This window comes from Bradyrhizobium sp. dw_411, from assembly GCF_018449695.1.
In the GTDB taxonomy this organism is placed as follows: domain Bacteria; phylum Pseudomonadota; class Alphaproteobacteria; order Rhizobiales; family Xanthobacteraceae; genus Bradyrhizobium.
This window is the reverse complement of record NZ_JAAVUY010000024.1, coordinates 1-57395: the sequence shown is the minus strand read 5'-3', so window position 1 is coordinate 57395 and position 57395 is coordinate 1. Positions and strand designations below refer to the sequence as shown.

The 57395-nt window shown below is 60.9% G+C and carries 54 protein-coding genes (1 of these 54 running past the window's edge); 24 read left to right on the top strand and 30 right to left on the bottom strand.

Annotated elements, in window-relative coordinates; all coding sequences use genetic code 11:
- From galE to HB676_RS30400, 3 genes are all read left to right on the top strand, one after another.
- On the top strand, positions 1-850 hold the 3' portion of the coding sequence (gene galE / locus HB676_RS30410) for a UDP-glucose 4-epimerase GalE (protein ID WP_213742188.1). It extends 164 nt beyond the left edge of the window; the window shows 850 of its 1014 coding nt (coding positions 165-1014); its start codon lies beyond the left edge, outside the window; it ends in the stop codon at positions 848-850.
- A 152-nt stretch (positions 851-1002) separates the two neighbouring features.
- Positions 1003-2811, top strand: coding sequence for an ABC transporter ATP-binding protein (locus tag HB676_RS30405; protein WP_213742187.1), 1809 nt, complete (start codon positions 1003-1005; stop codon positions 2809-2811).
- Between the two features lie 46 nt (positions 2812-2857).
- Positions 2858-3559 carry a fumarylacetoacetate hydrolase family protein gene (locus HB676_RS30400; protein WP_213742186.1) on the top strand — a complete coding sequence of 234 codons (702 nt, stop codon included), beginning with the start codon at positions 2858-2860 and terminating at the stop codon, positions 3557-3559.
- Positions 3560-3697: 138 nt separating this feature from the next.
- On the opposite strand, the gene HB676_RS30395 is transcribed toward HB676_RS30400, so the two are convergent.
- The 6 genes from HB676_RS30395 to HB676_RS30370 form a co-directional block, all read right to left on the bottom strand.
- Positions 3698-3853 carry a hypothetical protein gene (locus HB676_RS30395; RefSeq protein ID WP_213742185.1) on the bottom strand — a complete coding sequence of 52 codons (156 nt, stop codon included), beginning with the start codon at positions 3851-3853 and terminating at the stop codon, positions 3698-3700.
- Between the two features lie 233 nt (positions 3854-4086).
- Positions 4087-4410: a hypothetical protein gene (locus tag HB676_RS30390; protein WP_213742184.1), complete on the bottom strand. Its 324-nt coding sequence runs from the start codon at positions 4408-4410 to the stop codon at positions 4087-4089.
- A gap of 168 nt (positions 4411-4578) precedes the next feature.
- Positions 4579-6051 carry an NAD(P)/FAD-dependent oxidoreductase gene (locus tag HB676_RS30385; protein WP_213742183.1) on the bottom strand — a complete coding sequence of 491 codons (1473 nt, stop codon included), beginning with the start codon at positions 6049-6051 and terminating at the stop codon, positions 4579-4581.
- A gap of 111 nt (positions 6052-6162) precedes the next feature.
- Positions 6163-7602 carry an adenosylhomocysteinase gene (gene ahcY, locus HB676_RS30380; protein WP_213742182.1) on the bottom strand — a complete coding sequence of 480 codons (1440 nt, stop codon included), beginning with the start codon at positions 7600-7602 and terminating at the stop codon, positions 6163-6165.
- A 115-nt stretch (positions 7603-7717) separates the two neighbouring features.
- Positions 7718-8914, bottom strand: a complete 1197-nt coding sequence (gene metK / locus HB676_RS30375) for a methionine adenosyltransferase (RefSeq protein WP_213742181.1) — start codon at positions 8912-8914, stop codon at positions 7718-7720.
- Positions 8915-8974: 60 nt separating this feature from the next.
- Positions 8975-10330 (bottom strand): hypothetical protein, encoded by a 1356-nt coding sequence (locus HB676_RS30370; RefSeq protein ID WP_213742180.1) that lies wholly within the window; start codon positions 10328-10330, stop codon positions 8975-8977.
- A 318-nt stretch (positions 10331-10648) separates the two neighbouring features.
- Here HB676_RS30370 and HB676_RS30365 point away from each other — a divergent pair, with 318 nt between their 5' ends.
- From HB676_RS30365 to HB676_RS30355, 3 genes are all read left to right on the top strand, one after another.
- Positions 10649-11086, top strand: a complete 438-nt coding sequence (locus tag HB676_RS30365) for a VOC family protein (RefSeq protein ID WP_213742179.1) — start codon at positions 10649-10651, stop codon at positions 11084-11086.
- A 192-nt stretch (positions 11087-11278) separates the two neighbouring features.
- Positions 11279-11530: a hypothetical protein gene (locus HB676_RS30360; protein ID WP_213742178.1), complete on the top strand. Its 252-nt coding sequence runs from the start codon at positions 11279-11281 to the stop codon at positions 11528-11530.
- 131 nt (positions 11531-11661) lie between these two features.
- Entirely contained in the window at positions 11662-12747 is a 1086-nt protein-coding gene (locus tag HB676_RS30355) for a retropepsin-like aspartic protease (protein WP_213742177.1), read from the top strand.
- 35 nt (positions 12748-12782) lie between these two features.
- Here the strand turns inward: HB676_RS30355 and HB676_RS30350 are convergent, their stop codons facing one another.
- The 4 genes from HB676_RS30350 to HB676_RS30335 form a co-directional block, all read right to left on the bottom strand.
- Positions 12783-14399, bottom strand: a complete 1617-nt coding sequence (locus tag HB676_RS30350; RefSeq protein ID WP_213742176.1) for a porin — start codon at positions 14397-14399, stop codon at positions 12783-12785.
- A gap of 238 nt (positions 14400-14637) precedes the next feature.
- Positions 14638-14895 carry a hypothetical protein gene (locus HB676_RS30345; RefSeq protein ID WP_213742216.1) on the bottom strand — a complete coding sequence of 86 codons (258 nt, stop codon included), beginning with the start codon at positions 14893-14895 and terminating at the stop codon, positions 14638-14640.
- Positions 14896-15155: 260 nt separating this feature from the next.
- Positions 15156-15332 carry a hypothetical protein gene (locus HB676_RS30340; protein ID WP_213742175.1) on the bottom strand — a complete coding sequence of 59 codons (177 nt, stop codon included), beginning with the start codon at positions 15330-15332 and terminating at the stop codon, positions 15156-15158.
- Between the two features lie 319 nt (positions 15333-15651).
- On the bottom strand, positions 15652-15963 hold the full coding sequence (locus tag HB676_RS30335; protein WP_213742174.1) for a hypothetical protein: 312 nt from the start codon (positions 15961-15963) through the stop codon (positions 15652-15654).
- A gap of 216 nt (positions 15964-16179) precedes the next feature.
- Here HB676_RS30335 and HB676_RS30330 point away from each other — a divergent pair, with 216 nt between their 5' ends.
- The gene (locus HB676_RS30330) at positions 16180-18018 is read left to right on the top strand and encodes a caspase family protein (RefSeq protein WP_213742173.1); all 1839 of its coding nucleotides are present in this window, start codon (positions 16180-16182) and stop codon (positions 18016-18018) included.
- Between the two features lie 61 nt (positions 18019-18079).
- On the top strand, positions 18080-18874 hold the full coding sequence (locus tag HB676_RS30325; protein WP_213742172.1) for a transporter substrate-binding domain-containing protein: 795 nt from the start codon (positions 18080-18082) through the stop codon (positions 18872-18874).
- 190 nt (positions 18875-19064) lie between these two features.
- Here the strand turns inward: HB676_RS30325 and HB676_RS30320 are convergent, their stop codons facing one another.
- Together HB676_RS30320 and HB676_RS30315 are read right to left on the bottom strand one after the other, a co-directional pair.
- On the bottom strand, positions 19065-21245 hold the full coding sequence (locus HB676_RS30320) for a PQQ-dependent dehydrogenase, methanol/ethanol family (RefSeq protein ID WP_213742171.1): 2181 nt from the start codon (positions 21243-21245) through the stop codon (positions 19065-19067).
- Between the two features lie 639 nt (positions 21246-21884).
- Positions 21885-22814, bottom strand: coding sequence for a hypothetical protein (locus HB676_RS30315; RefSeq protein WP_213742170.1), 930 nt, complete (start codon positions 22812-22814; stop codon positions 21885-21887).
- A gap of 214 nt (positions 22815-23028) precedes the next feature.
- Between HB676_RS30315 and HB676_RS30310 the strand changes: the two genes are divergently transcribed.
- The 5 genes from HB676_RS30310 (at position 23029) to HB676_RS30290 (ending at position 26336) form a co-directional block, all read left to right on the top strand.
- Entirely contained in the window at positions 23029-23712 is a 684-nt protein-coding gene (locus HB676_RS30310; RefSeq protein ID WP_213742169.1) for a DUF2848 domain-containing protein, read from the top strand.
- Entirely contained in the window at positions 23709-24398 is a 690-nt protein-coding gene (locus HB676_RS30305) for a GntR family transcriptional regulator (RefSeq protein ID WP_213742168.1), read from the top strand. The genes HB676_RS30310 and HB676_RS30305 overlap by 4 nt, the downstream gene beginning before the upstream one ends.
- 16 nt (positions 24399-24414) lie before the next feature.
- The gene (locus HB676_RS30300; protein ID WP_213742167.1) at positions 24415-25338 is read left to right on the top strand and encodes an ABC transporter substrate-binding protein; all 924 of its coding nucleotides are present in this window, start codon (positions 24415-24417) and stop codon (positions 25336-25338) included.
- Positions 25339-25400: 62 nt separating this feature from the next.
- Positions 25401-25781 (top strand): cupin, encoded by a 381-nt coding sequence (locus tag HB676_RS30295; RefSeq protein WP_213742166.1) that lies wholly within the window; start codon positions 25401-25403, stop codon positions 25779-25781.
- A 30-nt stretch (positions 25782-25811) separates the two neighbouring features.
- Positions 25812-26336 carry a flavin reductase family protein gene (locus HB676_RS30290; RefSeq protein ID WP_213742165.1) on the top strand — a complete coding sequence of 175 codons (525 nt, stop codon included), beginning with the start codon at positions 25812-25814 and terminating at the stop codon, positions 26334-26336.
- Here HB676_RS30290 and HB676_RS30285 read toward each other — a convergent pair.
- Entirely contained in the window at positions 26221-26925 is a 705-nt protein-coding gene (locus HB676_RS30285; RefSeq protein WP_213742164.1) for a MarR family winged helix-turn-helix transcriptional regulator, read from the bottom strand. The genes HB676_RS30290 and HB676_RS30285 overlap by 116 nt on opposite strands.
- A gap of 284 nt (positions 26926-27209) precedes the next feature.
- Between HB676_RS30285 and HB676_RS30280 the strand changes: the two genes are divergently transcribed.
- Entirely contained in the window at positions 27210-28715 is a 1506-nt protein-coding gene (locus tag HB676_RS30280; protein WP_213742163.1) for a 4-hydroxyphenylacetate 3-hydroxylase N-terminal domain-containing protein, read from the top strand.
- 105 nt (positions 28716-28820) lie between these two features.
- Positions 28821-30101: an MFS transporter gene (locus tag HB676_RS30275; RefSeq protein WP_213742162.1), complete on the top strand. Its 1281-nt coding sequence runs from the start codon at positions 28821-28823 to the stop codon at positions 30099-30101.
- 143 nt (positions 30102-30244) lie between these two features.
- On the opposite strand, the gene HB676_RS30270 is transcribed toward HB676_RS30275, so the two are convergent.
- A complete protein-coding gene (locus HB676_RS30270) occupies positions 30245-31675 on the bottom strand; it encodes a UbiD family decarboxylase (protein ID WP_213742161.1) in 1431 nt (476 codons plus the stop codon).
- A gap of 123 nt (positions 31676-31798) precedes the next feature.
- Here HB676_RS30270 and HB676_RS30265 point away from each other — a divergent pair, with 123 nt between their 5' ends.
- A complete protein-coding gene (locus HB676_RS30265) occupies positions 31799-33130 on the top strand; it encodes an MFS transporter (RefSeq protein ID WP_346347457.1) in 1332 nt (443 codons plus the stop codon).
- Between the two features lie 207 nt (positions 33131-33337).
- On the opposite strand, the gene HB676_RS30260 is transcribed toward HB676_RS30265, so the two are convergent.
- From HB676_RS30260 to HB676_RS30235, 6 genes are all read right to left on the bottom strand, one after another.
- A complete protein-coding gene (locus HB676_RS30260) occupies positions 33338-34456 on the bottom strand; it encodes a cobalamin-independent methionine synthase II family protein (RefSeq protein WP_213742159.1) in 1119 nt (372 codons plus the stop codon).
- A 112-nt stretch (positions 34457-34568) separates the two neighbouring features.
- A complete protein-coding gene (locus HB676_RS30255; protein WP_213742158.1) occupies positions 34569-35282 on the bottom strand; it encodes an ABC transporter ATP-binding protein in 714 nt (237 codons plus the stop codon).
- On the bottom strand, positions 35275-36027 hold the full coding sequence (locus HB676_RS30250; RefSeq protein WP_213742157.1) for an ABC transporter ATP-binding protein: 753 nt from the start codon (positions 36025-36027) through the stop codon (positions 35275-35277). The genes HB676_RS30255 and HB676_RS30250 overlap by 8 nt, the downstream gene beginning before the upstream one ends.
- Positions 36024-37055 carry a branched-chain amino acid ABC transporter permease gene (locus HB676_RS30245; protein WP_213742156.1) on the bottom strand — a complete coding sequence of 344 codons (1032 nt, stop codon included), beginning with the start codon at positions 37053-37055 and terminating at the stop codon, positions 36024-36026. Before HB676_RS30245 ends, HB676_RS30250 begins: the two co-directional genes overlap by 4 nt.
- Positions 37056-37063: 8 nt before the next feature.
- On the bottom strand, positions 37064-37933 hold the full coding sequence (locus HB676_RS30240; RefSeq protein WP_213742155.1) for a branched-chain amino acid ABC transporter permease: 870 nt from the start codon (positions 37931-37933) through the stop codon (positions 37064-37066).
- A gap of 136 nt (positions 37934-38069) precedes the next feature.
- Positions 38070-39263, bottom strand: a complete 1194-nt coding sequence (locus HB676_RS30235; RefSeq protein ID WP_213742154.1) for an ABC transporter substrate-binding protein — start codon at positions 39261-39263, stop codon at positions 38070-38072.
- Between the two features lie 561 nt (positions 39264-39824).
- Here HB676_RS30235 and HB676_RS30230 point away from each other — a divergent pair.
- Complete coding sequence (locus HB676_RS30230) at positions 39825-40130, top strand: hypothetical protein (RefSeq protein ID WP_213742153.1); 306 nt, start codon at positions 39825-39827, stop codon at positions 40128-40130.
- 172 nt (positions 40131-40302) lie between these two features.
- Here the strand turns inward: HB676_RS30230 and purU are convergent, their stop codons facing one another.
- Complete coding sequence (gene purU, locus HB676_RS30225; protein WP_213742152.1) at positions 40303-41166, bottom strand: formyltetrahydrofolate deformylase; 864 nt, start codon at positions 41164-41166, stop codon at positions 40303-40305.
- A gap of 155 nt (positions 41167-41321) precedes the next feature.
- On the opposite strand from purU, the gene HB676_RS30220 reads away from it, so the two are divergent.
- Positions 41322-42149, top strand: coding sequence for a uroporphyrinogen-III synthase (locus HB676_RS30220; RefSeq protein WP_213742151.1), 828 nt, complete (start codon positions 41322-41324; stop codon positions 42147-42149).
- Between the two features lie 306 nt (positions 42150-42455).
- Positions 42456-42662 (top strand): hypothetical protein, encoded by a 207-nt coding sequence (locus HB676_RS30215; protein WP_213742150.1) that lies wholly within the window; start codon positions 42456-42458, stop codon positions 42660-42662.
- Positions 42663-42694: 32 nt separating this feature from the next.
- On the opposite strand, the gene HB676_RS30210 is transcribed toward HB676_RS30215, so the two are convergent.
- Positions 42695-42889 carry a hypothetical protein gene (locus HB676_RS30210; protein ID WP_213742149.1) on the bottom strand — a complete coding sequence of 65 codons (195 nt, stop codon included), beginning with the start codon at positions 42887-42889 and terminating at the stop codon, positions 42695-42697.
- A 191-nt stretch (positions 42890-43080) separates the two neighbouring features.
- On the opposite strand from HB676_RS30210, the gene HB676_RS30205 reads away from it, so the two are divergent.
- From HB676_RS30205 to HB676_RS30195, 3 genes are all read left to right on the top strand, one after another.
- Positions 43081-43332 (top strand): hypothetical protein, encoded by a 252-nt coding sequence (locus HB676_RS30205; RefSeq protein ID WP_213742148.1) that lies wholly within the window; start codon positions 43081-43083, stop codon positions 43330-43332.
- Between the two features lie 8 nt (positions 43333-43340).
- A complete protein-coding gene (locus HB676_RS30200) occupies positions 43341-43580 on the top strand; it encodes a hypothetical protein (protein ID WP_249780535.1) in 240 nt (79 codons plus the stop codon).
- Positions 43581-43652: 72 nt separating this feature from the next.
- Positions 43653-43796, top strand: coding sequence for a hypothetical protein (locus tag HB676_RS30195; protein ID WP_213742146.1), 144 nt, complete (start codon positions 43653-43655; stop codon positions 43794-43796).
- A gap of 136 nt (positions 43797-43932) precedes the next feature.
- Here the strand turns inward: HB676_RS30195 and HB676_RS30190 are convergent, their stop codons facing one another.
- The 8 genes from HB676_RS30190 to HB676_RS30155 form a co-directional block, all read right to left on the bottom strand.
- Positions 43933-45231, bottom strand: coding sequence for a glycoside hydrolase family 130 protein (locus HB676_RS30190; RefSeq protein ID WP_213742145.1), 1299 nt, complete (start codon positions 45229-45231; stop codon positions 43933-43935).
- Between the two features lie 34 nt (positions 45232-45265).
- Positions 45266-47551 (bottom strand): glycosyltransferase, encoded by a 2286-nt coding sequence (locus HB676_RS30185; RefSeq protein ID WP_213742144.1) that lies wholly within the window; start codon positions 47549-47551, stop codon positions 45266-45268.
- Positions 47548-48465, bottom strand: a complete 918-nt coding sequence (locus tag HB676_RS30180; RefSeq protein WP_213742143.1) for a class I mannose-6-phosphate isomerase — start codon at positions 48463-48465, stop codon at positions 47548-47550. Before HB676_RS30180 ends, HB676_RS30185 begins: the two co-directional genes overlap by 4 nt.
- Before the next feature lie 243 nt (positions 48466-48708).
- Positions 48709-49659 (bottom strand): TAXI family TRAP transporter solute-binding subunit, encoded by a 951-nt coding sequence (locus HB676_RS30175; protein ID WP_213742142.1) that lies wholly within the window; start codon positions 49657-49659, stop codon positions 48709-48711.
- A gap of 26 nt (positions 49660-49685) precedes the next feature.
- Positions 49686-50885 carry a BBP7 family outer membrane beta-barrel protein gene (locus tag HB676_RS30170; protein ID WP_213742141.1) on the bottom strand — a complete coding sequence of 400 codons (1200 nt, stop codon included), beginning with the start codon at positions 50883-50885 and terminating at the stop codon, positions 49686-49688.
- 167 nt (positions 50886-51052) lie between these two features.
- Entirely contained in the window at positions 51053-52000 is a 948-nt protein-coding gene (locus tag HB676_RS30165) for a GDP-L-fucose synthase (protein ID WP_213742140.1), read from the bottom strand.
- Positions 51981-53066 (bottom strand): GDP-mannose 4,6-dehydratase, encoded by a 1086-nt coding sequence (gmd, locus tag HB676_RS30160; protein ID WP_213742139.1) that lies wholly within the window; start codon positions 53064-53066, stop codon positions 51981-51983. Before gmd ends, HB676_RS30165 begins: the two co-directional genes overlap by 20 nt.
- A 185-nt stretch (positions 53067-53251) precedes the next feature.
- Positions 53252-53926, bottom strand: a complete 675-nt coding sequence (locus HB676_RS30155; protein ID WP_213742215.1) for a Crp/Fnr family transcriptional regulator — start codon at positions 53924-53926, stop codon at positions 53252-53254.
- 330 nt (positions 53927-54256) lie between these two features.
- On the opposite strand from HB676_RS30155, the gene HB676_RS30150 reads away from it, so the two are divergent.
- Together HB676_RS30150 and HB676_RS30145 are read left to right on the top strand one after the other, a co-directional pair.
- Entirely contained in the window at positions 54257-55090 is an 834-nt protein-coding gene (locus tag HB676_RS30150; RefSeq protein ID WP_213742138.1) for an ATP-binding cassette domain-containing protein, read from the top strand.
- On the top strand, positions 55087-57021 hold the full coding sequence (locus HB676_RS30145; protein ID WP_213742137.1) for a long-chain fatty acid--CoA ligase: 1935 nt from the start codon (positions 55087-55089) through the stop codon (positions 57019-57021). Before HB676_RS30150 ends, HB676_RS30145 begins: the two co-directional genes overlap by 4 nt.
- The last annotated feature ends 374 nt before the right edge of the window (positions 57022-57395 follow it).

Sequence of the window (57395 nt, the reverse complement as noted above, 5' to 3'; positions counted from 1 at the left end):
GAATCTCGTCGAGGGCGTGATCGCCCAGCACAAGGTCGAAAGCATCATCCACTTCGCGGGCTCTATCGTCGTGCCGGACTCGATGCGCGATCCGCTCGGCTATTATCGCAACAACACCATGACCACGCGCAATCTCCTGAACGCCGCGGTCAAATGCGGCGTCGAGCGCTTCATCTTTTCATCGACCGCGGCGGTCTATGGCAATCCGGATCAGGTGCCGGTGCCCGAGCACGCGCCGACCCGGCCGCTGTCGCCCTACGGCTCCTCGAAGCTGATGACCGAGATCATGCTCCATGATGTCGCTTCGGCCCACAACATGAACTACGTCGTGCTGCGCTACTTCAACGTGGCCGGCGCCGACCCGCAGGCGCGGATCGGTCTCGCCACCGTGGGCGCAACGCACCTGCTCAAGATCGCGGTCGAAGCCGCGACCGGCCAGCGCGCCAAGATCGATGTGTTCGGCACTGATTATCCGACGCCGGACGGAAGCTGCATCCGGGATTTCATCCATGTCAGCGATCTCGCGCAAGCGCATCGCGCGGCGCTCGACTATCTGCGCAGCGGCGGCAGTTCGGCGACGCTCAATTGCGGCTATGGCCGCGGCTACTCGGTGCTGGAAACCATCGAAGCGGTGCGGCGCGTCTGCGGGCGCAATTTCGCGGTTCAACATGCCGCGCGCCGGCCCGGCGACATCATGACCATGGTCGCCGATACCAGCCGTATCCGCAGCGTGCTGGACTGGACCCCGCAATATGAGGATCTCGACACCATCGCCCGGCACGCGCTGGCGTGGGAAGAGAAACTGTTCCGGGAACGCCATGGCGAGCTCGAACAAGCGGTATCGGCCTAAAATCGCCTCTTAAATCCATCTGGGCGCAAGGCCTGATTTGGCTTGAAAAACCCCTCTATTGCGGGCAAGGAGACGGACGTTTCGGAGCAACCCTGACACATATGGCAAACGCTTGGGGCAAACGCTTGCCTAACGATGTCAATGGAACGCGGATGACCGAACTTCCGAAGAAAATCACCGACGATCCCTACGGCGCCGCGATCCTGATTCGCCGCCTGGTCATGGAACAGGGCGCGCTTTACTGGCGGCGCTATCTGATGGCGTTCGCGCTGATGGCGGTGTCGGCCGCGACCACGGCCGGATCGGCCTATCTGCTGGGACAGGTGATCAACCAGGCCTATGTCGACAAGAACGTCCGTGGCATCGCGATACTCTCGGGCATTACGGTGGTGATCTTCATCATCAAGGGCGCGGCCACCTATGGCCATCAGGTGATCCTGTCGAAGATCTCCAACGCCATTCTGGCCAACAACCAGCGCCAGTTGTTCTCCAAGCTGATGAGCGAGAGCATCGCCTTTTTCTCGGAACGGCACTCCTCCGAATTCCTGGCGCGGCTGACCGCGGGCGCCAATTCCGTCACCCAGGTGCTCAGCCTCCTGATCAACGCCGTCGGACGCGACGTGCTGTCGCTGGTTGGGCTGGTCGCCGTGATGCTGATGCAGGATCCCTATATGGCGCTGCTTGGGTTCGCGGTGGCGCCGCCGGCGATGCTGGTGCTGCGCAAACTCGTCAAGCGCATCAAGGGCCTCGCGCATACGCAATTCTCAGGCACCGCCGACATTCTCGAGACCATGCAGGAATCGCTGCAGGGCATCCGCACCGTCAAGGCGTTCACGCTGGAACAGACGATGCGCGAGCGTATCGACGCCAGCATCACCGCCGTCGAAGAGAACGCCAACAAGATGGCGCGGGTCTCGAACCGATCGAGCCCGCTGATGGAGACGCTGGGCGGTTTGGCCGTCGCGGGCGGATTGATGTATGGCGGCTACAGCGTGGTCGCGCTCGGCGCCACGCCGGGGCAATTCTTCTCGTTCCTGACCGCGTTCCTGTTGGCCTACGAGCCGGCCAAGCGGCTGGCGCGGCTGAACATCGAATTGAACTCCAGCCTGATCGGCGCCCGTAAATTGCTGGAGATCGTCGACAGTCCGGCCAGCGAGCCTGACGATGACGACAAGCCCGCACTGAAGCTGGTCGATGCGCGGGTCGAATTGCGCGACGTGTCGTTTGCCTATCGCGCGAACGAGCCGGTGCTGAGTCGCATGAGCTTTGTCGCCGAGCCCGGCAAGGTCACCGCGCTGGTCGGCCCCTCCGGCGGCGGCAAGTCGACGGTGCTGGCGTTGCTGCTGCGATTTTACGAAGTCACCGGCGGCGATATCCTGATCGACGGCCAGAACATTTCGGCGGTGTCGCGCAAATCGCTGCGCCAGCAGACCGCCTATGTCGGACAGGACGTCTATCTGTTCCGCGACACCATCGGGGCCAACATCGCCTTCGGCAAGGTCGGCGCGACCCAGGCCGAGATTGTCGCGGCGGCACAGGCCGCCTGCGCGCACGACTTCATCATGGGCTTTCCGCTTGGGTATGACACGCCGGTCGGCGAGCACGGCACACAACTCTCTGGCGGCCAGCGCCAGCGCATCGCGGTGGCGCGCGCGCTGGTGAAAAATGCCCCGATCATCCTGCTCGATGAAGCCACCGCGGCGCTGGATTCGGAATCCGAAAAGCAGGTCCAGGAAGCGATCGAGCATCTCTGCCAGAACCGCACCACCATCGTGATTGCCCACCGCCTCCACACCATCATGCACGCCGACGCCATCCTGGTAGTCGAGGGCGGCGAGATCGTCGAGCGCGGGCCGCATGACGATCTGCTGCGCCGTGGCGGGCGCTATGCGTCGTTCTTCCGGCTGCAACACCGCGATGCCGGTCCCCCAACGCTGGCGCCGATCAGCGCAACCGCGTAAAGCTTAAGCCTTCAAGTTTCCATCCCCAACCCACCGAGATCCCCTCATGAGCGCAACCTCCTTTGTCATTCCCCCGCCGCCGCAAGCTTCGATCCCCGTTGCCGGCGAAGGCAAATCCTTTCCGGTCCGCCGTATCTGGTGCGTCGGGCGTAATTATCTTGAGCACATCCGCGAGATGGGAAATGACGAACGGGCGCTGCCGTTCTTCTTCGCCAAGCATGCCGACATGATCGTTCAGGACGGCGGCACGGTGCCCTACCCGCCGCTGACCAAGGATTTCCATCACGAGGTCGAACTCATCGTTGCCATGAAGAGCGGCGGCCTCAACATCCCAGCGGCCAAGGCCAACGAACACATCTACGGCTACGGCGTCGGCATCGACCTGACCCGGCGCGACCTGCAGATCGCTTCGCGCAAGAAAGAGCGGCCCTGGGAAGTCGGCAAGTCGTTCGACTATTCGGCGCCCTGCGGCGCGCTGCAGCCGGCCTCGAAGATCGGCCATCCCAGCAAGGGCAAAATCTGGCTCACGGTCAACGGCACCGAACAGCAGAAGGGCGACCTCACGGAATTGATCTGGAGCGTGCCTGAAATTATCGAGAAACTGTCGGAGCAGGTGGCGCTCGCCGCCGGCGATATCATCATGACGGGCACCCCGGCCGGCGTCTCGGCGCTGAAGCCCGGCGACCAGATCGAATGCGGCGTCGATGGCGTCGGCACGTTGAAGGTATCGATCGGCCAGCCGGAATAATCTGAGTTTTTTGTTTGACGCGTTTTCTTCACGCGAATCGGTATCCACTTCGCTCGAAAACGCTATGACCACCAAACAAACAAGGCCCCGGATTTATTCGGGGCCTTTTTTATTCGGGATATTTGGCGCTCGGAGCGGTTAGCCCCGCGCCATCGCCTGCAGGCCCTTGAAGGTCAGGCGCTTGGGATCTCTTACGCCGGCCAGATACATCCGGCGGATAAAGGCGGTCACCGCGTCGCGGTCACAGTCGGTCAGCGCGACCACGGCATCGACGGCAATTCTCTGGGCGTCCATGGACTTCCTCATGCTGTCAGCAGCTTCGATCCGCTGAAGCCTAGGGTCTGCCGATTAATACGACGTTAACCGTTGGACACGATGGCCGATTCGAAGGTGACCGCGTATACGCGAAACAACGCATACGCGGCCTCGAACTTGCCTTCGGGTCGTCAGATTTGTGTCATGGAGCGTGCACCCCGCGCGCGGCGAGCCATAGATGACGTAGACGGCAAGCGGTCGCGTCGCGCCGGTCAGACCGAAATATCGGTTATCAACCCCGTCCGCTTGTCGTTACTTTGTTCGACCTGCTTTTTGATCATCTCCCGGATCTTGTCTTCAACCTTCTGCTGCTCGGCGGGCGTCATCGCCTTGAACTGATCCTCGGTGAGGCCGAGTTGCGAGAGCATGTCGGCCTGCATACGCTCGGCCGGCGTCATGCTGGCGTATTCGAGAAATTGCTGCACCACCGATGGCGGCTTGAGGTTCAGGCCTGATGACTTTGACGCGCTGGCGGAAACCGTTGGCGTTGACGACAGGCCCGGAGACGAAAACGCACCTGAAAGCGAAACCGACATAGCAAACTCCGGACACACATTTTCGGAGCCAGCAAAGGGCATGCCACGCGACAAAGCCAAAAAGACGCGGCTTTTCAACGATTGAGATCACATCGAACGCGGCAACATTTGCCCGATGGTGGGAGCCTGAGAAAAAATTGCCGGGAATAGTAATGCGTCAGCGATCGCTTACGAATACTGCATCACCCCGTCATCGACCTTGCCGAAGCGCAGCGTGACGATATCGAGCGCGTAATTCTGATAGAGCCGCCACGGCCGCTTCGAGCCTTGCTTTGGCATTTGCGCGACCGCGCGCTGCACATAGCCGGACGAAAAATCCAGCGACGGCAATTCGGTGATCGTGGAATCGACATTGTGCGGCATGCATTGCCGGTAGCCGTGCCGGTCCATGTAATTGATCAGGCGGCAGACATATTCGCAGGTCAGGTCGCATTTCAGCGTCCAGGACGCGTTGGTGTAGCCGAACGACGAAGCCAGGTTCGGCACATCCGAATACATCATGCCTTTGTAGTTGAGGGTTCTGGCGAAATCGACCACGCGGCCGTCGACGCTGACCTCCATGCCGCCGAGCACCTGCAGATTGAGGCCGGTCGCGGTCACGATGATGTCGGCTTCGAGTTCGCTGCCGTCTTTCAGCTTGATGCCGCTTTTGGTGAAGCTGTCGATCTCCTTGGTCACGACCGAGGCGCGGTTTTGTTTAATCGCTTTGAACAGGTCGCCGTCGGGCACCAAGCACAGCCGCTGGTCCCAGGGATTGTAGCGCGGCGTGAAATGCGTCGCGACGTCGTAGTCCGGCCCGAGCGCGATGCGCACGCCGCCGAGGATCAACTGCTTGACCCGATCCGGTTTGCGCCGCGAGAGCTGGAAGAAATACATGCCGAACAGCACGTTGCGCCAGCGAATCAGATGATAAGCGATTTTGGCTGGCAGCCGCGCACGCAATTTATTCGCAAACGGATCCTGCGCCGGCCGCGCCACCACATAGGTTGGCGAGCGCTGCAGCATGGTGACGTGCGCCGCGGTCTTGGCCATCTCCGGCACCAGCGTAACTGCAGTGGCGCCCGAGCCGATCACCACCACGCGCTTGCCGGCGTAGTCGATGTCGTCGGTCCATTTCTGCGGATGCACGATGCGGCCGGCGAAATCGACCGAGCCCGCGAATGAGGGCGTGTAGCCCTCCTCGTATTTGTAATAGCCCGAACACATGAACAGGAAATTGCAGGTGAAGCGCACCAATTCAGGAGCGCCCTCGCCTGTGCCGCGCTCGGCTTCCACCGTCCAGCGCGCATCCGGTGTCGACCATGAGGCGCGCTTCACGCGATGATGGAAGCGGATGTTCTTGTCGATGCCGTTCTCGGCGGCGGTCTCGCGCACATAATTGAGAATCCGCGGTCCGTCCGCGATTGCCTTCGGCTCGGTCCATGGCTTGAAGGAATAGCCAAGCGTGAACATGTCGCTGTCGGAGCGAATGCCGGGATAGCGAAACAGATCCCAGGTGCCGCCGATGCAATCGCGGCCTTCGAGAATGACATAGCTCTTGCCGGGGCATTTCTGCTGCAGGTGAAAACCCGCGCCGATGCCGGAGAGCCCGGCGCCGACGATCAGGACATCGACATGTTCGCTTTGTGGGGTCGTTGCCATGGGCCGATTAGCGCGCAAGACGCACTGGAAATCAACGACAAACGAAAGGCCCCGGATCGCTCCGGGGCCTGAACATGCTCATTCCGCGGTACGGAATGACGATCCCAAATCTCAATACCGGTAATGATCCGACTTGAACGGGCCTTCCTGCTTCACGCCGATATAGTCGGCCTGGTCCTTGCGCAGCTTGCTCAGGTTCACGCCGATCTTGGCGAGATGCAGCATCGCCACCTTCTCGTCCAGCGTCTTCGGCAGCACGTAGACTTCCTTCTTGTACTTGCCGTCCTTGTTGTTGGCATAAAGCTCGATCTGCGCCAGCGTCTGGTTGGTGAAGGAGGCCGACATCACGAAGGACGGATGGCCCATGGCGTTGCCGAGATTCACCAGCCGGCCTTCCGACAGCAGGATCATGCGCTTGCCGTCGGCGAAGGTGATCTCGTCGACCTGCGGCTTGATGTTGTCCCACTTCAGGTTCTTCAGCGAAGCGACCTGGATCTCGTTGTCGAAGTGGCCGATGTTGCAGACGATGGCGCGATCCTTCATCGCGCGCATGTGCTCGATCGTGATGATGTCCTTGTTGCCGGTCGCGGTGACGAAGATGTCGGCGCGGGGTGCGGCGTCTTCCATGGTGACGACTTCATAGCCTTCCATCGCCGCCTGCAGCGCGCAGATCGGATCGACTTCGGACACCATGACGCGGCAGCCCGCCTGGCGCAGCGACGCGGCCGAGCCCTTGCCGACGTCGCCGAAGCCCGCGACCATCGCGATCTTGCCCGACATCATGACGTCGGTGCCGCGGCGGATGCCGTCGACCAGCGATTCGCGGCAGCCATAAAGGTTGTCGAACTTCGACTTGGTGACGCTGTCATTGACGTTGATCGCGGGCCACAGCAGCGTGCCGGCCTTCTGCATGTCGTACAGACGATGCACGCCCGTGGTGGTCTCTTCCGAGACGCCCTGGATCGACTTGGCGATTCCAGCGAAATAGCCCTTCGGCTTCTCCTTCAACTGCTTCTTCAGCAGCGCGAAGAACACTTCCTCTTCTTCCGAAGCCGGCTTGTCGAGGAATGCCGTGTCGCCGTTCTCAGCCTTGAGGCCGAGATGGACATACATGGTAGCGTCGCCGCCGTCATCGAGGATCATGTTGGGGTGCAAGGCTTCACCGGGTTTTGCGCCATGCCAGTCGAACAGCTTTGCAGTGTAATCCCAATAGTCGGCCAGCGTTTCGCCCTTGACGGCGAACACCGGAATGCCGGCGGCGGCGATGGCAGCGGCGGCATGGTCCTGCGTCGAATAGATGTTGCAGGAGACCCAGCGGATATCGGCGCCGAGCGCCTTCAGCGTCTCGATCAGCACGCCGGTCTGAATGGTCATGTGCAGGGAACCTGCGATGCGCGCACCCTTCAGCGGCTGCTTCGGGCCGTACTCCTCGCGGGTCGCCATCAGGCCCGGCATTTCCGTCTCGGCCAGCGAGAGCTCCTTGCGGCCGAAATCGGCGAGCGCGATGTCCTTGACGATGTAATCGGTAAAGCCGGGCTTGGTGGCGGTCATTGGGATGGTCCTGTTCCTGTGCATGTCATTCCGGGGCGCGAAGCGAACCCGGAATCTAGAAGTTGGAGATTCCGGGCCTGCGCCTTACGGCGCATCCCGGAATGACGTCATGTGGTTAGACCGCGCGCTTGAGCGCGTCGGCGAGATCGGTTTTTTCCCATGAGAAGCCGCCGTCACTGTCCGGCGTGCGGCCGAAATGGCCGTAGGCCGAGGTGCGCGCATAGATCGGCTTGTTGAGATCGAGATGCTTGCGGATGCCGCGCGGCGTCAGGTCCATCGCCTCGGCGACGGCCTTCTCGAGCTTCTCCTCGGCCACCTTGCCGGTGCCATGGGTGTCGATGTAGATCGACAGCGGCCGCGCCACGCCGATCGCGTAAGCGAGTTGCAACGTGCAACGGTCGGCCAGACCAGCGGCGACGATGTTCTTGGCGAGATAGCGCGAGGCGTAAGCGGCCGAACGATCGACCTTGGTCGGATCCTTGCCGGAGAACGCGCCGCCGCCATGCGGGGCCGCGCCGCCGTAGGTGTCGACGATGATCTTGCGGCCGGTCAGGCCGGAGTCGCCATCGGGACCGCCGATGAAGAACTTTCCGGTGGGGTTGATGTGCCAGATCGTCTTGTCGGTGATCCAGCCTTCCGGCAGCGCCTGGCGCACATAGGGCTCGACGCGTTCGCGAACCTGGTCCGAGGTCATGTCCTCGATCAGATGCTGATGCGAAACCACGATCTCGCGCACGCCGACCGGCTTGCCGTTCTCATAATGCACGGTGACCTGGCTCTTGGAGTCCGGACCCAGCACCTTCTCCTTGCCGGAGTGGCGGGCTTCGGAAATCAGCCGCAGGATCTTGTGGGCATAGAACAGCGGAGCCGGCATCAGATCCGCGGTCTCGTTGGTGGCGTAGCCGAACATGATGCCCTGGTCGCCCGCGCCCTCTTCCTTGTTGGTGCCGGGCTGCAGCGCGTCGACGCCCTGCGCGATATCGGCGGATTGCGGATGCAGCAGGATCTCGATGTCGCAGTTCTTCCAGTGGAAGCCGTCCTGCTCGTAACCGATGTCCTTGATCGCGGCGCGAACCACGCTTTCGATCTGGTCATTGGTGACCGATTTCGGTCCACGGGTCTCGCCCGCGATCACCACCTTGTTGGTGGTGGCGAGCGTTTCGCACGCCGCGCGGATCGCCCACGGGTCGATGCCGGCTTTCGGGCCTTCACGGAAAAACAAATCGACGATCTCGTCGGAGATCCGGTCGCAAACCTTGTCGGGATGACCTTCAGAAACGGATTCTGAGGTGAACAAATAAGACGCGCGCATCAACCAACCCCTTTTTCCCACCGGACCTCGGTGGTCCCTGTCTCTATGTGTCCTGAATTGTCAGTCGCGACGGCGCGAGATGACGTAGGATTCGTCGTAGAACCAGAGCCCGTTATGCTTGCGCAAAACCTCTCTGGCGGCATCGAGATAACGGCCACTCTGGGTCACTTCCGTCAACCGGTCGTCCTCGATCTGGGCGACATACACCGCCGCATTCCATGCTGCAAAGGCCGTGGAGGTTCCGATTGACCCGGTGACCTCGTTGGGCAGCGCTTCCATATCATAACGAAAGATCGAGCGGTTATCCGCATAGGCGTTAAAATTGAGGTCCCGCCCGGCCGAGCCCAGCTCGTATTTCACCGCGCGCAATAGCTCATGACGGCTCACCGCGAAAGGGTTTTCTCCGGGCCAAACCGCCTGAATCATCTCCAGCCCCGGGTCCTGCCCATGGGAGTGGATGCCGATCAGCCGCCCACCGGCCCGCAAAGCCCTCCCTAAGGGCGCAATAATGCGTTTTGCGCGGAAATTGACCGAAGATTTGGCCCGATATGGCTGGGAAGCGATCACAAGGTCGAAATTGGCCTCGGTACGGCCGGCCCTGGGGATGATCGAATCGAGCAAAAACCTGTGGTCTTCCCGGTACAGCACGATCGCGGCCGGCCGCTCGTAGACCGGCATCCCCGAGCGCGGACTGACGCTGGCGCGCCAGTTTTGCTCCAGAAACGGCGCCAATTCGGCGATTTGGGCCTCGAAATCTCCCGAGGAAGCTCCCCGCAGCGCCACCTCATGCCAGATCATGCCCGAGGCCGCGGCCGGCGAGGACGGCGTCAGCCAAGGCGCCTCGGCGTAATACATGTTGGTCAGCACAAAGACGGTAGCGGGATGCTCGAACAGCCGGTCCGGCACCTTGTCCAGGGTCAGGCGGACGTCCTCGACGCTGAGTTCCTTGCCGGCGATATAGAACGGCATATGAGGAAAGCGGCCATGCATCGAGCGCATCACCCGCGCCAAAACCGTGCCGTCGCCAACCCCGGCATCGAATACCCGCAGCGCCGGCGGCCGGGGATGGATGCTGCCGAGCTCCAGCGCCACCCGCTCGGCGATCACCCGCTTTTCGCTGCAGGTGTGGACGAACAGCAGGTATTTCTGCCGATTCTCGAAAAACCTGAAATTGCCACGGGGATCGCGCTTCTCCGGCGGCACCTCGAGCCCGCGCGGCGGCGGCACCCCGCCCGGCATTGAGGCCGCGATGAACGCCTGGATCCGATCGAGCGTATCGATGGTGATGCGCTTGCCCTCGCGCAATCGATGCACCAGCTTGCCGTCATTGACCGCCCGGCGCCCAAAGGTCGATTCCGCCATGTCGGCCTGGCGGCAGAACTCCGAAATCAGACTCAGGATCTGGTCGTTTTTCATCGGGTGGGGTTTGGGACAGCAAGATTGGGACAGACGCGTGGGCAGCAGCGGGTGGCGCGGATGTCCTACTCCATCTGCCCACTGTGGGTAAGTCCTTTCCAGGCGATGACGGAGACGCACGATCTCCCCGCGCATCAACGGAAATCGACCGATAAAAAAATCAGCCCCCGTGTCGGAGCCGGCGCCGCCCGTTCGTCCTCCGGAAGAGTCCACGCAAACGGAGTTCATGATGGCCGACGACCTCTGGTTAATCCTGCACGTCGCCGATCCTGCCCGCGCCGCCTCCGACAACAAACCCGATCAACAAGGATAACCGTCATGACTTCGATCACGCCGTTCCTCTGGCTCGACAACAACGTCCCTGAAGCCGTCGCGTTCTACACATCGGTGTTTCCCAATGCCAAGATCGAAACCGTCAATGACTTCATGGCGAGCTTCGAACTCGAGGGCCAGAGATTCAACGCCCTCAATGGCGGCCCCAAATTCAGGTTCAACGAGGCGATCTCGTTCTTCATCAGCGTCGATACTCAGCAAGAGGTGGACTATTTCTGGAATAGATTGATCGCCGATGGCGGCGAGGAATCCAACTGCGGATGGCTCAAGGACAAGTTCGGCCTGTCCTGGCAGGTCGTGCCCACGGCGCTGGGCCGTTACCTGAGCGATCCCGATCGCAAAAAGGCCGATCGCGCGATGCAGGCCATGATGAAGATGCGAAAAATCATCATCGCCGACCTCGACAAGGCCTATGCCGGCTGATCCACGCCTGCCCCGCACTGACGGCACATCGGTCCGTCGATACGCCATGATCGAGCCGCTTCGATGAGCCGGAGGGCATATCTGTGCGGGGGAATTTACATCCAAAATGCGAGCAATAATGCTCGCAAATTGACGTGACCGGTTAGCAATATCCTAAAACGACAGCGGCCAATCTCGGTGCGGGAGAAACGCATGAACGACCGCATCAAGATTCAATGCTCCAAATGCCGCAAGCCTTTCAGCGAGAAGGCGCAACGGCTTCGCACCGGCTATCAGGTGCAGTGCCCCCATTGCATGCAACTTATTACCTTCGACAGCAGTTCGGAAGATCCCAACATCCGGCGCCCGCTGAAGGCAGCGCGGGATTTTCGGATCGCGGCCGAGGAAGCGATCGTGCAGGCCCGGATGGCGGCTCAAGCACCCAAACGCGACCCTGTATATTAAGCGCACGAACTCCCAAGCGTCACCGCGAACAACGTCGGCAAGGGTAGGATGGCCCCGATTGCCGGCTTGATTTGGTTTGCCCACCACACTTTCTGATTATATAGAATGTGGAGGACAACCTTGGAATAGTGATGCTCAGATACTGCGCCATTGCGTTGCTTCTCGCCGCTATTCCACACACCGTGAGTGCAGGTTATCTGGACGAGAATCCCGAAGAGGTTTTCTCCGGCGTTTATGAGCGTATCGGTGCGCTGCCGGTGGCGGCTGCGCGTGATCCCTATGTCTGGCTTCGCCTCCAGGAATTGAAGCGCGAGCCGTGCGATCAAAAGAGCATCGCCGATCTGGCGCTCGCGCTCGACAAGCTCGGCTACCGGCGCGAGGCGGCGGACGGGCTCTACCGATTCGTCAGGAATTGCGGCGCGCCGCTCAACGCACTCAGTCAATCCGCCAACATCTACCTGAAGCTGACCGACTATCCCAAGGCCGTCGAAGTCGCCGACGAGTATGTGAGGCGTGCGGCAACCGACAGCAGCGCGCATTATCTGCGCGCCATCGCTTTGGACGGGGCCGGAGATTTCCAGCGCGCGCTGGCCGATTATTCCGACGCGATCGAGCTCTATGGCGCCGACAAAAAGAGCGTTTCGAGCAGCGTCTTCCTTCGCATGGCGAAAGCCTATGCGTCGCTCAAGCGGTTCTGCGAAGCGGCCGCGCCGATCAACCTGTGGATTTCGCTGGACCCCGCCAGCCGCGATACCAGCCGGTCGCAAAAGATCGTTTCCGACTACGAGTTGCAGGGCAATTGCGCTTCTTCGAAGGAGTTTCAGAAAGAGAGCTATCCCGTGCGCGGACAGCGGAACGTCGTCACGGTGAAGGCCGAAATCAACGGCGTGCGCGGCCTGTTCGTTCTCGATACCGGCGCGAGCTATGTGAGCATGAAAACCGCCTTCGCGGGCCGCGCCAGGATTTCCCTGACCGGCGCCAGCGAGGTCACGCTGATGACGGCCAACGGAATGGCCAAAGCCAAACTGTCGAAAGCCGACAAGGTGCAGCTCGGGAAACTGGAGGCGACCAATGTTCCCGTCGTCGTCCAGGATGCCGACGAAAAGAGCTACGGCACCGGTGTCGACGGGCTGCTCGGCATGAGCTTCCTGTCGCGGTTCGAAGTCCAGATGGCCGGTGGATCAATCGAAATCCGGACACGAAGCGCGAAGAAGTAACCCGAAAGCCGACAGGACTTGCGCTTGTTCGGATATCAGAACTGGTAGCGCAGGCCGAGGCCGGGATCGAATGCCGACGCCTTGTTGGAGGTGTTGCCCGGCGTTCCGTTCGTCAGCAGGAAGCCGTTGGCGAGACCGTTCTGCACCTGCGACCACATCACGCCGGCGTAGAAATCGAAGTGTTTGGCAAAGCGCCAGTCGGCGACAAAGGAAACCGCGTCCAGCGTTCCGCTGCAACCGGCCGAAACAACGGTGTTGCAGGTGCCCGTCGGGTTGCTGCCGTTGCCGATGATGAAGCTGTTCTGGAGCTCGTGGTAATAAGCGACAGACAAATCGAGATCGGAGCGGACCGAATATTTCCCGCCAACCCAGAACACCTGAAGAATGCGGTCGGTGGTGAAATTGGTGTTGTTGGGATTGGTAATGACATAGCCGCCCTCAAGGAAGGCACCGGCCCCCAGCGGATTAGTCGGGTTGGCGAAATCGATATGCTCGTAACCGGCAAACAGCTTGAGCGGCCCGATGGTGTATTTGGCCGCGACCTGGAACACGGTGTTGTCGGATATCGTCGCGGCGACCTGCCCGCTTCCCATGGCCAGGCCAGCGGCGTTGGCCGCCGTGACTTGCACCGCCGTCAGAGGCGATGAGGAAACCGCGTCGTAGATCTTGCCACCGATGAAATCCATCGAGAGGCCGAGATAATCGAAGCCAACATCGCCTTCGAAGGCGTTGCCGGTGCCGCTGTTGCCGCCGTTCCTGAGCTGGGTTTCCACGGCAAACCGAACCGGACCGACATTCACCCGATATTCGAACGAGTTGTCGTAGATACGATTCGCGGTATCGCCGCCGCCGCCCGACGCGCCCTGGAAGGTGATCACGGACCACGCGTTCGAACCGGAAATCGGATCGTAATTGGTGACGAGGTCCGAGCTCAGGGCGTTTTGGCGGCCATAAGTCAATGTGCCGTAGACCGGCGAACTGATACCGGCATAGGCCGCGCCGTTGAACATCTGGCCGTCCTTGGACGAATCGCCAAACGCGGTTTGCTGGGCAAGCGACAATCCATTGTTTTGCACGATGGACCCGAGTCCGTTGAGATTCATTCCGCTCAGCGGGTTAAATTGCGACTGCAAATTGAATACGGCGTAGAGATTGTCGGCAATCTCCTGCTTGCCCCGCAGGCCGAGAAAAGACGTGCTGAGGTTGTTGGGGCTGGCGCCGAAATACGACCCGCCCGAGTTCTTCGACACCAGCCAGTTCAGCGGCGTGGTGGCAACGTTGTTCAACGGGGCGCCGTGGTTCTGATAGCTCAGGCCAACGTCGAAATTGCCGTACAAACACATGCCCTTCCAGCACAGGTCATCACTTACCGGAGCCGGAGCCTTGACCGCGGCCTTGTAGGGCAAATCGGCGGCCATCGCATCGGTCGGGTTGATGCCCGAACTCGCGGGCTTCGCGACCGGCGTTGTTTCCAACGCCTTCTGCCGCTTTTCGAGATCGGCGAGCCTTCTGGTCATCGCCTGGTTTTGTTCGTGAAGCTGCCTGGCCTGAGCCTGGATATCCGAGAGCTCGTCGGCGTGAGCTGCCGCCGCGAAGACCAGGACGGCGGTTGCTGACAAGATTGCCGGTGCTGAAATGAATGTTTTTCGCACGTGAGTCCCCCAAAATAACGGCGCAGACTTTCCACGAAACAAGATCGAACCTCGAACAAAGGCCGTCCGCACCTTTTTGCGCCTCGGCGCGCCAAAAGTCTGTAACCGGTCCGCCACAGGGAAGCTTAAAATACCGCCGTGCAGGTCACTTCCTTGCAGCGCGCTTTTTTCGCGCGCGCAACGTGCAATCCAACCATGCGGGGACGCCAGATATCAGATCAAAGCAATTTTGATCGGATCACAGCAATTTCGCGCGCACGAACAGGGCTCGAAGCGCGTTAGTCGCCTGAACGGTCATCATCGCGTTTTCAGCAGCCGCTTCCAGCGCAACTTTGGCATCGTTGTGGAGCGACTGAAATTCCATCCATTCAACCGCACTGAGGCTGGTCACGAACCGATAGGCCTGGCCGACCGTACCGATATCAACGGTCTCGCCATTCAATTTAATTCGAAACGTCGCCTTCAGCGGCGTGTCAGATTTTGATGTGTCGGTCATTGCACCCTGTTTGCGCAATGGCACCGGGCAAAGTCAATCCGCTATCTTTGGCGCGGAAGATTCCAGCCGCGCAAGGAGGCGATCGGTGAATGGCCTTCTCAATCCGGCTTTAATCAAAGAAGCGGCCTCAGCGCTGGACGTGCTGAGGCCGGGAGTTGGGGCGTGTCGAAATTGGGGGTCGCGACACCGTTGCATAACCGGCCAGCCTGCCGGCCGTTCCTAACGAGGCGCGCTATTTTGATGGCTTGCTTGCGATTGAGTCAGATTTTGAGCTCGCGGACAAACCGAAGCCCGGCGATCGTCAGTTTTTGTTCGTCGTTTTCCGACCTCTGTTCGAGGAATCTCGAGACTTTTTCTCTGACAACCAGTTCGTCAGCCGGGGTCAAGTTTACGATCATGCCGTAGGTGCGCATGACGCGATCGATCGCTTGTTCCATGGAACTCTCCCCAAGATGATGCTGGAACTCAACTCACCAGGGGAACAAAAGTTCCGCCTACGCGTTTTCGCGGGTGACACGATGCGGAGGATCGCGAATGGTTATGTCAACCCGCTGTTTGAAATGCGGAAAACGGCTTGTCCCATTTCACGCATTAAACGGCAGGACCGAGTTTCAATGCATCTGGTGCACCGATCCAATCAAGGGCGTCGGCGCGAAGTGGGCAGACAGCCCGTTGGCGGGCGCAGGCGAGCCCACGTTTTTAGCTGCCACGCCGTCCACATAAATCTGCGGCTAACCGGCGTCTGCGCATCTGACTTCACTGCAGGTCGGCGTCCACAGGCACCAGAAATGCAAACACGTAGCCATCATATTCCCGGCGGAATTGTTCCAGCTCCAATGCGATGTGCAATTCGGTGACCTCGCATGGCTTGGCATGGCGGATTCTCAAGTCCGACGTGCTGTCCCAGATCGGGCGACCGCCTGAGCGATAGGTCGCAAGCTCACCCCAGAACCAATCCTGAGAGCAAAAGGTTCGAGCGTGTTCAATGTCGCCGGCGAAAAGCGCGAGCACCGCTCGTCCGCCGACCTCCAGGACGAACGCCTGTTGAATTTTTTGCCGCTCGCCCATGAACATCTTTGCCAGACGGGTTCGACGCGAACCCTTGAATAAACCCTTGGCAAGATGAACTCTGAATCCTCAGCTTTATTCCGGAATGCGCCGGTGGTTTGGGCCGCAAATTTTACCGCAGATCACGGGAATATTTTTGCCAGGCCGCTGTTGCCGGCCGGCTCCTGTGGCATCGTCATGACTGCGTGATATGGTCGCACGCGCTGGAGGTGCGATATGTCGCGACGCCGTTTGTTTGCTGTTGCCCTGAGCTATGGGCTCGTCGTTGCCGCCGTCCCCTCCTTTGCGCTCGATCAACGCGATTTCAAGAATTGCGATCAAAGCGTCGATTGGGATCTCAAGATCGCCGGCTGCACCAAAATGCTGCAGGTGCCGAAGCTGCCGCCGGAGGCCCTCTCTGCGATCTACGCCGCGCGCGGCACCGGATTTGCCGCAAAGAACGATTTTTCACGGGCGATCGTCGATTTCGATGAAGCGCTGCGGCTGAATTCCAAAAGCATTGCCGCCCTGAACAATCGCGGCGCCGCATGGCTGCTCAAGGGTGAAAACGCCAAGGCCATCGCCGATCTCGATGCCGCCGTCGCCCTCGATCCCAAAAACCCGTCGATCTTCTCTGCACGTGGCACGCTGTGGCGGCAACTCGGCGAATACAACAAGTCGATTGCGGACCTCAACGAAGCCATCACCCTCGCGCCGAAAGTATCGCAGGCCTACAACAACCGTGCGCTGACCTGGAAAGATGCAGGCGAATACGATCGCGCGATTGCCGATCTGAATGAAGCGATCCGTCTCAACCCGGCGGACGAGAAGGCCTATGGCAACCGCGGAAACCTTTGGCGTCTCGAAGGCGATCTCGAACAGGCGCTGATCGATCTGAATACGCAGATCCGGCTGCACCCGAAGGATTCCATCGGGCTGACATTGCGCGGCGACACCTATCGCTACAAGGGCGAGCTCGACCACGCGCTCGCCGACTACAATGCGGCCCTGAAGATCGAGCCCGATGCGGTCGCCATCTTCACCGGCCGCGGATTGACGTATGAAAAAGCCGGCGATCTCACCCATGCCCGTGAAGACTTCAGGAAGGCGCTGACATCTTCGGAACAGTCGAAAATCGACGACAACCGAACCTCGCTTGAAACCGCGCGAAGCCGCCTCGCCGCCTATGATTCCGGCGATGCGCAGCCGACGATCCCCGCAGCGCCCGCGCGAGCTGCTTCGGAAACATCGATTCCAACGCCGGTCGCTGCAGCACCGATCCTGACCAAACCTGTCGCGGCAACGGCCATCGCGAAACAAGGCCGCCGCATCGCGCTGGTGATCGGCAATTCCGCCTACAAGAATGTGCCGGCGCTGACCAACCCGCAAAAAGACGCCAACGCCATTGCGACCTCGCTGCGTAATGTGGGCTTCGATACCGTCACGCTCGCGGTCGACGCGACGCGCGAAAAACTGATCGACAGCCTTCGCGCTTTCGCCGACGAAGCCGAGAAGGCCGACTGGGCGATCGTGTATTATGCGGGGCACGGCATTGAGGTGAATGGCCAGAATTACCTGATTCCGACCGACGCCAAGCTCGCCAGCGATCGCGACGTGCAGTTCGAGGCGATCCCGCTGGACCAGGTGATGGCGTCATTGGAAGGCGCCAAAAAGCTGAAGCTGGTTCTGCTCGACGCCTGCCGCGATAATCCGTTTGCACCGCAAATGAGACGGACGGCGCCGCCCGCTCCCGCCGTAGTCGTGGCCACTTCGACCGCCGGCGGCACCGTCAGTTCGCGCTCGATCGGGCGAGGGCTTGGCGAAGTCAAAGTGACGGGCGCATCGCTGGTGGTGTTTGCCGCCAAGCACGGCGAGACCGCACTCGATGGCGAAGGCGGCAATTCGCCGTTTGCGGTCGCAATGGTGCAACGCATCGCGACGCCGGGCGTCGAAATCAATAAAATCTTCCGGCTGGTGCGCGACGATGTAATGGAAGCCACCGCCGGCCGGCAGGAGCCCTACACCTATGGCTCGCTGCCGGGCAAGGAAGACTTCTTTTTCGTGGCGGCCAAATAGCTGATAAGCAGACGTGCCACTCGGCGGACATGCCTGGCCATTCAAGTTTTGGAGATGCGATATGTTACGACGCGATTTGTTCACGCTGGCGCTGGGCTCGGTATTCATCGCTGCGTTCGCGGTGACCGCGGGCGCGGAGGAAGCGCGCGATGTCGCGCCCACCGGATCGCTGCGCGTCGCAGTCGCGGTCGGCCCTGCGGCATCGGCGTTCTGGGCGACGCGCGATCCCGCCACCGGCAAGCCCCGCGGCGTGACCGTCGAACTCGCCAAGGCGGCGGCGGACAAACTGCATGTGCCGCTGCAACTCGTCGAATATCCAAGCTCGGACGACATCGCCGCGGCCGGCAGCAAGGACGCCTGGGATATTTCCTTCATGCCGGCGGAGGCGCGGCGTGAGCAGTTCGTCGATCAGGGACCGGCTTACGTCGCCTACACCAGCAGCTATCTGCTGCGCGCCGGCTCCGACATCCGCTCGGGCGCGGACATCGATCGCACGGGCATGCGGATCGGCTGCATCGAGGGCACGGCGACGTCGCGTACCATCACCCGTAACCTGAAAAACGCCACGCTGACAAAGTTCGTCAAGGCCGACGAGGCCGCGCAGATGATCGGCAGCGGCCAACTCGACGCGCTCGCGATGGGCACCGAAGCAGTGCAAGATCTGTCGCGAAAACTGCCCGGCACCAAAGTGCTGGACGAAGTGATCCAGTCGACCGGCGTGGTCGTGGTCGTTCCCAAAGGCCACGCCGCCGCCGGCGCGTGGTCCACGCATTTCCTGCAGGAAGCCAAAACCGACGGCACCGTGCGCCGCGCCCTCGATACCGGCGGCTCCGGCAATCAGAAGGTCGCGCCGTAAGGACACGCACTCTGCGCCATCCTTCGAGACGCATCGCTTTGCGATGCTCCTCAGGATGAGGGCTTAACTCCCTCGGGATGAGGCCCCCAACTCCCTCATGGTGAGGAGCGCGGCAACGCCGCGCGTCTCGAACCATCTGGCACTCACGCTTCGAGGCAAATCTGCCTCGAAGCGCGTTTCAACGCCCTCGCTACTTCGGACGCACCGCGTCGGCCGTGCCTTGAATGAAGGCCTGGATTTTCACCACGTCCGCATCCGTCAGCTTGCCGGTGAAGTCAGGCATGCCCGCTGCCGAGAATGGACCTTTGAACACGATGCTCTTCAGGTTCACGATGTTGTCGGTCGAGGTGTAGCCCAGATTTTTGACGTTGCCGCCCTTGTCGACACCGGGCACGCCATGACAGGTCGCGCAGGCCTCGACATAGATCGCGGTGCCGTCCGGCACATCCTTGGGATCGTATTTCACGCCCGAGAGCAGGTTGCCGATCTGGTACTTGGTGAACTCCGGCAGCGGCGCCTTGCCGCCGATCGCGAATGTATAGACCGTGCCCGGTCCTTCCTTGTCGGTGACGCGCTGGGTGATACCGAACACCCCGCCCCAGCCGACCGCGACCGACACATATTGCACGCCATCGATGACGTAGGTCGAGGCCGCGGCGACCACGCCGGTGCCGGTCGGAGTCTCCCACAGCTTCTCGCCTGATGTCGCGTTGTAGGCGATGAAGCGTCCGTCAGCCGTGCCCTGGAAAACCAGATTGCCGGCGGTGGTCAGCGTGCCGCCGTTCCACGGTGCCACATATTCGGCGTGCCAGGCTTCCTTCTGCTTGACCGGATCCCAGGCGATCAGCCGCCCGAACGGCAGGTTCTTCGGCGGCGTCGCGTTCAGCGTGAAGCCGACATTCCAGCCGGTGGTGCTGCCGAACTTGAACGGCGCCGACGCATTCTGCGTCAGCGTCTTCTCGCCGGTCAGATTCAGCGGCACACCCTGCGCCGGCAGATAGACCAGACCGGTTTGCGGATTGTAGGACATCGGATGCCAGTTGTGCGCACCGAACGGTCCGGGAATGCTGTCGAACGACTGGTCCGGCGAGCGGGCTTCGGGGACCTCGATCGGCCGTCCGTTGGCGTCGAAGCCGGTTGCCCAGTTCACATCGACAAAGTTCTTCGCGGAAATGAACTTGCCGTTGGTGCGATCGATCACGAAGAAGAAGCCGTTCTTCGGCGCATGCAGGATCACTTTGCGCGCGGCGCCGTCGATATTGATATCGGCCAGGATCATCGGCTGGGTCGAAGTGTAGTCCCAGTTGTCGCCGGGGGTTTCCTGATAATGCCAGACATACTTTCCGGTGTCGGCGTTCAGCGCCACCAATGAGGCGAGATAGAGATTGTCGCCGCCGGCGGGACTGCGCAGGTTACGATTCCACGGCGAGCCGTTGCCGGTGCCGATATAGATCAGGTTCAGATCGGGATCGTAGGTCATCGTATCCCATGGCGTGCCGCCGCCGCCGTTGATCCAATATTTGCCGGCGGGATCCCAGGTCTTGGCCGCCGCAACCATTGAATCGTCTTCAAACGGCTTGGCGGGATCGCCGGGAACGACGAACCAGCGCCATGCCTGCGCGCCGGTCTCCGCATCATAGGCCGTGATGTAGCCGCGCGCACCGTATTCGGCGCCGCCATTGCCGATCAGCACCTTGCCTTTGACGACGCGCGGCGCGCCGGTGATGGTGTAGGAATGCGAGTGATCGATGACGGTGTCTTTTTCCCAGACCTTCTTGCCGGTGACGGCGTCGATCGCAACCAGGCGGCCGTCATAGGCGCCGACATAGACCTTGCCCTTGTAGAGCGCGACACCGCGATTGACGACATCGCAACAGCCCTTGTAGCCGGCTTCGCGGCTGACTTCGGGATCATAGGTCCATATCCGCTTGCCGGTGCGGGCATCGATGGCATGAACGACGCTCCACGACGCGGAGACATACATGATGCCGTCGACCACCAGCGGTGTCGCCTCGACGCCGCGCACGGACTCCAGATTGTAGGTCCACTTCAGTCCGAGATTTTTGACGTTATCCGCGTTGATATCCCTGAGCCTGCTGAAGCGGGTCTCGGCGTAATCAAGGCCGATGGTCGGCCAATCCTTCGACGTCGCGGTATTCGCCGCGATGGAGGCGCCGTCGACCGCTGAAGTCACCGCCTTGATGTGATCGGCTGATCCTTTTGCCTGCGCGAGTGCGCCACCGCACAAGGCCAATGAACATATCGCCGCGGCGATGGATGTCCGCAGCAAACCAGGTCGCGGATGGCGCAGACCAAAGGCGCCGATCGCATATCGGCGAACGGAATCGAGCTGTCCGACAGAGCGTTTCATGCATCCTCCCAGTGGCCTCTAGCGGGCCTACGTCGATGCGAACCGTCTGTCATGGCCGGTTTTGTGCACGCGGGCACAAAACCCTGACCATCCGACGCTTGGGAAATTGTTTTCCAACGTCATCGACAACGGGTGAAAGTGTACCGGCGGTTGATGCTTCCGCAATTGCCGGACAACTGCCGAACCCGGGAAAGATTGGAAGAACGTTCTGCCAGTTTTCCCGCTATCGCTCCTGGCGAGGTCGGCTTGCTGAAAGGTTCCACCGTATGGCGGCGAGGCTCAACCGCCGCGCTTTGCGCAAACGCTCATGCGAATTGGGCGTTGTATCAGGCCATCGGCTTCGACGCGCCACCGGCGATGAAAAAGCCCCGTCCGAAAGGACGGGGCAAAGTCACATTTGGGTCGGTAAAACGTATATCTGGCATCACGTGGGACGCCACGGTGCAACCATATCATCGCGCCGGATCGACCGAGCCGGGAATGATTTTCGTCTCCTGGAATCCGGCCTCCCGTTTTCTTCGGGATTTTTTCCCTGAGCGCGTGGTGGGTCGCGATGGCGCATCGTGTGCAGCGGTATCCAGGCAAGATGGCGGCAGCGCAACGGCAAGGCTGATCCCGCCAGACATGGATTGTTGATTGTTATGATTGTTCGGTGCGTCCCGACGTCGACAGTGGTTCGCGCTCCGCTCGATTGTCGAGAAAATCGTCGATCCGGTCCACCGATCCCGCCGCCGTCAGGAGACGATCGAAAGCTGCATTGAAGCGTTCTTGCGCCATTTCATAGAGCGCCTGGTCGTAAGCGAGACGCCGCCACAGGATTGCTCTGACTTCCTCCGGGAGCCGGGCTCCGCCCGCTCCGCTGAAACGCGCATTGCCGATGTTTCGAGGCGCCGGCCAATTCAAGGACCACGCCAATAAACGCAGGCTGTCGACCAAACGCTCGTTCAATCCCACCAGGCCAATCCGGTCGAGACACTGTCGTTTAAAAGCTTCTACGTCTTTCTCGATATGCTCCCTCTTCCTGCCATTCCAAAATGGTTCATCCGGATTTGCAAGAAAGTAGCTGCATTGCGATCCACTTCCTTCGAACTCGAAGGATTCGGCGACCTCAATATAATCGCGCATGAAGCCTTCGACCTGGACCTGCGCATGATCGCGACCCACCGTGAGATTCCGTCCACGGGTGCTGATGATATGCCAGAGCAGGCTCATGAGCTGAGCCTCCGGCTCCCTCACAAGGGTGAAGAAAAATCGAGACGTGTTCCTGAAGGTGGCGGCATATTTATAGCCATCTTTCAGATAAAAATGGCCACGAATGAGCTGAAAATCGAAGGGTATGTTTTTCTCGATCGCTAATTTCCTGCCGACCGACACGAAGTGAGCCGGGTTCTCGCAAACGAACTGCCGATCCACCGGGACATGCTGGTCGATCCAGTCACTTGTGCTCGTGCCTCCTGTCTTGGGGAGATGCACAAACCCGAGCGGACGCTCTCCCGAGAAAGCGGCTTCATTCTCGTTCTTCGGCAATCCATATTGATCGGACGTTTCGCACAATCGCTTTTGTTGCAAGTTTCCTGCACTCCCGATGAATCATTCCTCATGGCGTGTGCGTGGTAATTGTGGACATTTTTCACCCGATTATTTCGAACGATTTCCATTCAACCGGATGGACGCATTTAAAAAAATTTCAGGTGATGGATTGCTCCGGCGGTCGTTGACAAATCCGATTTTGTGAAATATCAGACTAATATCTCTTTCATTTCTTGAACCGGCAAAACATCTCATGTCGCACACGACCCTGAAGGCAATTTTCGAGGATGGTGGATCGGCGCGCGCGCAAGAGGTGGATCTGAGCTGCGCCATCATCGCCGGCTGGACCGGGCGCGATCCCGCGGCGCTGGAAAAACATATCGTCGAGCTGGAAGCGCTCGGCGTGAAGCGGCCGCCGACCACGCCGGTGTTCTACCGGGTGGCGGCGACGCGCCTGACCAGCAATAACGCGATGGAAGTAACCGGCCCGACGTCGAGCGGCGAAGTCGAGTTCGTGATGCTGCAATGGCAAGACCGGCTCTGGATCGGCGTCGGCTCCGATCACACCGACCGCGAGGCCGAAACCTACGACGTGACGGTCTCAAAGCAGATGTGCGACAAGCCGGTCGCCGCCAAATTCTGGGCGTTCGATGCCGTCGCGGCGCATTGGGACCAGTTGCAGCTTCGCTCCTACATCATCGACGGCGATGGCAGCCGCGTGCTCTATCAAGCGGGCACAGTCGCCGGCATGCTCGCGCCGACGGACCTGTTGAAGAAATGGGGAAGACCGCTTGCCGAGGGCACGCTGATGTTCGGGGGCACCCTCGCCGCGCTCGGTGGCATCAGGCCGTCGCGGCGCTTTGAATATGAGATCGAGGATCCGGTATTGGGCCGCACCCTCTCCCATGGCTACGACATCGTCGAGATCTGCCAATGAGCACGCTGGCCAAAGCCCGCACCAGCGCGCGCCGGAAAGCCGCGCCGCGCGAGGCGGCCACGTCATTGCTCGATACCGCCTACGAAGAGATCAAGCACCGCATCACGATCTGTGCGTTCCGCCCTGGCGACTATCTCAACGAGGCCGAAATATCGACCACGCTTGGGATCGGCCGCACGCCAGTGCATCAGGCGCTCGACCGGCTGATGGTCGAGGGCCTCGTGCAGGTGATGCCGCGCAAGGGCATCATCGTGAAGCCCGTCAGTCTCGACGAAGCGCTGCAGACCATCGAGGTAAGGCTGCTCAACGAGAGCTATTGCGTACGCCTCGCGGCCGACCGCGCCAGCGCCGCCGAGATGGACGAACTGACCGCAATTCTCGGTCAAGCGCAAAAGGAGCTCGCCACCCGCGACGGCGAACGGCTGATGCGGCTCGATCGTGATTTCCACGGCGTGCTGGCACGATCGGCGCGCAACCCGGTCCTCACCGAACTGCTGGGCCGGCTGCACGATCGTTCGCTCCGGTTCTGGATTCTCTCGCTCAACACGCCGGGTCATCATCTCAGCGTGCAGCAGCAGCATCTGGCCATCCTGGCCGCGATCAGGGATCGCGACGCGGACGGAGCCGAACAGGCGATGCGCGCCCACATCGACGCCTTCCGCCGCAACCTTTTGCAGACCCTCTAAAGGACAACGATCAATCATGAAGCTGGCCATTCCCGATCTGATTTCCAATTCCTATTTCCCGGCGGTCGCCGCGGTCGAACTCGGGCTGTTTGCCAAGCAGGGCCTCGATGTCTCGCTGGAGCTGATCTTTCCGGTCGACAAGTGCTACCGATCGCTGCGCGACGGCGAGATCGAGTTCGTCGGCGGCTCGGCGCATTCGGCGCTGGCGGCGTTTCCGGAATGGAAGGGATGCAAGCTGCTCTGCGCGCAGGGGCAAGGGATGTACTGGTTCCTGGTGATGCGCGCCGATCTGAAAGCGCAGCGCGGCGACATCAACATCGTGAAGGGCCGCCGCATTGGTGCAGCTCCCTGGGTCGAGATGGGTCTGCGCCGCCTGCTGGTCGAAGCCGGCATCGATCCCGAGAAGAACGGCGTGACGATCGCGCCGGTGCCGGGCGCCACCGGCGCCAGCGTGAATTTTGGACTCACCGCGGCCAAGGCGCTTGAAGAGGGCAAGATCGACGGCTTCTGGGCCAACGGCATGGGAACCGAAGTCGCGGTCCAGCGCGGCGTCGGCACCGTGGTGCTGGACGTGCGGCGCGGCGACGGCCCGAAAGCCGCGTTCAATTTCACGATGGCCTCGATCGCGACGACCGACCGCCTGATCAAGGAACATCCGACCGCCGCCGCCGGTGCGGTCCGCGCCGTGATGGCCGCGCACGCCGCGCTCAAGGCCGATCCCGGCCTTGCCAAGCAGGTCGCGGCAAAACGCTTTCCCCCGCAGGAAACCGAGCTGATCGTCGACCTGATCAAGCGCGACCTGCCCTATTACGACCCGACGATATCTCCTGAATTCGTCGAAGGCATGAACGCGTTCGCGCGCGATGCCGGCATTCTCACCGGGCATCCGGCTTACGCCGACGTTGTCGCCACGCAATTCAGCGAACTCTGGAAAGCCTGACTTCAATTTGGGCCGGCAACACGCCTGCCCTGCAATTCCTCCTCTCTCGGAAAGATCGATCGATGGCCATCAACAAACTTCACGACGAATTCCACACGCTCGACATGGACAAGGGCTGGGAAGTGCCCGCGGGCTATCCCGCAGGCATCCAGCAGAAGATCCTGTCCGGCGGACTCGATGAAACCAACAAGCGCGGCAGCCGCACCCGTCTGCTTCACTTCGATGCGGGCACTTACACGACCATTCCCTTCGTGCATGAATATTGGGAAGAGGTTTTCCTGGTGCAGGGCGATCTCACCGTCGGCAACGACGCCAAGGGCCAGGGCGGCGACGCGTTTGCGCCTTTCACCTATGCCTGCCGGCCTCCCGGCGCCTATCATGGCCCGTTCCTGTCGAAGAATGGCTGCCTGCTGCTTGAGATTCACTATTACGATCCGGCATAAACCAGGGGACATCCAACCACGGAGGGCATCATGAGTTTCACGGACCGGGAATTTCGCGATGCCCTCGGACAGTTCGCCACCGGCGTCTGCGTGGTCACCGCGGAAGTCGACAATACGCTATTGGGGTCGACCGTCAGCTCCTTCAATGCGGTGTCGCTGGCGCCACCGCTGATCCTGTTCAGTCTCGCGCGCTCGGCCCTCACCCTGCCGCTGTGGCTGAAGGCCAAACATTTCGGCGTGACAGTGCTGGCCGAAAGCCAGAACGACATGTCGAACCGGTTCGCGCGCGGCGGTCCGGAGAAATGGAACGGGCTGGCTCCGCGGCGCGGCGCCAGCGGCGTTCCCTTGCTCCGGGACGGCCTCGTGACATTCGAATGCGAGACCTACGCCTTTTATGAAGGCGGCGACCATGAGATCGTGGTCGGGCGCGTGCTGTCCTTTACGCGGACCGAGACGACGCCTTTGCTTTTCCACGGCGGACGCTACCGCCGGCTTCATTCCGATCTGGCGATCGAGACGCCGCCGGATACCGAGGTTTGGCTTCACGGCTGGTGACGCGCTCCGCGCCAAAGGCCTGTTCTCCAAAAGGCTTGGCGGTCGACTTCTCCAGATGATGCCGCCGCACCTCCGCCAGCGCGGTTTCGGAATTTAAAATCAACTGCCGCGCGACATGGTGCGCGACTTTAAGCGCGTCGGGGTCGATGTCTCTAAACAGCGCGTCATTGATCAGCCGCACGAACGGCGCGACGCGGATGATCTCCTGTTCGCCATGCGGCATCAGCGAGACGCGCACACTGCGCCGGTCGCTGGCGCTCGGCCGCTTGGTCAGGAAGCCGGCCAGTTCGAGGCGCCCGACCTCGGTCGTCACATGGGTGGAAGCAAGCCCGACATGATCGGCAAGTTCGCGGATGGTGACGCCCTCAGTGCCCTGGCAGTGGGCAACCCCCATCAGCACCACGAACTGGCTTGGCGTCAGCTCGAGCTCGCGCCCGAACGCGTCCCGGCAGGCCAGCAGACGGCTCACGCTCTGCACCATCGCATAGATGCTGAGGCGGAATTCGGCGTCGGAGCCCTGCGTCAGGAATTCACTGCGCGAAATGGTCACAGGCGGCCGATAGGCTTTTGCGGTTTTCGATTTCTTCATTTTCGACCCAAGTCGTTCCCGAACCAATCATTCATGGCTAAGTCGTTCGCAGGCATCACGTTTTCGACCGTGTCGTCTTCAAACCGTGCTGACGCCCGAGCCATGAAGATCGAATCCCTTCCGACCAGAGGGTGCCGTCTTTTTGCGCTGCATGGTGAAATATCACGCGCAGATCAGCGTTGACAACTCCGGGATTTAGCTACAGCATGTAGATATTAGATGTACCAATTCATCGCGGCGAGAGCCAGCCCGGCTTCTTAAGCCGCTTTACGCGGAGGGTCGACATGAACGTGACGGTATCCCCTAAAGTGGAAGCAAGCGGCGCCACGCCGCTGCGCACAGGCGAGAGCTTTCTGGCCGATCTGCGCGCTACCAAGCGCACCGTCTTCGTCGACGGCGAACGGATCAGCGATCCGACCAACCATCCGGCATTTCGCAACAGTGCGCGAACCTTCGCCAGGCTGTTCGACTACGCGGCCGCGCCGGAAAACCGCGAGCGCATGACCTACACCTCGCCGGACACCGGCGGCCCGGTCTGGCGCTGCTTCCAGATCCCGCGCACCCATGCGGATCTGCGCGCCAAGCGTCTCGCCGCCGAGGGATGGGCGGAACAAACGTTCGGCTTGATGGGCCGCACGCCCGATCACGTCGGTAATTTCTTTGCCGGTTATGCCGCAAAGCCTCAATTCTTCGCCAAAGGCGGCGCCGGATATGCCGACAACATCGTGAATTTCTACAAGCACATTCGCGACACCCACAAATATGTCACCTACGCGATCGTGCCGCCGCAGATCGACCGCAGCAAACCGGCCCATCTGCAGAGCGACCCGACCCTCTATGCCGGTGTGATCAAGGAGACCGATTCCGGCATCGTCGTGCATGGCGGCCAGCAATTGGCGACCGGCGCGGTGTTTGCGGATTACGTCCAGATAAGCTGCATCCATCCGTTGCGGCCGGGCGATGAAAATTACGCCATCAACGTCGCGATCCCGCTCGACGCCCCCGGCGTGAAACTGTACTCGCGCCGCGCTTTCGCACGTGATGGCATGATCGCGGAGGACTATCCACTGACCACCCGCTTCGATGAGACCGACTGCTTCGTCGTGCTCGACAACGTTCATGTGCCGTGGGAGCGCGTGTTCATCTACCGCAACACCGAATTGTGCTTCCAGCAGTGGTGGCAGACCCCCTCGCATTCCTACGGCAACCATCAGGCGCAGTCCCGTTACGCGACCAAGCTGCGTTTTCTGCTCGGTCTCGCCAAGCGCATGAACGAGGCGACCGGCAATGATGCCGCACCGCCGGTGCAGGTGCAGATGGGAGAACTGGCCGCCTACGCCTCGATCGTCGAGAACATGCTGCATTCCCACGAGACCGTGGCGCCGATCGACGAGGAAGGCATATTGTGGCCGTCCAAGACCGCGCTCTATGCGGTGATGGCGCTGCAGGGCCAGATCAATCCGCACATGATCGACATCGTGCGCGAACTTACCGGTGCTGCGATGATCACGCTGCCATCGTCGTCGAAAGACTTCGACAATCCGGAATCGGCCAAGGATATCGAGCGCTACTTCGTGTCCGGCCAGATGGGGGCCCGCGACCGCGTCCGCCTGATGCGACTGGCGTGGGACTTCATCGGCACTGAATTCGGCAATCGCCACCAGCAATACGAGAAGTTCTACGGCGGCGCGTCCTATCTGGTGAAGACCAACATGTACCGCTCCTACGACTTCAAGCGCGCCGGCGGACTGGTCGACGCGGCCCTGGCGCTTGATCCCCTGGTATCATAACGCGCACGATAGTTGGCGCGGTGCATGCATGGCACCGCGCCGCAAGCTTCACAAGATTGCAAACTGCACAGGATCACACGTTTACAGCAGCCAACGGGGGCCCAGATGACCATAAGCGCCGAGACCGAGATCAACAGACTCGAACCATCCGCCACCCGATCCGGGGCCGTCGCGGAGGCGCCGGCGGCCCGGCGACGCTGGGTCATCGCCTTCATCCTGTTCCTGGCGGTTCTGTCGGCCTTCTTCGACCGCATCAGCGTCGCGGTGTTGTTCACCAACACCGACTTCCAGAATGCGATGGGCACGGGCTTCAACCCGACCCTGCTCGGCCTCTTGATGACATCGTTCGTGTTCGCCTATGGCTGCTCGGGGCTGCTTCTCAGTTTTGTCGGCGATCTCTATGGGCTGCGCCGCTCGCTGGCGATCGGCACGGCGTTCTGGGGCCTGTTCATGGCGCTGATGGCGGGCGCGGGCTCGTTCACCACCATGCTGTCGCTGCGCATTTTGCTGGGGATCGCCGAAGGCCCGCAATTCGCGATCACCAACTCAACCGTCAAGCGCTGGTTTCCACAGCGCGAGCAGGCGCGCGCCAATTCGATCTGGATGATCGGCAGCCCGCTCGGCTCGGCGATCGGTTTTCCCCTGATGATCTATCTGGAAACGACGTTCGGCTGGCGGTCGGCGTTCATGTTCCTCGCCGTGCTCAATGGATTGATCATTCTTCCCCTGGTGCTGATGTTCCTGCGGGATCAGCCGCCTGGTGCGATTGCGCCGACAGCACCCGCGCCAGTGGCGCAGTCGTCCTATCTGTCGCAGGTCGGATTGTACTGCCGGGACTGGCGATTCTGGATGCTCGTGATCTTCAATTCCGCCGCGCTGATTTATTTGTGGGGGCTCAATAGCTGGCTGCCGAGCTATCTGATCAAGGTGCGCGGCTTCGATCCCCGCCAGACCAGTCTCTATTCGTTCCTGCCGTTTTTCATGATGTTCCTGGGCGAAGTCGGCGCAGCCACTTTGTCGGACAAAATCGGCCGGCGCGCCGCCATCTGCTTCGGCGGATTGTTCTCGGCAGGCGTCGCGATGTACGCGGTGTCGGCGGTGTCGGACGCCCAGACGGCCGCGATCCTGATCGCCGTCAGCGCGTTCTTCTGGGGCTCGGCGCTGCCGCCATTGTTCGCGTTGTCGCTCCAGATCATTCCGGCACGCGCCGTGGCATCGGGGGTCGGCGTTTTCAACGGCATCGGAAATATCGTCGGTGCGCTCTCGCCGGTCGCGATCGGCGCGCTGATCGCACACACCGGCTCGTTCGATGCCGGCCTGATGGTGCTGGTCGGCGCGACGATCCTGGGGTCGGCCGCGATGATCCCGCTGATCAGAAAGTTCTGATCGAGCGGCGAACACGCAACCCTCATGGTGAGGAGCGCGGCGCGCCGCGCGTCTCGAACCATCTGGCACCGTACCTGCAGCCATCCTTCGAGACGCGGCCAAGTGGCGGCTCCTCAGGATGAGGCCGAGCTGGGTCTTTGGGATCACCTTTGATCGAGCACGTGTCCCCAGCGCCTGCGAATCTCGAGCGCATCTGCGAGGGTGAGCGCCGAAGTACGCGGGTAGGTTTCAATGTGCTGGAACGGGATGCAGGCGTCGATGATCATCTTGGAGTTCGACGTCAGACCGATGCTGCGGTGGCTGGCTGGAATTCGAGGATCAAGGGAGGAACTCCACGCATTGCGGATAATGTCGACGTCTTCGCTCGGCTCAGCTCGTGTCGTGACGGCCCACATCACATCGGCCAGATTGGACGGATCGACATCATCGTCCACGAGAACGACGATCCGGCCCATATAGCTGTTTGCAGCCGCGACGAGGCCGGCGCGTTTGGCGTGGCCGGCATAACGTTGCTTCAGCGCAATGACGATCATCAGTTGGGAAACGTGCTGCCAGGCGCCAACCACGTCCGCTATACCGACCGCCTCGAGATTGCTCCAGATGCCGGCGGCACGCAGCGGCAGACCAAAATGGAAGCGGGGCGGTTTCAGCGGAGGCGAACCGAGCAGGATCGGGTTGGTGCGATGATGCGTGGCCGTGACGTGCATGACGGGAGCAGGCCGCTTCTCGGCTGCGTAATATCCTGTGAACTCGCCGAAGGGTCCTTCCGGCAGGCTCTCTTCAGCGAAAGGCATCAGCATGCCCTCGAGCACGATCTCCGCCCTCGCCGGAATCGGCAGCCCGGTAACTGGCCCTGCGCAGACCTCGACGGGCGCGCCCCTGATCGCGCCTGCAAAGTCCAGCTCCGAGGCCCCCTCCGGCAGATACTCGAAGCCGGCGATGAACAGCGCAGGATCCTGGCCGTTGATGATCGCGATTGGGCAAGCCTGCCCCCTGTCCCAGTATTTCTTTGAGATCATCGCCCCGTGGCGGCCATTGTGATCGAATTGCACGGTCACGCGATCCCTGGAATGAACCTGCACGCGATAAATCGAGCAGTTGACCCATCCGGTATCGGGATCGCGGGTCATCACCACGCTACCCGAACCGATATAGGGACCTCCATCGTCCTTATGCCAGATAGGCGCGGGAAAGAGTGACAGGTCGACGGCATCGCCGGTTGAAGAGTTTTCCAGGTACGGCGCGTTCGTGGTCTGCTCCGGAGCGATCGGCTTCAGATCGACGCGCTTTCGTTTCCACTCCTGGAGCGCCTGCAGTGGCGGAAGATTCGTATCGATGCCCAAGGCAAGCGCCGCGCGACGCGCGCTGACAGTGGTGTTGGTAAAAATGCGGTTCCCGGCGGGCTGACCCGGGATGTCGGTGAACAAAAGCGCAGGACAACTCTCGCTGCCGGCCGCGACCTCCGTGATGGCTCCGATCTCGAACGCGAGGGCCGCGCCCTGAACTTTCCGCAGGTCACCCAGCTTTTCCACCAGCTCGATAAACTCTCGCAAATCGCGGTATTGAACGGCCACGTATCTCTCCAATGCACGCATAGTCGCTGAACTGACCTTATGTCGAAGTCCACAATACATACAAGATGAAGCTATTGTTCGGATGCTTGACACCTCCAACACATAACTACAATATGTATATATATGTACCGGGAACACAGGGCGGCAAAGCGGACGCCTCGCGCTGGAGCACCTGCGGTGAATGCTGAATCTCGGATCGCGCGCGCAGGCTACATCGGAAAATTCTTAAATCGTTTGGTAGCGGAAGGTGGTCGCGACGGCTGCCTCGTCATCATGACGTCTGCGCTCGGCGTTGGTGTTGGTCTGCTTGGGTTGCCTATCTTGACGATCGGCCTGTTCATGGCGCCGCTTCACGCCGATCTGGGTTGGACGCGCGCACAGATATCGGGCGCGTCGACTTGTATTAATCTGGCAACGATTTGCGCGGCTCCCTTTATCGGCGGGTTATGCGACAGGTTCGGCGTTAGACGCGTCGCGCTTGCCTCTTTAATGTCGCTGACGCTTGGTTTTTGCGCACTCGCAGCGATGAATGCTTCATTGACGCTCTATTACGGCATCTGGTTTGTGATGTCTGTTGGTGCGGTCGGAACAAGCGGGATCGTATGGACCCGCGCCGTCGGCACGTTTTTTGAGCGCAATCGCGGTCAGGCACTCGGCCTCGCGTTGACGGGGACAGCTTTCGCAGCACTGCTTGCTCCCTTGACGCTCGGCGTCGTCATCGCGGACTTCGGATGGAGATCCGGGTATCTCGCGCTTGGCGCTGTATCCTTGCTGACAATCCCTGTCGCTTTCCTGTTTTTCAAGGAACGCCACGACAGCGAAATCGCAAATGCCGGAGAGGCACCTATCGAGACGAGCGGGGCCAGCTTCTCTGAAGCAACCCACGATCCAAAGTTCTGGATCATCGGAAGCAGCATATTTCTCTCGGTGCTGGGGATGGGCTCGTTTCTCGTTCACTTCGTTCCGCTCGCGATCGACTCCGGCGTACAGCCGGTCGTCGCCGGACGGATGTTCGCCATCATTGGGCTCTCGATGCTGTGCGGGCGTATATTCATCGGAACTCTTCTTGACCGCTTCGATCCGATTGTCGTTTCTTCTGCCGCGCTCTTTGTTCCGACTCTGGTCTGCGGCCTGCTGCTTCTCCAACCTATTTCGCCAATTGCGACGACGGCGATGTCCGCCGCGTTAATCGGATTTTCGGCCGGTGCTGAAATCGATATTTTGCCGTTCCTGGTGGCGCGATATTTCGGATTGCGCTCCTATGGTGCGATCTACGGCAGTGAACTGGCGTTCTTTGCTGCAGGCAGCGGAATTGGCAGTATCCTGACGGGACATGTCCGAGACACCTCGGGGACGTATATGCCGGCTTTGATGGGCGGCATCCTGGTGTTTTCCCTTTCCGCGCTCATCATGCTTCTGATGAGAAGATCGCCCCGTGTTTCGCTCGCGGAATAGGTGGCGATAGACCGCTGATGAGGCGCGGACAAGGGCGAGAATGTGCTGTAGCAAGCCGCGAATAAGTAACCCTCATGGTGAGGAGCGCGCTCGCGCGCGTCTCGAATCATCTGGCACTCTGCCTGCAGCCATCCTTCGAGACGCGCGCAAGTGCGCGCTCCTCAGGATGAGGCCGGAGTTCGTTGCGCGACCTCGCCGTTGGGTGAATTACTTCCCCCACACCTCGTTCGCGACATCGACCGCGAGCTTCAGCTTGGCCCACTGCTCATCTTCCGTGAGGATGTTGCCTTCTTCGGTGGAGGCGAAGCCGCATTGCGGCGAGACCGCGAGCTGATCCAGCGGCGCGTATTTGGAGGCTTCCTCCAGCCGGCGCTTGATGTCGTCCTTTTTCTCGAGCGCGCCGCTTTTGGAGGTGATGACGCCGACCACCACGACCTTGTTGCCCTGGGGCAAATAGCGCAGCGGTTCGAAACCACCGGCGCGTTCGGAATCATATTCGAGGAAGTAGCCATCGTAATTGGTGCCGGCCAGCAGGGTCTCCGCCACAGGCTCATAGCCGCCGGATGAAATCCAGGTCGAGCGGAAATTGCCGCGGCAGACATGCGTGGTGATGGTCATGTCGGCGGGCCGCTCGGCGATCGCGTAATTGATGATGCGGGCGTAAATCTCCTGCAGATGATCGGCATCTTCACCGCGTGCCCGCACCTTGTTGAGCTCGTCCTGCGAGCAGAGATAGGCCCACACGGTGTCGTCGAACTGCAGGTAACGACAACCGGCGTCGTAGAACGCCTTGACCGCCTTGCGATAGGTCTTGGCGAGATCCTCGAACAACACCTCGATGTTGGGATAGACCTCTTTCGAGATCGACTTGCGGCCGCCACGGAAATGCAGCACCGCCGGCGAGGGGATCGTCATCTTCGGCGTCACATGCGCGATGTCGCACTGCTTCTTGAGAAACTTGAAATGCGCGAGCATCGGATGATCGTCGGGGAAATCCAGCTTGCCGATCACGCGCACCGCTTCGTGCCGGGTCTGGATGCCGGTGAACTGGATGCCCTCGTCGGGGTGAAACATTTCGGCGCCGGTCAGCTTGGACAGAAAGTCGAAATGCCACCACGAGCGGCGGAATTCGCCGTCGGTCGCGAGCTTCAATCCGACCGAAGCCTGCCGGTGCACGATTTTTTCGATTTCCATATCCTCGACCTTGCGCAGGTCGTCGGCTGAAATCTCACCTTTCTCAAGTTTGGCGCGCGCCTCCTTGATTTTCGCTGGGCGCAAAAGACTGCCGACTTCATCGGCGCGGAAAGGGGCTTTTGTTCTTTGCATGGTTTCTACTCCCTGAGAATTCCCAACGTCATTCCGGGATGGTCCGAAGGACCAGACCCGGAATCTCGAGATTCCGGGTTCGCGCTCACGCGCGCCCCGGAATGACGAAAAATCATACCACCTTCGCAGCCACGCCCAGAAACCGCTCAAGTGCCGCCGGATCGGCCCTCAGCGTGGCGCTGGCCGCGTCGTGAACGATCGCTCCGCGCTCCAATATCACAGCACGGTCCGCGAGCCCCAGAATCTTTTGGGCATTCTGCTCGACAATAATTGAGCAGATGCCGCCCGCCCGGGTGATGGTGCCGAGCGCTTTAAGCAGTTCTTCGACGATGATCGGCGCCAGACCTTCGGTCGGCTCGTCCAGGAGCAGCACTTTCGGATTAAGCGTCAGCGCGCGGCCGATCGCCAGCATCTGCTGTTCGCCGCCGGACAACTGGTTGCCGAAATTGTTGCGGCGTTCCTTCAGCCGCGGAAACATCTCGTAGATCTTCGCGACGCTCCAGGGCCCCGGCTGCGCGACCGCGGTCATGTTCTCCTCGACGGTGAGCGAGCGGAAAATATTGCGCTCCTGCGGCACCCAGCCGATGCCCGCCCTCGCCCGCTGGTCCGGCCGCATCCGCGTGATGTCCAGACCGCCGAGGCTGACGGTGCCGCCGAAACGCCGGGTCACCCCGACGATCGAATTGATCAGCGTGGTCTTGCCCGTGCCATTGCGGCCGAGCAACGCCAGCACCTGGCTCTCCGGCAACCGCAGCGTCATGCCGGGCAAGACAACCGCCTCGCCGTATCCGGCGCGCAAGCCCTCGATGGTGAGCAAATCAGACATCGGCGGCCTCGCCGAGATAGACCGCCTTCACCCGGGGATCGCGCGCGACTTCGTCCGGCGCGCCCTCGACCAGCAGCGCGCCCGCGACCAACACCGAAATGCGATCCGCAAAGGAGAACACCAGATCCATGTCGTGCTCGATCAGCAGCACCGTGACGTCGCGCGGCAGCGCGGCCACAGCGGCGAGAATATCGTGGCGTTCGCTTTCGGGAACACCGGCGGCGGGCTCGTCGAGCAGCAGCACGCGTGGTTTGGTCGCGATCGCGACCGCGATTTCGAGCAGGCGCTGCTTTCCGTAAGGTAACGTCGCGGTGCGCTCGTTCATCACATCGAGCAGATGGAAACGCTTGAGATTCTCCGCGATCTCGTCATTGACGTCGTCGCGCGTACCCATCACCCGCCACCAGTCGGCCCCCCTACCCAGCCGTTCCGCCACCGCAAGGCCAATGGTCTCGATCGGCGTCAAATCGGGGTAGAGCTGGTTGATCTGGAAAGTGCGCGACAGGCCGCGCAGCACGCGGCGATGCACCGGCAAATCGGTGATGTCGTGATCTTCCAGCAGAATGCGTCCGGCATTGGGCTTGAGCACACCGGTCAGAAGATTAATCACGGTGGTCTTGCCGGCGCCGTTGGGGCCGATCAACGCGTGGCGGGCGCCCTGCTCGATCTTGAGCGACAGATCGCGCGTGACCTTGAGGCCGCCAAATTGTTTCTCCAGTCCCCTGGTTTCCAGCGCGATCGTCATGGCGCATCGCTTTCGGAAACGGCGACGACGGATTTGGCGCCGCCGAACTGTTTGACGATCAAGTTCGGCAACCACAGCGCCCAGCGATGCAGGCGGTCGCGGCCAAGCAATACGATTACGACCAGCACGAGGCCGATCCAGAATTGCCAATATTGCGGCGTCAGGCTCGAGAAGAACTCCTGCAGCATCTTGAACACGACGGCGCCGATCAGCCCGCCATAGAGATAACCGGTGCCGCCGATCACCAATACCAGCATCAGATCGGCCGAGCGCTCGAACGAAAATACATCGAGCGAGGCCAGTGCGGTGGTCTGGGTGAACAGCGCGCCAGCAATCCCGGCATAGAACGCCGCCAGCGTATAGACCGCGATCAGGCGGCGGTTGACGGGGACGCCGATCGCAGCAGCCCGCAGCGGGTTGTTCTTGATCGCGCGAAGCGACAGGCCGAACGGCGAATGCACGATCCGCCGCGCCAGCAGAAACAATGCGAATAATACCGCGAGCGAATAAAAGAAGCCGACCTTGCCGAACATGTCGAAGGCAAAGACACCGAGAATGGGCTGCATCTCGATGCCTTGCAGTCCATCGGTGCCACCGGTGATGTTGGAGAAGCGTTCAGCCAGCGCCTCCAGCAGCAGCGCGATCCCGAGCGTCACCATCAACCGCGTGAGATCGACACCGCGGATGACGAGGAAGCTCGTGAGAAAGCCGATCAAGGTGGCGGCGAGACCAGCGACAATGAGCGCGATCACCGGCTCGTTGATGATGCCATGCAACGACAGCAATCCCGCGCAATAGGCGCCCACGCCGAAGAACGCCGCATGGCCAAGCGACACGATGCCGGCGTAGCCGAGAATGAGATCGAGCGACAGCGCGAACAACGCCAGCCGCACGATGTCGGTCATGATCAGAAAGCGGGAGGGAAACAGGAACGCGCAGGCAATCGTCAGAATCCAGAACGCGATCTCGCTCCAGTGCCAGCGTGCGTGCAGCCTGGCGACTTGTCCGACATCGGAGGGCGCGCTCATGACCGCACTCACCGGGTCGCGCTGCGGCCGAACAGGCCGTTCGGACGCCAGATCAGGATCACGATCATGATGGTGTAGATCACGAACGGACCCATTTTAGGCACATAGTATTTTCCGGCGACATCGCCGATCCCGAGCAACAGCGACGCCAGGAACGGCCCGGTGATGCTGGAAGAGCCGCCTACGGTGACCACGATCAGGAAGTAGATCATGAACTTCAGCGGAAAGTACGGGTCGAGCCCGAGAATTTCCGCGCTGAGCGCGCCGCCAAGTCCCGCAAGGCCGCAGCCGAACGCAAAGGTGAAGGCGAACACCTGCGGCACGTTGATGCCAAGCCCGCTGGCGGCGCGCGGATCGTCGACCGCCGCGCGCAACCGGCTGCCGAACCGCGTGCGCGCCAATATCAATTGCAACGCCGCGGTCAGAAGTCCGCAGATCACGATGATCATCAGCCGGTAGCGGCCGATGCCGATGCCGAAGAAATCGATTTGCCCCTCCAGGGCGGCCGGCAGCTTGATGAAAATTCGCGACGATCCCATGATGTAATCGACCGCGGCCACCGACATGAACACCAGTCCGATGCTGAACAGCACCTGATCGAGATGGCTTCTTGTGTAGAGGTGCTGATACAGCGCCCGCTCCAGCACCACGCCAATAATGGCGCTAACCACAAACGCCAGCGGCAGCGCCGCAAAGAACGGCCAGCCGGCCTGGTTGACCAGTACGGCACAGACATAGCCGCCGGTCATCGCGAACGCGCCATGCGCCAGATTGACGAAGTTCATCAGCCCCAGCGTCACCGCAAGCCCCGACGCCAGCACGAACAGCAACATGCCGTAGGCGACGCCGTCGAACAGGATGGTGAGGAGCGTGGTCATCGAGAAAAGCCCTCATGCTGAGGAGGCCCGCAGGGCCGTCTCGAAGCACGAGGACACCCGTTCGACACGGCTTCATCCTTCGAGACGCCCGCAAGAGGCGGGCTCCTCAGGATGAGGCCTGCTGTTAGATCAGCCCTCATTTCTTCGTCTTGCCGGAATCCTTGACGGCCTCGAAAGTCTGGAACTCGACATTGTAGAGTTCGCCGTCGGCCTTCTCGACCTTGCGGATGTAGACATTCTGCACGATGTCGCGGGTTTCCGGATCAATCGAAATAGGCCCGCGCGGGCTTTCCCATTTCATGCCCTTCATGGCTTCGACCAGCGCGTCGCCCTCGGTCTTGCCACCGGTCTTCTTCAGCGCTTCATAGATCAGGTTGATGCCGTCATAACCACTGACCGCCATGAAGCCCGGGCGCGAGCCGAAAGCCTTCTTGTAGGCGGCGACGAATTCCTTGTTCATCGCGGAGGGATGCGCGGCCGAGTAGATATGCGCGGTCACGGTGCCAAGCACCGCGTCGCCCATGTTGTTGAGCAGATCATCGTCGGTCACGTCGCCGGGGCCGATCACCTTGATGCCTGATTTGTCGAGCCCGCGCTCGGCATATTGCTTCATGAAATTGCCGCCCTGCCCGGCCGGAACGAACACGAACATCGCGTCGGGCTTGGCGTCCTTCATGCGCTGCAGGAACGGCGCGAAGTCGGGGTTGGCCAGGGGCACCTTGACCTCTTCGACGATTTCGCCGCCGCCGGCTGTAAAATGCTCCTTGAAAAAATTCAGCGCGTCATTGCCCGGCGCGTAGTCCGAAGTCAGCGTCGCGACCTTCTTGATGCCGTTCTTGACCGCCCAGTCGGCGATGATGGTGGAGGATTGCGCCAGCGTGAAGCTGGTGCGCACGATGTAGGGCGAGCGCTCGGTGATGATCGAGGTGCCGGCCGCCATCACGACCTCGGGGATCTTGCCCTGCGTCGCCAGCGGCGCCGCCGCCAGCGCAGCCGGCGTCACGCCGAAGCCCGCGATCACATTGACCTTGTCATTGACGATCAATTCCTGGGCGAGACGCTTGGTATTGTCGGGCAATGCCGCGTCGTCCTTGAGAATCACTTCGATCTTCTTGCCGGCGACGGTGTCGCCATGCTGCTGCATGTACAGCTTGATCGCGTTATCGATTTGCTTGCCGGTCGAGGCCTGGCCGCCGGTCATCGGCAGGATCAGGCCAATCTTGACGCTCTCCTGCGCGCTGGCAGGCGACAGCGCCGCTGCAAGGGCGAGCACGCCCGCCGCAGCCATTCCGGCCGCGGTCCGCGACAATAATTTTTTAGAAACGAACATCCACACCCTCCCCTGATCGGTCTCACATATTGAGCCGAGTCCCCCGGCCCTTTGCCTCACCCTAACCCGGATTTTTCAGCCGTGTCTGGGCGCGGCATGGCGTCTCAAGCCCGCGGCATTGTCAATCGCGACGATGGGCGTGACCTGCGCACCGCCCCGACAGGTCCGGCGACGCTTCGGTTGTCGCAGCAACCAAGAAACAATTCTTGGTATCATGACACCTCAAGCGGCGAACCTTGTTCGACGGGCAGCGCCCAACCTCGTTGTTGTACAAATGTACAAATAAATTGGTCCTGTCAACAATAACGCACCCTTGCAGGACAACCCACAGAGCGGGCAAGGAATGGCCAGAAACGGTCGGAGACACGGCCCCTTCCATTGTGAATTCAGAGAGATTTCCCTGACAATATCCGCGAAGTTCCATTCGCCCGGCTGCCCTCGATTTCAGGCCCAAGATTGCTCCAAGATTGCTCGAAGGCCGTTCGGAGGCCGATCAGAGAAACCAGGCGAGCCGGGCAGCCCTAAATCCATCTTGTTTGAAGGCCAGATAACGTTCTGCCGATGCCAGTGAATTCAAACCATATCGTCACACTCGTGGCTCTCGCGCTCGCGGGTCTTGCCCTCAGCGGCTGCGCGAGCATCAACGAAAAGGTCACAACCGGGGTCGTCGACAGCATTCCCCATTGGGCCGGCGGCTTGCCCGAAGGTGTGCCGCCGCGCCGCGGCACGCCGGAGTACGACAGGTACATGGAGGAACGCGAACGCAAACGCCTCGAGCCTGCGGTCGCAACCGATACCGCCAAGCCAGGTTCGCCGTCGTCATCGGCCTCGAATGCGTCGGCCATGGCGCTGGACCCGGTGCATTAGGGCGTTTTCCGACTCGCCGCCTCGTCCGTGGCCTCATGGTTCGAGACGCGCGAAGACGCGCTCCTCACCATGAGGGTTTGAGACCATGGCCTGGCTCGGTCCTCATCCTGAGGAGGCGCAAAGCGCCGTCTCGAAGGATGAAGCGATTGAAGTGGTAATAGCGCCGACCGCCTCAATCCATGAACACCACGGTCTTGCGGCCGTTGAGGATCACGCGGTCTTCCAGATGATGCCGCATCGCGCGCGCGAGCACACGGCGTTCGATGTCACGGCCCTTGCGGACGAGGTCTTCGGGCGTGTCGCGGTGGCTGATGCGCTCGACGTCCTGGTCGATGATCGGACCTTCATCGAGCGCGCTGGTGACGTAATGCGCGGTGGCGCCGATCAGCTTGACGCCGCGCTCATGCGCCTGATGGTAGGGCCGCGCACCCTTGAAACCGGGCAGGAACGAATGATGGATGTTGATGCAACGGCCTGAAAGTTTCGCCGTCATCTCGTCCGACAGGATCTGCATATAGCGCGCCAGCACCACGAGATCGGTCTTCGTCTGCCCGACCAGATCCCAGATCGCCGTCTCCTGCTCGCGCTTGGTCTCTTTCGTGATCGGCAAATAGTGAAAGGGAATGTCGCCGAAATCGAGATTGCTATAGGTCTCGCGCGGATGGTTGGAAACGATCGCGGTCGGGATCATCTCGAGTTCACCGGTACGCCAGCGATAGAGAATATCGGCGAGGCAGTGATCTGACTGCGAGGCCAGCAGCATCACCCGGCGCAGGCTGGCGCGGTCGCGCATCTGCCAATCCATGCCGAAGCGGTCGGCGATCGCGGTGAAGCCGGTCTGCAGCGAACTCAGATTGACCGCGAGATCGGCGGCATTGAACACCACCCGCATGAAAAAGTGGCCGGTCTCGACATCGTTGAACTGCTGGGCGTCGAGAATGTTCTGGCCGTTATGGGCCAGGAACGTCGACACCTGGGAAACGATGCCGGGGCGGTCCGGACAGGATAATGTCAACACGAAGTGATGGTCGGGCATGGCGCGGGCTTGGCTACATTTTGGGCGATGAAGGGGAACGGCGATCTGCGCCCTGCTCTATCATCCGCCGCCGCCTTGCGCCAATCCCGGCGATAAGATCATGATGAACAAACAGCGAGCAATCGGCGTTAGCACGGAATCATGGCTGCAAGATAATGGCTGAGAGACTGAACGGGTACCGCATCCTGATCCTGGAAACGCGCGAGGAAGCACAGTTTTCCCGCCTGCTCAGCGAACAGGGCGCCGATGTGCTGCAATGTCCGATGTTCACCATCCACGACGCGCCCGATCCGGCACCGATCGAGGCCTGGATCCGCCGCTCGATCGATAACCCCTTCGACGATCTGGTGCTGATGACCGGTGAAGGGTTGCGCCGCCTGCTCAAGGTTGCGCGGCGGATCGATGTCGAAGCGGATTTCATTGCCGCCGTCGCAAAGCCCCGAAAATTCACGCGCGGGCCGAAGCCCGGCCGGGCGTTGCGCGAAATCGGGCTGGAACCGCAAGTCACGACGGAGAAGCCGACTTCAGAGGGCATCGCGGAGATGCTGTCGCGCGTGGATCTGCGGGGACATCGCGTCGGCCTGCAGCTTTATCCCGACAAGGATCACAGCGCGCTGACCGGCGCCCTCACCGCGCAAGGCGCCGAACTCGATCCGGTATTGCCTTATGTTTACGATGCGCAGGCCGCCGACACCAATATCGTCACCGCGATCGACGAGATGGCCAACGGCCGTATCGATGCGATCGCGCTGACGAGTTCAGGCCAGGTCCGCCGCCTGCTCGAGGTCGCGCAGAAGCACGGTTGCGAGGCACGGTTGCGCGAAGGACTGGAGCGCACGCCGATCGCCTCGGTCGGGCCTGTGGTGTCGGACGAATTGAACGCGCATGGTTTGCGTACCGACATTTATCCGGCCAATGACGCCTTCTTCATGAAGCCGCTGATATCGGCCATGGCGACCGCGCTCGGCAAGAAAGCCAAATAAAGCCGCTATCCGTCGAAGCCCAGGCTTGAGAGAGCGCCGGAGCATCAACTCCCGCGTGCAGCCAGATGGGCCCGGCAGCCGTTCGCAGCCTGAAATTTGCTTTTGAAATGCCCGCGTAAATACGGATTCCGCCGGGTTTCCCGTTTGGATAGTTTTGCGCCAGAAACTTTTGGGCCGCCACAATTGCGTCGCGAGAACCCACGACTTTTTCCCCCGCTGACATAAAGCGCCGCGCGTAATTCAGACAGACCGGAATCGAGAGGCCGAGAAATGCTGACGGAGTTCGATCAGAGCACGATAGCCAACATGACGGCGGCGCTCGATTATGTCTGCAAGAAAATCCCTGCCGAGCACGACAGCAACGAACTGCGAAAGCAAATTGCGGATGAACTGATCAGGTGTGCCCGCACCGGCAGACGCACGGTCATCGATTTTCAACAGGCCGGCATCAAAGTCGTCGAGGAAATGACGAAACCGCCCAGGCGCCGCTGGTTTGGCTGGTGGCGGAAATAAAGGCGCTGGCGGCGGCGGTTTGAGGCCGCCCTCTACAGTTTCCGGATCATCCTCTCCGCCGCCGATTTGGCTTCCGGCTCGGAAGCGAAATCATCCGGGGTTACGAAGCTGGATGTCGTCTTGCCCAGGATGAAACCGCCGGACTGCCGATTGGGCGTGATCGCCGCCCGCCACTGTCCCGGCCGGCGCTCATAGGTCACGATCGAAAATTGAGATAACTCAGCCACATCGTCTCTCCTGAACAGACCCCGCGCCAGCGACGCCACGATGTCAACGGCGATCTTTCCAGTTTTAGAGGCATCCAACCAAGTTCGATCGATACGTATTTTACTCGCTATTGCTGCGGAATTGGCGCGTAATCGATTCGCACGATCGCCTGATGATTTGAAAGCGGTCTTGCACCGCGAAAGCTGGCCTTATGACCACCGAGACGACCTTCCTCGTCCAGGCCTTCAACAGTGGCAAGGGCGGACATTTGAAAGCCAGCACGCCGGTTCCTTGCCGGTCGGCGGATGGCGCTCGCCGCACCGCCGAGCGGCTGTCCTTGAGCCATCTGGGTGTCGTGGCCTTCTCGGTGACATCCGATCCCGAGACCGGGGATTATGACGATCAGCCGAAGGTATTCTTTCGCGCGGGACAACTGCCCTCAGAATTCGACGCGATGCCGTGATGGTCCCCTTGCATGCGCTGTTGCTTAACAACGGATTATTGGATCAGCCCATTTTGTTGATCGAGCCGCATCGAAGCCCTCAAGGGATCTGGCGCATCAAATTCGCCTATGACGATTTCGAACCGTTGTCGATGGACGCGCAACAAGCCTCGCAACTGGCCATCAGCCTTCATGGGATCGGTGAGGACGAACTGGCCGGCGAAATCGACGACGCGATCGAGCGAGCGGCACATTATGAAACCATGTAGCCGATGAACAATTGCAACTGAAACGATCGAAGTACAACACGAGACTGAACCATCAACCAGCAGGAGAGCGACATGCCTAAAGGCGAGCAAAAGGGTAATCGGGAAACCAAGAAGCCGAAGAAAGAAAAGATCAAGACAATAGCCGCGGCGGCGAGCCAAAAGGGCGGAGCGCCGGGTTGGCAGCCGAATAATAGCGGTACAGGCAAGAAGAAGTAACAACGGGCGCGTTCGGCGACCTTCAACGACGACTGCGCGGCTTGTTCGGGCAGTCAACGACACGGCTGTATCCTGGATTCCGGCGTCTTGAATTACAGCGTCTTGGGTTCAGCATCTTGGGTTCAGCGACCGGCCATCAATTCCGCATTGCCTGCATCAAGGCCGAAATCTTGATGGTCGCGAAATTCGAGAACGTATCCGAGACCGCATAAGGCAAAATAATCTCGTCATTATGCCGCATGGCGCCGCAGGTATAGACGACGTTGGGAACGTAGCCTTCTCGCTCCGATGGTTCAGGCCGCAGCAGCGGTTCGCGCGAGCGCGCAAGCACCTTCGAGGGGTCATTCTTGTCGAGCAGCGCCGCACCGATGGAATATTTGCGCACCGGGCCGACGCCGTGCGTCAGCAGCAGCCAGCCTTCGTCGAGTTCGATGGGCGATCCGCAATTTCCGATCTGCACGAATTCCCAGGGAAATTCCGGCTTCAGAATCGCCTGACCGCCGTCCCATCGGTAAAGATCGCTGGAATAGATCAAATAGAGGTTCTCATTATCCTGCCGCGCGATCATGGCGTACTTGCCGCCGATCCTGCGGGGAAACAGCGCCATGCCCTTGTTGTGGGCGGCCGCGCCCTGCAGCGGCGTCATTCGAAACGACAGAAAATCGCTGGTCTCGATTAGTTCCGAGCGGATCGCGGCGCCGCTGTAAGCGGTATAGGTCGCATAATAGGTTTTCCGGCCGCCATCGTGAAACTCGACAAAGCGGGCGTCTTCAATGCCGTGCGACTGAGATTCCGTCATCGGAAAGATGATGCGTTCACTGATATCTTCGTCAGGCTTGAAGACAACCTCGACCTCGTCGCCGATCGGTCCGGTGATCCGATATCCAATTCGGGGAGATGATGCGAGCCGAGCCGTCGGATCGACGGCAAGGCTGCCGTCTGCTGCGACAGTTCCGGTGCGAAACGTCAGCGATGAGACATGCCCTTCGCCGACGGCACGCAGGCTGAGGATGAAGCGCAAGGCGCCTGTTGGCACGCCGGACTGGTCCGGGTGCGGCACGATGCTGGGATTGAACAAGGCTGAAGCTTCGAAGGAATATTCATTGAGAAAATAGGCGCCAATCAGCTGGCGCTGGACTTTGGAAAAACTGCCGTGAGCCGCCAAAGCCTCTTCCATTTCGTCGGCGCGGGCCTCGAACGTCTCGAGCAAATTGCGATGACGGCCGAGAAAATTCTCCAGCACGTCGGCAAGCTGGTTCGCCGCGGCCTCGGAATCCAGCGCGAGCACCCGATCGACAATATGGTTAGCGCGGGTCTTGTCGGTCGGGTTGAGATCGCGCGGTTCGGTCGCCGGCTTGAAAGGACGCACGATGACCCGCGCGGGGTCGGGACGCAGATAGAGCGCCTGCCGGTTCAGGAAGGTGGGTTGCGACAAGGCGTCCTCGGCTCGATGTAGGTGCGAATGAAATTCAGGCGCCAACGGCGGCAAGTATGGGAGATTTTGCCGGGCCGATATTAACGCGAGCAAGCTGGCGAATATCGGCAAGACCGAGAAGATAGGACACTACCGACTCGCCGCCGCGATTCTCATTAGCACGGTCGGGATGCAATCCGTCACGGCAACTTCCGCTGTGCAGATCGACCAGCGCCACCGACAGATCGTTGCTGCCGAGAAACCAGGCGAAAACATTGGTTGCGACAACTTCCCATTCGGCATCGCCATTCGCCCGCCACGCCGTCAGGCAGGCGGCGATGGTCGCGGTGGCTTCGACGGGCTGCTGATCGAAGGCGCGCGGTTGTTGCCGGATTTCACCGAAGCCGGCGGTGCCGACCGGCCGGAAATGGCCCTCCGGTGAGGTCTGGCGGCTCATCAGCCAGCGCAGCGACCGCAATCCGGCATCGACATAGGCAGGCGTTTGCGTCGCCATGCCCGTCAGCATCAACGCCTGCGACAGGCGCGCATTGTCATACGCCAAGCCTTCCTCGAACCACACCCAATCGGGCGTCTCGACCGCAGCCAGACCGGCGATCAACCTGTCGGCCAGCAATCGCCGAACTTCCTGGGCGCGAAGATCGTCCGACGTGACGGCGCAATAGGAACTAAGCCCCAGCAGCGTGAACGCCCAGGCGCGCGGTGAACTAAACGTCTCTGCAGTTGACAACGCCTCGGCAAACAGCGCGGAGGCCCACAGGCGTCGTGACGGGCTGGCATCCCTCCGTGCGCACTCGCCGAGCGCCCACAATGTTCGCCCATGGCTGTCTTCGGAACCGCTGGCCTCAAGCCAGGTCCGATTAAAGCCCATGAAGTTGCGAAATCGCTTGGTGTCGCGATTCCAGGCATGCTGCACGAATGCGGCAAAGCGGGCGGTCAGAACCTCCGGAAGCCGCGCTTCGCCCGGATTGTTCAGCGCGCAGGCTAACAGCAGCGCGCGAGCGTTATCGTCCACGCAATAACCATGGGCGCGATCGGGCACCGAATGCACCGCGTGTTGAAACAGACCGGTATCGTCGCACATAGACAGGAAATGACCGAGTTGCATGTCAGGCACGGCGGCGCTCTGCTGATGAGATATCGTCTTGCCGGATCGTGGAATAATCTTGAGCCAATGCCCCTGCCGCGCGCTCGTGAACACGGCGACGTAACGCTCGGCGGTGCGCGCCCATGTCATGGTGCGACTGACCGCATAGGCGCGCTCGCACATCGCCTGCCGCCGGGCGTCGTCGGTGAGCAACGCCGCGATTTCGTTTCCGATTGCCGACGCGTTGCCAAACGGCACCAGCACGCCGCGACCATCCGCCAGCAACTCGCGCGCGTGCCAATAGGGCGTCGAGACAACCGGCTTTCCCAAACCGAAACTGTAGGCCAGCGTACCCGACGTCATCTGGGCTTCGTTGAGATAGGGCGTGACGTAAACGTCGCACATCGAAATGAATTCAAGCAATGTGGCCTGATCCACGAACTGATCGAGAAACACGACGTGGCCTTCGACACCCAGATCGCGCACCCGCACCATCAGGCTTTCGCGATAGGCCTCGCCCTGCTCCCGGACCAGATTGGGATGGGTCGCGCCGAGCACGACATAAACAGCATCGGGCCGGCGTTGCAGGATCGACGGCATCGCGTCAATCATGACCTCGATGCCCTTGTTGGGAGACAACAGGCCAAAGGTCAGAATAACCGGCTTTCCAGCGAAGCCGAGCCGGGCCTTGGCCGCATCCGGCGTCACGAACGCGACATCGGGAATGCCGTGGGGGATGACTTCGATTTTGTCGTCCGGCACGTGATAGACGCTGCGAAGCAGCTCGCGGGCCTTGCCGGCCATCACGACGATCTTCGACGACGCTTCGACGATTCCCATCAACACGGCGCGCTGTGCCGCGGACGGCTCGGCCAGCACGGTATGAAGCGTTGTCACCACCGGCATCGTGAGGCCGGACAGCAGCACGAGGATGTGGGCGCCGGCGACGCCACCGAAAATTCCGAATTCGTGCTGCAGGCAAACCGTATCGAAGCGGCCGGCGTTCAAGAAGTTGGCTGCGCGCGCATAGGCATCAATATCGTCGGCGTCGATCTGCAGTGCGACCGTCGAGGGGTAATCGTAAACCTGACCGTGATCGGTCATCGCAACGATGCATGTTTCGAGCGCGGGATGCGATGCCGCGATGGCCTGCTGAAGGTGCGTTGTGAAAGTTGCGATCCCGCAACGGCGGGGCAGCGAATTGCCGATAAAGGCGATACGACGGATTGGTGTCACGGTCGCACCTCGATCTCTGCAAATGGCAAAAGAGGAAACAATTCGATGGAGTGTCCGGCCAAATCCCGCAGCAAGCAAGGAAGTGCATCCGGTCCCGGATAGGCGATCAGACCGCTAAACCCATCAGCACCGACCTCGATGCTGGCACGATCGTCGTCCATGAAGATCGCCTCGCCGGCCGATGCCGCGGTAAGCCCGATTGCCGCATGGCCACTGAGCCCCAGAAACCACGTCTCCCGATCGGTCGCGACGGCCCAGCTTGTGTTTGCCGCCAGATCAATCCGCTCCAGCACAAAATGGGGGTTGGCGATGAGCAGCGTTCGCTCGGCAGAAAGACGCCGCGAACCCGGTTGAATCTGCACAGGCCCTGCATCGGAAACCGCCACGGCTTTATCTGTGTGCAGTTCGCGTTGCCGGCCAAAGTCGAACAGGCGGTATGTCGCATCGCTGTGCTGTTGAATTTCGGCAAGCACGATGCCCGCGCCGATCGCGTGGATAGTGCCCGCAGGGACAATGACGACATCGCCCTTGACGACCGGCCGCCATTGAACGAGATCGGCGATCGAACCGTCCGCGATGCACGCGCGCAATTGTTCGGGGCTGAGACGCTGTTTCAATCCAACGGCGACCTGCGCAGCCGGTGTCGCCGATAGAATGTACCATGCTTCGGTCTTGCCGTTCGGCAGACCTACCGAGCGTGCAAAGGCATCATCGGGATGAACCTGGATCGACAATGGCTCACTGGTAAACAGGAGCTTGAGCAACAACGCGCTGACCGGCGCGGCTTGATCGGACCGGTGAAACCACAATTCTCCAACCGCGCCGGCGGAACCATCGATGTCGCTCCATGGCCTGAGATCGCTGACGCCCCACGGCTTGCGCACGGCCTGCACGGCGGCATGTTCGATAGCCATAGGCTGTCCTGACCCATAACGCGCATATCGAGGTGATATGCCGTTGGTCGATACCGTGATTAAGATTTGGCGAGGCTAAAGTGGCGCGCTTCGGGAACGCTACGAAGCGGTTCCGACTGCCCTGTCCCGATAAGGTGGCTACTCAGGCACGGGATTACAACCTTTGCGCAGTTCCAAGGCTAAATTGACCTTTTATCGTGCGCCTTCAGCCTTGGCCCTTAATGTTCCCGGGCTTTGCGGCCGTTAGGGCCGCGGCAGCTTGGTGCCGGCCTCGTCATAGAACCGCTTCGCGCCGGGATGGAACGGCACCACGCGATTCCAGATCGCGTTGCGGGCCAGCGTGCCGGCCGCGGTGGGATAAATCTGCGATTTCGGATCCGTTGCCGACAGCACGGCTTTGGTGATCGCGTAGGCCACCTCATCCGGGAGGTCTTTATTGGCAATCACGAAATTCCATGCCGCTACAGTTCTGATTTTAGCGGTCTGGCCACGATAGGTGCCTGCCGGAATGATGGTTGCCGACAGTTGCGGCAATCGCTCCAGCATCGCCTCGAGTTCCGTGCCGGAGAGTCCGAACACGATAGCATCGGCGTGATCGGTAACTTCGACCAGCGACGGAATCGGAACGACAGCGCCCTGCCACAGCGCATCGATGTCGCCCGACATCAGGCTCTTTGAAAGCGCCGCTGGATCGCCGTTGACAATGACCGGTTTGATGTTCGCAACCGCGGCGGCGGCGCGGAAGAACACTTCGGCCGGGCCGTTCGCAGGGCCGACGCCGACCTTCTTGCCGTCGAGACCGACGAGCGATTTGATTCCGCTCTTGCGCAGCGCGGCGACCTGGAACGAGGTCTCGTACATCGGAAACAGCGCGCGCACATTGGCGTGCTTGTGGCCGTTGGCCCAGCCCGTCCCTCTGACCGCGTCATAGGCCGAGCCGATGAACGCGGTACCGATTGATGTCGCCGATGCATCGACGCCCGACAGGTTCTCGTTGGAGCCGGCGCTCTTTTTGATGTCGACTGTGATGCCCTTGGACGCGAGATAAGTTGCGATGCCCTGCCCATAAGGCAGGAACGCACTGCCCTCGCCAGCAGTCATGAAGGTTACCGGCGCGGCGGTTTGGGCTGACGCAGGCGTATGGCCGAGAACGACCAGACAGAGCAGCGCGACGTACCGAAGAAATGTTTGCATCACGTCGCGCCTGACCTCACATCCGCTTAAAACGCGTAGCTGGCGCCGACCTTAGCACCCTGGGCCCAGAAATCCGAGCCGTTGATCTGCGGCGCAGGACGCGCCGCGCCCACCAGCGTTGCGGGCGTTACGCCGGAGATCTTGCTATTGCCCGAGAGGTTGAGCGTGGTGTCAATCTGATTGCCGGGACGCACGACGTTATTGATGTACAGAAAGTCGTAGCCGACGAAAATCCTGAACGCACCGGTCACCCTGTAGCCGAGCTGTACCTGCGCCTCGGGCACCACGGCGAACTGGTTACGGCTTTGCTGGCCGATATTCGTGCTTTGGGTAAAAATGCCGCCGGGGATAACGCCCACGGGCAATCCGAAACCTGTTGTCGAGGAAGTTCCGTTGATCGACACGCTTTGATAATTATCGCCGAGCGCCACCTTGGCCAGAAGCGATCCATCGAACTGGCCGAATTGCTGCTGGGCCTTTACACCGACCTGAGCGCCGACGAACTGGTTTCGGGTCGAAAAATTGTCAGTGCCGATATAGGTGCCGTTGGTGGCCCCTCCTGTCTGGACCTCGGTGCTGACGATCGACAGCCCCTCGCGCAAGTCGAGATAACGGACGCCGGCCAGCAGCGATACGCCAAGCGTGTCCTTGCTGTAGACGCGGTAGAGGCCGTTGCCCTCGATGCCCCAGAATTGCAGCGACGATTTGGTGAACTGGCTTCCGTTGGCAAACCCGGGATCGGCGAGAACGAAGGAAGATGAGCCCACCGGAAAACCAAGCCCCGCCGGCGACACGTTATTGAACGGGACGCGCAGCGAAGGCGAGCCGCCGGAAATAACGGAATAGCCGGCACTGCGGCTGCCGAGCCCGAAACCGCTGGCCTCCACGCCATACCGCGGATCGAAGTCTAGCCAACGGCCGAGCGTGAGACGGCCGCCGGGAAACACGCCGTATCCGAGATGATCGGGCGACAGCACCGTGGTGCCGGGAACGCCAAGCGCGCCGCCAAACCCCGTGGTGGCCGACAGACTGCCAAGGGTAAAAGTGGTCAACAGCGGCGGCAACGGTGTCGATTTCACCGACCACGCCAGCGCCTCTGCGCTCGTCCACCAGACCGGCGCCGGAGGCGGCTTCGGCCGCGCCTTTAACGGCAAGTCAGCGGCGCCTGCAGCACTCAGAGCGCTGAACACGGCTAATGTGGCTATAGCTGCAAGAAATCTCTTCACGACAACCCCGACAACCCCATCCCGAAAGATAGAACCGTAGCATTGCCGGTTCCGCAGTCTGCCGTATTTTTGCAACAGGTGCGACGAATTCCACAGCTCGGATGGTGCTTTCGCCTCGCCCGCCCGCGGGGCGAGGGAGCAAGGTCTCGCCGTCTCCGGCCAAAGCTCTAGCCGTGATGTTCGCTCAGATACGCCTTATAGGCCAGCTTGATGCCATCCTCGAGTGAGGTTCGCGCGCGCCAGCCGAGTTTAGCGAGGCGGCTGACATCGAGCCATTTGCGCGGCGTGCCGTCGGGCTTTGAGGTGTCGAAGCTGATATCGCCGGTGTAACCGACCGCAGCGGCAACCACCCGCGCGAATTCGGCGATCGTGATATCCTCGCCAGTGCCGATATTGATCAGTTCGTCGCCGGAATAATCCCTCATCAGACGAATGCAGGCATCGGCGAGATCGTCGACATAGAGAAATTCGCGCCGTGGCGTGCCGGTGCCCCAGACCACGACGTTGGTGATGCCGGACAGCTTTGCTTCGTGAAACCGGCGGATCAGCGCGGCCACGACGTGGCTGTATTCGGGATGATAATTGTCGCCCGGCCCGTACAGATTGGTCGGCATCACATTGATGAAGTCGCAGCCATATTGGCTGCGATAGGCTTCGACCATCTTGATCCCTGCGATTTTGGCAATCGCATAGGGTTCGTTGGTCGGCTCAAGCGGCCCCGTCAGCATCGAATCCTCCCGCAGCGGCTGCGGTGCGAGCTTGGGATAGATGCAGGACGATCCGAGAAACATCAGCTTCTGCGCGCCATTGACATGGGCGGCATGGATCACATTGGTGGCGATGATCAGATTATCGTAGATGAATTCGCCGCGCAGCGTGTTGTTGGCGATGATGCCGCCGACTTTCGCCGCCGCGAGGAACACCACCTGCGGGCGGTTCTTTGCAAACCATGCGAATACCGCGGCCTGATCGCGCAGATCGACCTCGCTACGGCCGACCGTCAGCAGTGCGACATTTTCCTGCGCCAGCCGGCGCACCAGCGCGCCGCCGACCATCCCCTTGTGCCCGGCAACGAAGACGCTCTTGCCCTTGAGCTCAAACGGGGTGTTTGCCATTGGCGACCTCCCGCCGCGCAATCGCGAGATCTCCCGCCACCATCTCTTTCACCAGATCCGCAAAGCTGGTCTTCGGTTTCCAGCCGAGCTTCTGGCGCGCTTTGCTGGCGTCGCCAACCAGAAGATCAACTTCGGTCGGACGGAAATAGACGGGATCGATGCGCACGAGCGTTTTGCCGGACTTCTTGTCGACGCCGGTTTCGTCCACGCCCTTGCCGCGCCACTCGATGCCGCGGCCGACCTCGGCGAAGGCGAGTTCGACAAATTCGCGCACCGAGCGGGTCTCACCCGTCGCCAGCACGAAATCGTCGGGCTCGTCCGCCTGCAGGATCATATGCATGCCCTCGACATAATCCTTGGCATGGCCCCAGTCGCGTTTCGCTGCGAGATTGCCGAGATAGAGCGTGTCTTCCAGGCCAGTCTCAATGCGCGCGATGCTGCGCGTGATCTTGCGCGTCACGAAAGTTTCGCCGCGGATCGGACTCTCATGATTGAACAGGATGCCGTTGGACGCGAACATGCCATAGGCCTCACGGTAGTTCACCGTGATCCAGTAGCCGTAGAGCTTGGCGACGCCGTAAGGCGAGCGCGGATAGAACGGCGTGGTTTCCTTTTGCGGCACCTCCTGCGCGAGACCATACAGCTCTGATGTCGATGCCTGATAGAACCGCGTCTCCTTTTCCATGCCGAGAATCCGGATCGCCTCGAGCAGGCGCAGCACGCCGAGCGCGTCCGCATTGGCGGTATATTCGGGACTCTCGAAGCTGACGCCGACATGGCTCTGGGCGGCGAGGTTGTAGATCTCGGTCGGCCGGATCTGCTGCATCAGCCGGATCAGATTGGTCGAATCCGTCATGTCGCCATAATGCAGCAGGAACGGCACATTGCCGGAATGCGGGTCCTCGTAGAGGTGATCGACGCGCGCGGTGTTGAACGAGGATGAGCGCCGCTTGACACCATGGACGGTGTAACCGAGGCCGAGCAGATATTCGGCGAGATAAGCGCCGTCCTGCCCGGTGACGCCGGTGAGCAGCGCCACGCGCCGTTTGGTATCCTGAACCGCCATAGCTTCTCCCATACCGCGTCCCGGACCGCCTCGAAAGCCCCGCCGAACCGGCCAAACCGCGCCCCATCGGCGGCGCCCGCTCTAGCATTCGACCCCAGTGAAGTCTAATCCCAAGGCCCCAGGGAGTTTCGGCTGAATCCCGGTCAAATCCGGCACCAAAAGCGGCGGGATTGCCCTGCTTTCGGCTACTCGCCGTAGCTGCGCAACCGGTCGAGATCGACGATCGTTACGCCGCCATATTCGAGCCGCAGCAGGCCTTCGTCCGAAAGCCGCTTCAGGCTGCGGTTGGCGTTCTGCCGCGATATCCCCGAGAGCGCGCCGATTTCCTCCTGCGTGATCTCCAGATGCCGCGTCAGGCCGGGATAGAGGATCGGATTGAACAGCGAGGCGATCGAACGCGCCAGGCGCGCGGTTGCGTCCAGCGTGCGGCCATATTCCAGCAGGCCGATGAACTGACCGAGGCGCTCGTTGAGCTGCCCGACCAGAAAGCGATTAAAGCCGACGCTGTTCTCGAACAGCCACAGAAAGGTCGCGCGGTCCATCAGCGCCAGCCGCGTATCGCGTAGCGCGACCACGTCGTAACGCCTTGCTTCGTTCTTGAGCACACTGCCCTCGCCAAACCAGGCGCCTTCGGTCAAACCGGCAAAGCTGGTGGCCTTGCCGCCGCGCGACACGATGCCCATCCGGGCCAATCCCGTGACAACGCCGGTCCAGTATTCGAAGGGGTCGCCGCGCACGAAGATGCATTCATTGGCGCGGTAGGATTTTTCGACAATCCCCGCGCGCGCGACTTCGATCTCGCGTTCGCCGAGCTCACGCGACCAGAACGCAATGCGTTTAAGGGAATCCGGCGCAATCATGCTGCCGTTGACCGTCGTCCGCGCACCCAAAGCCCCCTTATAACCTGTTGCGCCGCAACAATTATTCTCAACGCCGCCGGGGCCTATTGCCGCAGGGAACCGAGGATGCGACGGCCCAGGAAAATTTGGCCGGCCAATTGTCAGGCACAAGACATTTCAAACTATCGCTTTCCCCTATGGAGGACCACCCCGCGCACGACAAACGCGGGATCGCGGGGTGCGCGAGCGCTTCGTTAGTCGGATGGCTTACAGGTGGCTGCCGATGTAGGATCGGCAACACGATGGCAACAAGGATAAAGAGCGCGTCAAGCGCCGTATCTGGAGGAACAGGTGGCTTACGCTTTGGAGGTGCGCGGGGTGTCACTGCGCTTTGGTGGCGTGCGTGCGCTCACCGAAGTCAGCTTTGGCGTCAACGAAGGCGAGCTGTTCTCGATCATCGGCCCCAACGGCGCCGGCAAGACCTCGATCGTTAACTGCATCTCGGGCCGCTACCGGCCGACCGAAGGCCATTTATTCTATCGCGGGCAGGATATTACCGCGCTCAATCCCAATGCCCGGCCGCGGCTCGGCATCGGCCGCACCTTCCAGAACCTCGCGCTGTTTCACCATATGAGCGTGCTCGACAACATCATGGTCGGGCGGCATCACCTGCTGAAGAACAATTTCATCACCGGATCGCTCTATTGGTTCACCGGCGCGCGGCGCGAAGAGCTTGAGCATCGCCGCAAGGTCGAGGAGATCATCGACTTCCTCGACCTGCAGTCGGTGCGCAAGGCCACCGCCGGCACGCTGCCTTATGGCCTGCGCAAGCGCGTCGAGCTGGCGCGCGCGATGGCGCTGGAGCCGCAACTGATCCTGCTCGACGAGCCGATGGCCGGCATGAACTTCGAGGAAAAGGAGGACATGGCGCGCTACATCGTCGATCTCAACGAAGAGTTCGGCATGACCGTGATGATGATCGAGCACGATATGGGCGTGGTAATGGATATTTCCCACCGCGTCATGGTGCTGGATTTCGGCCGCAAAATCGCCGAGGGCGACCCGGCCGCTGTGCTGGCCGATCCCCATGTCAAGCGCGCCTATCTCGGCGAAGAGGACGAAGTCCTGGTCGATCCCGACGATGCACCGGCACATACGACGACGCCTGCGGAGTCCGCGGCATGATGGATTATGCCGGGCGCGCCGCGCAGGCCGACACCTATCCAAAAATGCTGCGCCTCAACGCCAAAGAACACGGCGGCGAGATCGCGCTGCGTGAAAAGGATTTTGGTCTGTGGCGGGTGTTCACCTGGAATGACTATCAGACCCGCGTGCATGATTTTGCGCTGGGCATGGTCGAACTCGGCCTCGGCCGCGGCGATGTAATCGGTATTATCGGCGACAACCGGCCGGATTGGGTGTCGGCGGAGATCGCGACCCATGCCATCGGCGCGATGTCGCTTGGGCTCTATCGCGACGTGCTCGACGAGGAAGCCGCGTATCTCCTGAGCTACGGCGAAGCGAAATTAGTTTTCGCCGAGGACGAAGAACAGGTCGACAAGCTGCTGACGCTGGCCGACCGCGCGCCGAACCTCAAGCACATCGTCTATTCCGATCCGCGCGGGATGCGGAAATATGACGATCCGCGTCTGATGGAGGCCGACAAACTCGCCAGCCTCGGGCGCGACCGCGCCGCGCGCGAGCCCGGCCTTTACGACGCGCTGGTGGACCAGACCAAGGGCGAGGATGTCGCGATCCTCTGCACCACGTCAGGCACGACAGCCAATCCGAAACTGGCGATGCTCGCAGCGGGCCGCGTCCTGCGGCATTGCGCGACATATCTCGCGTTCGACCCGAAGGGACCCGATGACGAATACGTATCGGTGCTGCCGCTGCCCTGGATCATGGAGCAGGTCTATGTGCTCGGCAAAGGCCTGCTGTGCCGGATGAAGGTCAACTTCGTCGAACAGCCCGACACCCTGATGAACGATTTCCGCGAGATCGCGCCGACTTTCGTGCTGTTCGCACCAAGGGTCTGGGAATCCATTGCCGCCGATGTCCGCGCCGGCGTGATGGACGCTTCCCCTCTGAAACAAAGCCTCTACGAACTTGGAATGAAGACCGGTCTGTCGGCACTGGCACGCGGCAAGCATTCTGTGGTCGCCGATGCGATCCTGTTTCGCGCCTTGCGCGATCGCCTCGGCTTCACGCGATTGCGCTCGGCGGCCACCGGCGGCGCGGCGCTCGGACCCGATACGTTCAAATTCTTCCAGGCCATGGGCGTGCCGCTGCGCACGCTTTACGGCCAGACTGAATTGCTCGGGGCCTATACGCTGCATCCATCCGGCGAGGTCGATCCCGACACGACAGGCGTACCTATGGCCGACAGCGTCGAAATCCGCATCGACAATCCCGATATTCACGGCGTCGGCGAGATCGTCGTCAAACACCCCAACATGTTTCTCGGTTATTACAAAAACCCGGACGCCTCCACCGCCGACATCAAGGACGGCTGGATGCAGTCCGGCGATGCCGGCTATTTCAATCCCAACAAGCAGCTTGTGGTGATCGACCGCATCAAGGACCTCGCCGAAACCTCACGCGGCGAGCGCTTCTCACCGCAATATATCGAGAACAAGCTGAAATTCTCGCCCTACATCGCCGAAACTGTGGTCCTCGGCGCCGGCCGCGAGGCGCTCGCGGCAATGATCTGCATCCGCTACTCGATCATCTCGAAATGGGCGGAGAAGAACCGCATCTCGTTCACCACCTACACGGATCTCGCCTCGCGGCCGGAAGTCTACGCGCTGCTGCAAAAGGAAGTCGAAACCGTCAACGCGACATTGCCGCCGGCGCAGCGCATCTCGCGCTTCCTGTTGCTGTACAAGGAACTCGACGCCGACGACGGCGAGCTGACACGCACCCGGAAAGTCCGCCGCAGCGTCATTAACGAAAAATACGCCGATATCATCGACGCCATCTACGGCGGCAAGCGCGACATCCCGATCGACACGGTGATCCGCTTCCAGGACGGCACCACGCAGCGCATTCGGACAACACTGAGGGTGGTGGATCTCGGACGCGGGACAGCGGCTGTGGCGGAGGCGGCGGAATGAGGGGTGAATTGACGTTCGATGTCGCCAGACATTCACTCGTCATGCGCAGGCTTGACCCGCGCATCCATCTCCTTCGCGTAAAGAGCTTCCTTATTCGATGGATTGCCGGGTCAAGCCCGGCAATGACGAGTAAAATGGCGCTGCCCGTCGCATCGCCCTCTCCCCTTGTGGGAGAGGGCAGCACCGTCAGTCGATACAAACGCGGTTGGGTGAGGGGTCTCGATTGGCAGACTGCGATGTCGAGAGAACCCCTCACCCGTCTTCGCTTCGCGAAGCCACCCTCTCCCACAAGGGGAGAGGGAAAAAACCGGCCAGCCGCCGAACAGCGCATAGCGCTGCCCGTCGCATCGCCCTCTCCCCTTGTGGGAGAGGGC

Coding starts and splice junctions, on each gene's coding strand:
- HB676_RS30405 (WP_213742187.1), top strand. CDS start 1,003: ATGACCGAACTTCCGAAGAAAATCACCGACGATCCCTACGGCGCCGCG.
- HB676_RS30400 (WP_213742186.1), top strand. CDS start 2,858: ATGAGCGCAACCTCCTTTGTCATTCCCCCGCCGCCGCAAGCTTCGATC.
- HB676_RS30395 (WP_213742185.1), bottom strand. CDS start 3,853: ATGGACGCCCAGAGAATTGCCGTCGATGCCGTGGTCGCGCTGACCGAC.
- HB676_RS30390 (WP_213742184.1), bottom strand. CDS start 4,410: ATGTCGGTTTCGCTTTCAGGTGCGTTTTCGTCTCCGGGCCTGTCGTCA.
- HB676_RS30385 (WP_213742183.1), bottom strand. CDS start 6,051: ATGGCAACGACCCCACAAAGCGAACATGTCGATGTCCTGATCGTCGGC.
- ahcY (WP_213742182.1), bottom strand. CDS start 7,602: ATGACCGCCACCAAGCCCGGCTTTACCGATTACATCGTCAAGGACATC.
- metK (WP_213742181.1), bottom strand. CDS start 8,914: ATGCGCGCGTCTTATTTGTTCACCTCAGAATCCGTTTCTGAAGGTCAT.
- HB676_RS30370 (WP_213742180.1), bottom strand. CDS start 10,330: ATGAAAAACGACCAGATCCTGAGTCTGATTTCGGAGTTCTGCCGCCAG.
- HB676_RS30365 (WP_213742179.1), top strand. CDS start 10,649: ATGACTTCGATCACGCCGTTCCTCTGGCTCGACAACAACGTCCCTGAA.
- HB676_RS30360 (WP_213742178.1), top strand. CDS start 11,279: ATGAACGACCGCATCAAGATTCAATGCTCCAAATGCCGCAAGCCTTTC.
- HB676_RS30355 (WP_213742177.1), top strand. CDS start 11,662: ATGCTCAGATACTGCGCCATTGCGTTGCTTCTCGCCGCTATTCCACAC.
- HB676_RS30345 (WP_213742216.1), bottom strand. CDS start 14,895: ATGACCGACACATCAAAATCTGACACGCCGCTGAAGGCGACGTTTCGA.
- HB676_RS30340 (WP_213742175.1), bottom strand. CDS start 15,332: ATGGAACAAGCGATCGATCGCGTCATGCGCACCTACGGCATGATCGTA.
- HB676_RS30335 (WP_213742174.1), bottom strand. CDS start 15,963: ATGGGCGAGCGGCAAAAAATTCAACAGGCGTTCGTCCTGGAGGTCGGC.
- HB676_RS30330 (WP_213742173.1), top strand. CDS start 16,180: ATGTCGCGACGCCGTTTGTTTGCTGTTGCCCTGAGCTATGGGCTCGTC.
- HB676_RS30325 (WP_213742172.1), top strand. CDS start 18,080: ATGTTACGACGCGATTTGTTCACGCTGGCGCTGGGCTCGGTATTCATC.
- HB676_RS30320 (WP_213742171.1), bottom strand. CDS start 21,245: ATGAAACGCTCTGTCGGACAGCTCGATTCCGTTCGCCGATATGCGATC.
- HB676_RS30310 (WP_213742169.1), top strand. CDS start 23,029: ATGTCGCACACGACCCTGAAGGCAATTTTCGAGGATGGTGGATCGGCG.
- HB676_RS30305 (WP_213742168.1), top strand. CDS start 23,709: ATGAGCACGCTGGCCAAAGCCCGCACCAGCGCGCGCCGGAAAGCCGCG.
- HB676_RS30300 (WP_213742167.1), top strand. CDS start 24,415: ATGAAGCTGGCCATTCCCGATCTGATTTCCAATTCCTATTTCCCGGCG.
- HB676_RS30295 (WP_213742166.1), top strand. CDS start 25,401: ATGGCCATCAACAAACTTCACGACGAATTCCACACGCTCGACATGGAC.
- HB676_RS30290 (WP_213742165.1), top strand. CDS start 25,812: ATGAGTTTCACGGACCGGGAATTTCGCGATGCCCTCGGACAGTTCGCC.
- HB676_RS30285 (WP_213742164.1), bottom strand. CDS start 26,925: ATGAAGAAATCGAAAACCGCAAAAGCCTATCGGCCGCCTGTGACCATT.
- HB676_RS30280 (WP_213742163.1), top strand. CDS start 27,210: ATGAACGTGACGGTATCCCCTAAAGTGGAAGCAAGCGGCGCCACGCCG.
- HB676_RS30275 (WP_213742162.1), top strand. CDS start 28,821: ATGACCATAAGCGCCGAGACCGAGATCAACAGACTCGAACCATCCGCC.
- HB676_RS30265 (WP_346347457.1), top strand. CDS start 31,799: ATGTACCGGGAACACAGGGCGGCAAAGCGGACGCCTCGCGCTGGAGCA.
- HB676_RS30260 (WP_213742159.1), bottom strand. CDS start 34,456: ATGCAAAGAACAAAAGCCCCTTTCCGCGCCGATGAAGTCGGCAGTCTT.
- HB676_RS30255 (WP_213742158.1), bottom strand. CDS start 35,282: ATGTCTGATTTGCTCACCATCGAGGGCTTGCGCGCCGGATACGGCGAG.
- HB676_RS30250 (WP_213742157.1), bottom strand. CDS start 36,027: ATGACGATCGCGCTGGAAACCAGGGGACTGGAGAAACAATTTGGCGGC.
- HB676_RS30245 (WP_213742156.1), bottom strand. CDS start 37,055: ATGAGCGCGCCCTCCGATGTCGGACAAGTCGCCAGGCTGCACGCACGC.
- HB676_RS30240 (WP_213742155.1), bottom strand. CDS start 37,933: ATGACCACGCTCCTCACCATCCTGTTCGACGGCGTCGCCTACGGCATG.
- HB676_RS30235 (WP_213742154.1), bottom strand. CDS start 39,263: ATGTTCGTTTCTAAAAAATTATTGTCGCGGACCGCGGCCGGAATGGCT.
- HB676_RS30230 (WP_213742153.1), top strand. CDS start 39,825: ATGCCAGTGAATTCAAACCATATCGTCACACTCGTGGCTCTCGCGCTC.
- purU (WP_213742152.1), bottom strand. CDS start 41,166: ATGCCCGACCATCACTTCGTGTTGACATTATCCTGTCCGGACCGCCCC.
- HB676_RS30220 (WP_213742151.1), top strand. CDS start 41,322: ATGGCTGAGAGACTGAACGGGTACCGCATCCTGATCCTGGAAACGCGC.
- HB676_RS30215 (WP_213742150.1), top strand. CDS start 42,456: ATGACGGCGGCGCTCGATTATGTCTGCAAGAAAATCCCTGCCGAGCAC.
- HB676_RS30205 (WP_213742148.1), top strand. CDS start 43,081: ATGACCACCGAGACGACCTTCCTCGTCCAGGCCTTCAACAGTGGCAAG.
- HB676_RS30195 (WP_213742146.1), top strand. CDS start 43,653: ATGCCTAAAGGCGAGCAAAAGGGTAATCGGGAAACCAAGAAGCCGAAG.
- HB676_RS30180 (WP_213742143.1), bottom strand. CDS start 48,465: ATGGCTATCGAACATGCCGCCGTGCAGGCCGTGCGCAAGCCGTGGGGC.
- HB676_RS30175 (WP_213742142.1), bottom strand. CDS start 49,659: ATGCAAACATTTCTTCGGTACGTCGCGCTGCTCTGTCTGGTCGTTCTC.
- HB676_RS30165 (WP_213742140.1), bottom strand. CDS start 52,000: ATGGCAAACACCCCGTTTGAGCTCAAGGGCAAGAGCGTCTTCGTTGCC.
- gmd (WP_213742139.1), bottom strand. CDS start 53,066: ATGGCGGTTCAGGATACCAAACGGCGCGTGGCGCTGCTCACCGGCGTC.
- HB676_RS30155 (WP_213742215.1), bottom strand. CDS start 53,926: ATGATTGCGCCGGATTCCCTTAAACGCATTGCGTTCTGGTCGCGTGAG.
- HB676_RS30145 (WP_213742137.1), top strand. CDS start 55,087: ATGATGGATTATGCCGGGCGCGCCGCGCAGGCCGACACCTATCCAAAA.